This is a genomic window from Niallia sp. FSL W8-0177 (genome assembly GCF_038006285.1).
GTDB classification, from domain to species: Bacteria; Bacillota; Bacilli; order Bacillales; family Cytobacillaceae; genus Niallia; species Niallia circulans_A.
Map to the genome: position 1 here is coordinate 3,689,368 of NZ_JBBOUX010000001.1, position 57,671 is coordinate 3,747,038.

55 protein-coding genes and 1 pseudogene (2 of these 56 only partly in view) are annotated in these 57,671 nt (G+C 36.2%); 7 read left to right on the forward strand and 49 right to left on the reverse strand.

From position 1 onward, the window contains the following. The 7 genes from NST77_RS17940 to NST77_RS17970 form a co-directional block, all read right to left on the reverse strand. Positions 1 to 524, reverse strand: the start of a protein-coding gene (locus tag NST77_RS17940; protein WP_123258422.1) for a polysaccharide pyruvyl transferase family protein. The gene continues 613 nt to the left of window position 1, outside the view; only the first 524 of its 1,137 coding nucleotides appear in the window; its start codon is at positions 522 to 524; the stop codon falls past the left edge of the window. Then, complete coding sequence (pssE, locus tag NST77_RS17945; RefSeq protein WP_095332675.1) at positions 525 to 1,016, reverse strand: PssE/Cps14G family polysaccharide biosynthesis glycosyltransferase; 492 nt, start codon at positions 1,014 to 1,016, stop codon at positions 525 to 527. Further along, positions 1,017 to 1,466, reverse strand: coding sequence for a PssD/Cps14F family polysaccharide biosynthesis glycosyltransferase (gene pssD / locus NST77_RS17950; RefSeq protein WP_123258423.1), 450 nt, complete (start codon positions 1,464 to 1,466; stop codon positions 1,017 to 1,019). Positions 1,467 to 1,589: 123 nt separating this feature from the next. Then, positions 1,590 to 2,264 carry a sugar transferase gene (locus NST77_RS17955; protein ID WP_095332671.1) on the reverse strand — a complete coding sequence of 225 codons (675 nt, stop codon included), beginning with the start codon at positions 2,262 to 2,264 and terminating at the stop codon, positions 1,590 to 1,592. A 112-nt stretch (positions 2,265 to 2,376) separates the two neighbouring features. After that, the gene (locus NST77_RS17960) at positions 2,377 to 3,141 is read right to left on the reverse strand and encodes a tyrosine-protein phosphatase (protein WP_123258424.1); all 765 of its coding nucleotides are present in this window, start codon (positions 3,139 to 3,141) and stop codon (positions 2,377 to 2,379) included. Between the two features lie 125 nt (positions 3,142 to 3,266). Beyond that, a complete protein-coding gene (locus tag NST77_RS17965; RefSeq protein WP_123258425.1) occupies positions 3,267 to 3,977 on the reverse strand; it encodes a CpsD/CapB family tyrosine-protein kinase in 711 nt (236 codons plus the stop codon). After that, positions 3,964 to 4,710, reverse strand: a complete 747-nt coding sequence (locus tag NST77_RS17970; RefSeq protein WP_123258426.1) for a YveK family protein — start codon at positions 4,708 to 4,710, stop codon at positions 3,964 to 3,966. Before NST77_RS17970 ends, NST77_RS17965 begins: the two co-directional genes overlap by 14 nt. Before the next feature lie 225 nt (positions 4,711 to 4,935). On the opposite strand from NST77_RS17970, the gene NST77_RS17975 reads away from it, so the two are divergent. Further along, positions 4,936 to 5,736 carry a hypothetical protein gene (locus tag NST77_RS17975; protein WP_341123352.1) on the forward strand — a complete coding sequence of 267 codons (801 nt, stop codon included), beginning with the start codon at positions 4,936 to 4,938 and terminating at the stop codon, positions 5,734 to 5,736. 344 nt (positions 5,737 to 6,080) lie between these two features. On the opposite strand, the gene NST77_RS17980 is transcribed toward NST77_RS17975, so the two are convergent. From NST77_RS17980 to NST77_RS18100, 25 genes and pseudogenes are all read right to left on the reverse strand, one after another. Continuing rightward, positions 6,081 to 6,329 (reverse strand): helix-turn-helix domain-containing protein, encoded by a 249-nt coding sequence (locus NST77_RS17980; protein WP_095332661.1) that lies wholly within the window; start codon positions 6,327 to 6,329, stop codon positions 6,081 to 6,083. Positions 6,330 to 6,347: 18 nt separating this feature from the next. Further along, positions 6,348 to 6,647: a lasso peptide biosynthesis PqqD family chaperone gene (locus NST77_RS17985; RefSeq protein WP_123258428.1), complete on the reverse strand. Its 300-nt coding sequence runs from the start codon at positions 6,645 to 6,647 to the stop codon at positions 6,348 to 6,350. Next, positions 6,644 to 7,573, reverse strand: coding sequence for an aldolase (locus NST77_RS17990; protein ID WP_341123355.1), 930 nt, complete (start codon positions 7,571 to 7,573; stop codon positions 6,644 to 6,646). The genes NST77_RS17985 and NST77_RS17990 overlap by 4 nt, the downstream gene beginning before the upstream one ends. 122 nt (positions 7,574 to 7,695) lie before the next feature. After that, the gene (locus NST77_RS17995; protein ID WP_123258429.1) at positions 7,696 to 7,833 is read right to left on the reverse strand and encodes a paeninodin family lasso peptide; all 138 of its coding nucleotides are present in this window, start codon (positions 7,831 to 7,833) and stop codon (positions 7,696 to 7,698) included. A gap of 43 nt (positions 7,834 to 7,876) precedes the next feature. Next, positions 7,877 to 9,826, reverse strand: a complete 1,950-nt coding sequence (locus NST77_RS18000; protein WP_341123356.1) for an asparagine synthase-related protein — start codon at positions 9,824 to 9,826, stop codon at positions 7,877 to 7,879. A 133-nt stretch (positions 9,827 to 9,959) separates the two neighbouring features. Continuing rightward, a complete protein-coding gene (locus tag NST77_RS18005; protein ID WP_163186317.1) occupies positions 9,960 to 11,345 on the reverse strand; it encodes a sugar phosphate nucleotidyltransferase in 1,386 nt (461 codons plus the stop codon). Positions 11,346 to 11,367: 22 nt separating this feature from the next. Further along, the gene (locus NST77_RS18010) at positions 11,368 to 13,176 is read right to left on the reverse strand and encodes an ABC transporter ATP-binding protein (RefSeq protein ID WP_341123357.1); all 1,809 of its coding nucleotides are present in this window, start codon (positions 13,174 to 13,176) and stop codon (positions 11,368 to 11,370) included. Positions 13,177 to 13,179: 3 nt separating this feature from the next. Further along, on the reverse strand, positions 13,180 to 14,361 hold the full coding sequence (locus tag NST77_RS18015; RefSeq protein ID WP_095332649.1) for a nucleotidyltransferase domain-containing protein: 1,182 nt from the start codon (positions 14,359 to 14,361) through the stop codon (positions 13,180 to 13,182). Next, positions 14,339 to 14,827, reverse strand: a complete 489-nt coding sequence (locus NST77_RS18020) for a lasso peptide biosynthesis B2 protein (RefSeq protein ID WP_095332647.1) — start codon at positions 14,825 to 14,827, stop codon at positions 14,339 to 14,341. The genes NST77_RS18015 and NST77_RS18020 overlap by 23 nt, the downstream gene beginning before the upstream one ends. Beyond that, positions 14,815 to 15,126: a PqqD family peptide modification chaperone gene (locus NST77_RS18025; protein ID WP_176474239.1), complete on the reverse strand. Its 312-nt coding sequence runs from the start codon at positions 15,124 to 15,126 to the stop codon at positions 14,815 to 14,817. Before NST77_RS18025 ends, NST77_RS18020 begins: the two co-directional genes overlap by 13 nt. Before the next feature lie 11 nt (positions 15,127 to 15,137). Further along, a pseudogene (locus tag NST77_RS18030) lies at positions 15,138 to 16,342 on the reverse strand (glycosyltransferase family 4 protein). An 18-nt stretch (positions 16,343 to 16,360) separates the two neighbouring features. Beyond that, entirely contained in the window at positions 16,361 to 17,548 is a 1,188-nt protein-coding gene (locus tag NST77_RS18035) for a glycosyltransferase family 4 protein (protein WP_341123358.1), read from the reverse strand. Between the two features lie 62 nt (positions 17,549 to 17,610). Then, a complete protein-coding gene (locus tag NST77_RS18040) occupies positions 17,611 to 18,942 on the reverse strand; it encodes an oligosaccharide flippase family protein (RefSeq protein WP_341123359.1) in 1,332 nt (443 codons plus the stop codon). A 47-nt stretch (positions 18,943 to 18,989) separates the two neighbouring features. After that, a complete protein-coding gene (locus NST77_RS18045; protein ID WP_341123360.1) occupies positions 18,990 to 20,102 on the reverse strand; it encodes a glycosyltransferase family 4 protein in 1,113 nt (370 codons plus the stop codon). Positions 20,103 to 20,133: 31 nt separating this feature from the next. After that, positions 20,134 to 20,697 carry a glycosyltransferase family 4 protein gene (locus NST77_RS18050; RefSeq protein ID WP_095332636.1) on the reverse strand — a complete coding sequence of 188 codons (564 nt, stop codon included), beginning with the start codon at positions 20,695 to 20,697 and terminating at the stop codon, positions 20,134 to 20,136. Further along, positions 20,684 to 21,265, reverse strand: coding sequence for a hypothetical protein (locus tag NST77_RS18055; protein ID WP_095332634.1), 582 nt, complete (start codon positions 21,263 to 21,265; stop codon positions 20,684 to 20,686). The genes NST77_RS18050 and NST77_RS18055 overlap by 14 nt, the downstream gene beginning before the upstream one ends. Before the next feature lie 71 nt (positions 21,266 to 21,336). Beyond that, on the reverse strand, positions 21,337 to 22,347 hold the full coding sequence (gmd, locus tag NST77_RS18060) for a GDP-mannose 4,6-dehydratase (protein WP_144547089.1): 1,011 nt from the start codon (positions 22,345 to 22,347) through the stop codon (positions 21,337 to 21,339). 19 nt (positions 22,348 to 22,366) lie between these two features. Further along, positions 22,367 to 23,518 (reverse strand): glycosyltransferase family 4 protein, encoded by a 1,152-nt coding sequence (locus NST77_RS18065; protein ID WP_341123361.1) that lies wholly within the window; start codon positions 23,516 to 23,518, stop codon positions 22,367 to 22,369. 38 nt (positions 23,519 to 23,556) lie between these two features. Continuing rightward, on the reverse strand, positions 23,557 to 24,690 hold the full coding sequence (locus tag NST77_RS18070; protein WP_123258443.1) for a glycosyltransferase: 1,134 nt from the start codon (positions 24,688 to 24,690) through the stop codon (positions 23,557 to 23,559). Beyond that, entirely contained in the window at positions 24,671 to 26,101 is a 1,431-nt protein-coding gene (locus NST77_RS18075) for a hypothetical protein (protein WP_141231361.1), read from the reverse strand. The genes NST77_RS18070 and NST77_RS18075 overlap by 20 nt, the downstream gene beginning before the upstream one ends. Before the next feature lie 16 nt (positions 26,102 to 26,117). Next, positions 26,118 to 27,269: a glycosyltransferase family 4 protein gene (locus NST77_RS18080; protein ID WP_095332624.1), complete on the reverse strand. Its 1,152-nt coding sequence runs from the start codon at positions 27,267 to 27,269 to the stop codon at positions 26,118 to 26,120. Between the two features lie 5 nt (positions 27,270 to 27,274). Further along, positions 27,275 to 28,207, reverse strand: a complete 933-nt coding sequence (locus NST77_RS18085) for a glycosyltransferase (RefSeq protein WP_144547099.1) — start codon at positions 28,205 to 28,207, stop codon at positions 27,275 to 27,277. 16 nt (positions 28,208 to 28,223) lie between these two features. After that, positions 28,224 to 28,844 carry a sugar transferase gene (locus NST77_RS18090; protein ID WP_445668920.1) on the reverse strand — a complete coding sequence of 207 codons (621 nt, stop codon included), beginning with the start codon at positions 28,842 to 28,844 and terminating at the stop codon, positions 28,224 to 28,226. A gap of 573 nt (positions 28,845 to 29,417) precedes the next feature. Continuing rightward, entirely contained in the window at positions 29,418 to 30,116 is a 699-nt protein-coding gene (locus NST77_RS18095) for a CpsD/CapB family tyrosine-protein kinase (protein WP_123258445.1), read from the reverse strand. Continuing rightward, positions 30,088 to 30,840, reverse strand: coding sequence for a YveK family protein (locus NST77_RS18100; protein WP_095332616.1), 753 nt, complete (start codon positions 30,838 to 30,840; stop codon positions 30,088 to 30,090). Before NST77_RS18100 ends, NST77_RS18095 begins: the two co-directional genes overlap by 29 nt. 338 nt (positions 30,841 to 31,178) lie before the next feature. On the opposite strand from NST77_RS18100, the gene NST77_RS18105 reads away from it, so the two are divergent. Next, on the forward strand, positions 31,179 to 32,294 hold the full coding sequence (locus NST77_RS18105; protein WP_341123364.1) for a mechanosensitive ion channel family protein: 1,116 nt from the start codon (positions 31,179 to 31,181) through the stop codon (positions 32,292 to 32,294). Between the two features lie 142 nt (positions 32,295 to 32,436). Next, a complete protein-coding gene (locus NST77_RS18110; protein WP_095332612.1) occupies positions 32,437 to 32,622 on the forward strand; it encodes a hypothetical protein in 186 nt (61 codons plus the stop codon). Positions 32,623 to 32,703: 81 nt separating this feature from the next. Here the strand turns inward: NST77_RS18110 and NST77_RS18115 are convergent, their stop codons facing one another. The 5 genes from NST77_RS18115 to NST77_RS18135 all read right to left on the reverse strand — a co-directional run bounded on the left by NST77_RS18115 (position 32,704) and on the right by NST77_RS18135 (position 38,344). Next, entirely contained in the window at positions 32,704 to 33,303 is a 600-nt protein-coding gene (locus NST77_RS18115; protein WP_095332610.1) for a YesL family protein, read from the reverse strand. Between the two features lie 148 nt (positions 33,304 to 33,451). Continuing rightward, on the reverse strand, positions 33,452 to 35,089 hold the full coding sequence (locus tag NST77_RS18120; RefSeq protein ID WP_341123365.1) for an extracellular solute-binding protein: 1,638 nt from the start codon (positions 35,087 to 35,089) through the stop codon (positions 33,452 to 33,454). 16 nt (positions 35,090 to 35,105) lie between these two features. Continuing rightward, positions 35,106 to 35,990: a carbohydrate ABC transporter permease gene (locus NST77_RS18125; protein WP_123258448.1), complete on the reverse strand. Its 885-nt coding sequence runs from the start codon at positions 35,988 to 35,990 to the stop codon at positions 35,106 to 35,108. A gap of 28 nt (positions 35,991 to 36,018) precedes the next feature. Then, complete coding sequence (locus NST77_RS18130) at positions 36,019 to 36,948, reverse strand: ABC transporter permease (protein ID WP_123259173.1); 930 nt, start codon at positions 36,946 to 36,948, stop codon at positions 36,019 to 36,021. A gap of 94 nt (positions 36,949 to 37,042) precedes the next feature. Then, a complete protein-coding gene (locus NST77_RS18135) occupies positions 37,043 to 38,344 on the reverse strand; it encodes an alpha-glucosidase/alpha-galactosidase (protein WP_123258449.1) in 1,302 nt (433 codons plus the stop codon). A 166-nt stretch (positions 38,345 to 38,510) separates the two neighbouring features. Between NST77_RS18135 and NST77_RS18140 the strand changes: the two genes are divergently transcribed. Further along, positions 38,511 to 39,446 carry an AraC family transcriptional regulator gene (locus NST77_RS18140; protein WP_341123366.1) on the forward strand — a complete coding sequence of 312 codons (936 nt, stop codon included), beginning with the start codon at positions 38,511 to 38,513 and terminating at the stop codon, positions 39,444 to 39,446. A gap of 316 nt (positions 39,447 to 39,762) precedes the next feature. On the opposite strand, the gene NST77_RS18145 is transcribed toward NST77_RS18140, so the two are convergent. Next, entirely contained in the window at positions 39,763 to 40,332 is a 570-nt protein-coding gene (locus tag NST77_RS18145; RefSeq protein WP_163186353.1) for a DUF6434 domain-containing protein, read from the reverse strand. A gap of 175 nt (positions 40,333 to 40,507) precedes the next feature. On the opposite strand from NST77_RS18145, the gene NST77_RS18150 reads away from it, so the two are divergent. Together NST77_RS18150 and NST77_RS18155 are read left to right on the forward strand one after the other, a co-directional pair. Continuing rightward, positions 40,508 to 41,671 carry an MFS transporter gene (locus NST77_RS18150; RefSeq protein WP_341123367.1) on the forward strand — a complete coding sequence of 388 codons (1,164 nt, stop codon included), beginning with the start codon at positions 40,508 to 40,510 and terminating at the stop codon, positions 41,669 to 41,671. 20 nt (positions 41,672 to 41,691) lie between these two features. Next, entirely contained in the window at positions 41,692 to 42,540 is an 849-nt protein-coding gene (locus NST77_RS18155; protein WP_164463726.1) for a MerR family transcriptional regulator, read from the forward strand. A 345-nt stretch (positions 42,541 to 42,885) separates the two neighbouring features. Here NST77_RS18155 and NST77_RS18160 read toward each other — a convergent pair whose 3' ends face one another. From NST77_RS18160 to NST77_RS18175, 4 genes are all read right to left on the reverse strand, one after another. Next, positions 42,886 to 43,389, reverse strand: a complete 504-nt coding sequence (locus tag NST77_RS18160) for a MarR family winged helix-turn-helix transcriptional regulator (protein ID WP_095332595.1) — start codon at positions 43,387 to 43,389, stop codon at positions 42,886 to 42,888. A gap of 77 nt (positions 43,390 to 43,466) precedes the next feature. Next, complete coding sequence (locus NST77_RS18165; protein WP_420845917.1) at positions 43,467 to 45,308, reverse strand: ABC transporter ATP-binding protein; 1,842 nt, start codon at positions 45,306 to 45,308, stop codon at positions 43,467 to 43,469. Continuing rightward, a complete protein-coding gene (locus tag NST77_RS18170) occupies positions 45,301 to 47,058 on the reverse strand; it encodes an ABC transporter ATP-binding protein (protein WP_123260337.1) in 1,758 nt (585 codons plus the stop codon). Before NST77_RS18170 ends, NST77_RS18165 begins: the two co-directional genes overlap by 8 nt. A gap of 154 nt (positions 47,059 to 47,212) precedes the next feature. Continuing rightward, positions 47,213 to 47,770, reverse strand: coding sequence for a thioredoxin family protein (locus NST77_RS18175; protein ID WP_123258457.1), 558 nt, complete (start codon positions 47,768 to 47,770; stop codon positions 47,213 to 47,215). A 166-nt stretch (positions 47,771 to 47,936) separates the two neighbouring features. On the opposite strand from NST77_RS18175, the gene NST77_RS18180 reads away from it, so the two are divergent. Continuing rightward, complete coding sequence (locus tag NST77_RS18180) at positions 47,937 to 49,001, forward strand: hypothetical protein (RefSeq protein ID WP_123258458.1); 1,065 nt, start codon at positions 47,937 to 47,939, stop codon at positions 48,999 to 49,001. Between the two features lie 423 nt (positions 49,002 to 49,424). On the opposite strand, the gene NST77_RS18185 is transcribed toward NST77_RS18180, so the two are convergent. The 7 genes from NST77_RS18185 to NST77_RS18215 form a co-directional block, all read right to left on the reverse strand. Beyond that, positions 49,425 to 49,694 (reverse strand): hypothetical protein, encoded by a 270-nt coding sequence (locus NST77_RS18185; protein ID WP_341123369.1) that lies wholly within the window; start codon positions 49,692 to 49,694, stop codon positions 49,425 to 49,427. Positions 49,695 to 49,837: 143 nt separating this feature from the next. Continuing rightward, positions 49,838 to 51,172 (reverse strand): sulfatase family protein, encoded by a 1,335-nt coding sequence (locus tag NST77_RS18190; RefSeq protein ID WP_123258460.1) that lies wholly within the window; start codon positions 51,170 to 51,172, stop codon positions 49,838 to 49,840. Between the two features lie 15 nt (positions 51,173 to 51,187). Further along, positions 51,188 to 53,029 carry a PTS transporter subunit EIIC gene (locus tag NST77_RS18195; protein ID WP_341123370.1) on the reverse strand — a complete coding sequence of 614 codons (1,842 nt, stop codon included), beginning with the start codon at positions 53,027 to 53,029 and terminating at the stop codon, positions 51,188 to 51,190. 153 nt (positions 53,030 to 53,182) lie between these two features. Continuing rightward, positions 53,183 to 54,019, reverse strand: coding sequence for a PRD domain-containing protein (locus NST77_RS18200; protein ID WP_095332580.1), 837 nt, complete (start codon positions 54,017 to 54,019; stop codon positions 53,183 to 53,185). 33 nt (positions 54,020 to 54,052) lie between these two features. Then, the gene (locus NST77_RS18205) at positions 54,053 to 54,547 is read right to left on the reverse strand and encodes a PTS sugar transporter subunit IIA (protein WP_095332578.1); all 495 of its coding nucleotides are present in this window, start codon (positions 54,545 to 54,547) and stop codon (positions 54,053 to 54,055) included. A gap of 492 nt (positions 54,548 to 55,039) precedes the next feature. Further along, the gene (locus tag NST77_RS18210) at positions 55,040 to 56,920 is read right to left on the reverse strand and encodes a BglG family transcription antiterminator (RefSeq protein ID WP_164463727.1); all 1,881 of its coding nucleotides are present in this window, start codon (positions 56,918 to 56,920) and stop codon (positions 55,040 to 55,042) included. A 31-nt stretch (positions 56,921 to 56,951) separates the two neighbouring features. Beyond that, positions 56,952 to 57,671, reverse strand: the final stretch of a protein-coding gene (locus tag NST77_RS18215) for a sulfatase-like hydrolase/transferase (protein ID WP_341123372.1). It continues 747 nt past the right edge of the window; 720 of the gene's 1,467 nt are visible here — the last part of the coding sequence; its start codon lies beyond the right edge, outside the window; the stop codon is at positions 56,952 to 56,954.

The following is a 57,671-nucleotide window of genomic DNA, read 5'->3' on the forward strand; positions in this document are numbered from 1 at the left end:
TGAAAATCTTCCTTTAACATTTCACCAATTGAATATTCATTTATTTTTTCATATGTTGTATTACCAAAGGACCCTGCATACGAAATGACTTTCTTTGCTTCAGAATTATGTCCAAAAAGATCTCTAGAAAATCCAACATTACTATTTGATTGCACACAATTGAATACCTCATCACTACCAATAACTTGTACATCAACATTATAATTATAATTAGGTTGTTCAGTTAAACCGAGAAGCGGAAAAAAACGGTTAGCATATGTTCTTTTGTGATTAAAAAAGCGAATCTTATCTATCAATTTAGCATTAACTTGATTATATTCTTTAATTTTACTAATCTTTCTACTGAAACTATTTTTCCTATCAGCAATATCAGTTTTAATTAAAGGATCTCCCGGACGATAATCTAGAAATTGCACCTCAATATTCTGATCAGACATTTCTATTAGCCGCTTTAAGGCATAACCCTGTAAGAATGATCCATAATTATAGATTCTTTGCATTGACATAATTCCTACTGTTTTCATTCACTTGCTCCTCATTAAATCTTTAATAATTATTTTGAATTGATCGATAAATTGTGTATTATTTGATACAAAATCCTCATTGGTATCCGAGAAATTTTTAATAGTTTCAGATAAGTCTTTTATATCATCAACCAAATATATTCCATAACCACGCTCTTGGATTCTCTTTGCAAAATCAAATTGATGATTATTTACATGTTCATCAAACTCAAATTTCCTAGGCACTACAATCGGGGATTTATGCTTTTCTAAAACACTTAAAAAGCTTGCTGGACCTCCATGGGTAATTACTATACGAGATTTTTCAATGTAATTCGTCATTTCATCAAAACTTACAAACTTTGTCCACTGACAGTGCTTTGGCTCGTAATCTGAATAACCTGTTTGAATAAAGACTTCATCATCAATTCTTCCATTTGCTTTTAATTGATCAATTTCCATAATTAACCTGTTAAATTGTTGCTCATGTGTTCCAACTGTTACAAATATCATCTAGAAAATACCTCCTAAATTTATTGCTTTAGGATATACCTTCTTCATTTCTTCCCATTGAACAATAAATTTGTCAGAAACAGGATATACTAATTTTCCAGTAAGGGTTGGTGAATCAATTCTATCAAATACCTCTATATACACTGTTTTACAACCAAATAACTTTCCTAGATAAAAAAAAGGCACAGCAACAGCGGCACCAGAGGAAATAATAATATCTGGTCTTTCCTTTTTTAAGATTTTATAAGCTAAAATTGTATTTCTAATTGTGTTTTTCACATTACGATTGGTTGGGTAGTAACATGGGTACATTTTTTCATTTTTTAAGATACTTTTAGCATCACTTTTATCGAAGGTAACCCAAAACCTTTCTTCATTTTCCCAAAAAGGTTTTAACATATGAAGATGCGTTAAATGACCTCCACTTGAACCAACTAAACAAACTTTCATAATATTATTCCTCACTAATTACCCTATTTATTTTAAAACAATAATAATTATTAACTATTAAAAGTATCTTTAAAAACTTAATTTCTACTCGATTATTCTGCTTATTAGATTATTCCTACGAAATTAAAATGCATTTTTTGATCCAAATAACACTAAAACTGTTCTTAAGATAATTTTAATGTCTTTCATAATAGATCTCTCTTTGATATAAAGCAAATCCAACTCTACCATCTCAGAAAACCCAATATTACTTCTCCCGCTAACTTGCCACAACCCTGTGCATCCTGGCACTACTAGTAGTCTTTGTTTATCATATGGAGTATATTCTGCCACTTCTCGAGGAAGTGGTGGCCTCGGGCCTACTAAACTCATTTCACCCTTCAGCACATTAATCAACTGCGGTAATTCATCTAGACTAGTTTTTCGGATAAACTTACCCACTTTTGTTACTCGTGGATCATCCTTCATCTTAAACATTGCACCTGAAACCTCATTTAAAGCTAATAATTCTTTCAATCGCTCTTCAGCATCAGAAGCCATCGAGCGGAACTTATACATATAAAATTCTCTTCCATCTTTTCCTACTCTTAATTGTTTAAAGAAAACTTTCCCTTTTGGATCTTCTAATTTAATTAAAAGACCAATAATAATAAAAAGGATACTTAGAACAATTAATCCACAAAATGAACCAATGATGTCTATTGATCTTTTCATTACAAGGTAGCTTCGAGCTGTATTTACAGATATATTCTTTTTCTTTTCTAAATACAGAGATTGATCCTTATAAAATTCAGACATCACTATACCACCTATCCCTTAACTTTTTTATGTAGTCTATAGATAACTAATAATAACATTACAATAACAATTATTATAGCTTCTATTATTAGGTATCTAGTAAATTATATAATTAAAATATTCCTAAAAACTTCTTTCTTTGTATACGCTCTGGAATCTCTTTTATTATATTTTTATCTTCAATTAGTAATTCAGCATTTTCTTTAAAAAGATAAATATAATCCATTCCAAAATTTTCTTTAATCATCTCTAAAGACTCAGCCATTTTAAAAGTGCGATTATGAATATTATGGGCATCTGAAGCAATAAAATGAGTTAAATTATGCTCTATCATCTGTTCCGAAAACTTTTTCACATTTTTCCCAAAGTATCCTACTACACTGGATGCTGTTACTTGAGTCAATGCTCCGTTTTTTACAAACTTATAAAGAAGATCCGGTTTTTCTTGCAATTCTTTGTTTCTTTCAGGGTGTACAATAATTGGAATAATCCCCTCTGTTTGCAATTCATATAATAATCTTTCTGCATATCGTGGTACAGAGGAAGAAGGAAATTCAATGAAAAGATATTTTGTATGATTCAGTGTTAGAACCTCACCCTTATTATAATCTTCTAACACTTCTCCATAAATTCGAACTTCCTGCCCTGGAAGTATATTAAGAGGAAGGTTTTCTTGTTTTAAAACAGCATTTAAGTCATTAACCTTTTCTAGAATGGATGACTTCTCGTTAATATATTGGTTATTCTTATGATGAGGTGTAGCAATAATTGTTGTAATCCCTTCATTAATAGCAGTCTTAGCCATCTCTAAACTATTTTCTAATGTCTGTGCTCCATCATCAATATTCGGTAATATATGACAATGTATATCAATCATCGTGCTACACCTCTCTATTTTTATTCATTTAGTATCTTTCTATCACATTATCAAATAGTAACATTGATCATTTTTTCCGTAAATAGCATATACCGGCGGTATTTTCGATTATATCTTGTTAGATATTAGTTTGTACCGTAATAATAGTAATTACTATTTTTATCATTCTTTTTATTATTTAATACAACGCCCAATATTTTCCCTGTAGAAGAAGCGAGCTGTTCTTTTGTTTTTACCACAGCATCTTTATCCGCTTTCCCACTACCTACCACTAAAATACTTCCATGACAAAGATTTGCCAGGACTTGAGCATCCGTTACCGCCATAACTGGTGGAGTATCAAATAAGACAATATCAAATTCTTCTAAAGCTTGTTCTAGGAAATAGCTCATGGCTTTTGATCCTAATAACTCAGAGGGATTCGGTGGTATTGGACCGCTTGGAAGAACATATAAATTTTTCTCGTCATACTGGTGAACAGCTTCCATTAACTCCATTTGGTTCGTTAATATAGAGGTCAATCCAGTTGTATTATTTAAATTAAACGTATAATGCACAGTCGGTTTACGTAAATCAGCATCCACTAGTAACACTGTTTTGCCTTGTTGAGCAAAAACAATTGCTAAGTTAGCAGTTGTGGTTGATTTCCCTTCCCCAGGTCCAGAAGAAGTGACTAAAATAGACCGAATTTCTTCATCTATACTTGAATAAAGGATATTGGTTCGAATATTTCTGTATTGTTCAGAAATAGGTGATTTAGGATCATACTTTGCGATAAGCTTCCTTCTATTATTCAGTCCTAGTCCGCCTTTTTTTGCTCTTTTACTTGCTGCCAAGTAAATCCCCCCTACCTCTTCCTTTTTGAGTGCCTCTTTGTTTTGCTTCAAAACTTTCATCAATTTTTGTAATAGCTCCTAGTACTGGTAACTCTAGTAATTTCTCAATATCTTGTTCTGTTTTTACTGTGTTATCAAGATATTCCAATAGGAACGCTATTCCACCACCTATTATTAATCCAACTATTGCTGCAATTGCAATATTTAATGGTGGATTAGGACTAACAGGAGATTGATTTTCTTGATCTTCTGCTAATGGCAATACAGTGACATTATCGATACTCATAATATTCTTAATTTCTTTTTCGAATACTTCTGCTGTTTTATTTGCAATTTGCAAGGCCACTGTTGGGTCAGCATCTGTGACTGATACAGTCATAACCTGTGAACCTTGTGAACTTTCTACTGTCACTTTACTGTTCAATGTAGACACACTCATATCTAAATCCAATTCGTCTTTTACAATATTTAAGATAGCCGCACTTTTTAAAATAACACTATACGTGTTTATTAATTGTACGTTTGCTTGTACTTCCCCTGAATTTAATACAGCTTTTGAATCATCTTTTGCCTGGTTTACAAGAATTTGTGTCGATGATTTATACTCTGGCGTAATAATAAAATAACTTACAACAGCACTTACTATCATTGCTACTAATGTAATGGAGACAATAAGTGATACTCTTTTCTTTAACGTATCAAATAATTCTTTTAGACTAATAGTTTCTTCCATGACTTCCTCCTAGAAAAATATAAAAACCAAAAATATTATATCATATATCGTTGCATATATTGTCATTTCTTGTCATAATTTTAAATGAAATGTTTTTACGTGTTTTACTATACCAATTAATTTACATTTTTGATATATATTTTTTAAAAAGGGAGAAGTTTCCTATCTAATGTACTAATTTGGTAGATTACTAAACGACTATACTTAATTTTTTAGGAGGTTTCAATGAAAGCTATTATTTTATCCATCCTTTCTATTATTCTCGTGGCTATTCTTGTTATTGGGAATATCCAATGGAATAATCGGGAGGACCGTCCTCTATCTAACACCCATCCTACTAAAGACGCAAATGGCGAAGTAGAAAATAAAAAAAATGAAGACCAGTACTTTAGTCTTGATGACTATATGAGCTTTGCAAAGTCATGGCCAGAAAGTGCACAGAAAGTACTGGAAGAGAAACTTACAGAGAAACAACCCTTTCATATATTATTGGTTGGTTCCGATGAAATTGGTGATCAAGAGCTTGGGTTAATTACACCATTGCAAGAAGCATTAGCTAGTAAATATGATAAATATGTAACAATTGATAGCATTACATATGAAGAAACTTCATCCGATTATGTAAATAATAATGAATATGAATCTATTATCGAACAGAAGCCAGATATGGTTATCTGGGAGCCTTTTTTGTTGAATGATAACGGAGTAGTTGATATTTCTACAACCTTATTGAATGTCAACCAAGTGATTAATGAAACAAAAGATGTCCTGCCAGATGTAACATTTGTTTTAATGCCAGCACATCCCCTGTATAATGCAGGCCTCTATCCTATGCAAGTAAGCGATTTGAAGAAATTTGCTGAATCGAAAGAAATTCCCTATTGGAATCATTGGGAAGCATGGCCTGAGAGCAATGATTTAAAACTTAAAGATTATTACGTTGAGTTAGGTGATAGATCACAAGCAAATGAACAAGGCTTTAAAGTTTGGAGCAGCTATCTGTCTAAAAAACTTATATCAGAATAAATCTTTTCATTAAGCGAGAATTTCTCGCTTTTTTTTTCAAGAAAATAGTTCTGTATAACGCACATGGATAGCATGTTATCACATTTTCTGAATATTTGTAAATATTACTTTACTCCTATCTCTTTCCTGTAAGCGCTACCTAGTTTCTTCTATTATATATATTATTTTACTCAACCTTAAAGGATGTCTGTCTGCTGTAATTGTATGAATAACATAATGAATGAAAATGAAGAACGATGGGAGGATTAAAATCTTTTAGGAGGGATTGCAGGGAAAGTAGGCAGAAAGGGGATTACTTTCCCTTTATCAAAGTTTAACTATGTATCTTTTGATGGCTCTTACGTCTATTTGATCGTTCCTTTACTGCTTGCATTATTATTAAGCATATCCTTTTCAAAATCATCACTAATTAAGTATTCCACGCTTGTTCCTAGTTTAGCCGCTACTTTTTCTAAGAAGTGTAGAGAGGGATTATTTTGTAAGCCTCTGTCGATGTTGCTTAAGTATGTTTTGGATACCTCTGCCTCTTTTGCCAACCTAGATAACGAATAACCTTTTCGCTGACGTAAATATCGAATTCTTTCGCCAATCATTCATTCTCCTCTTTTCCTTTAGGTACTCTTTATTGTAATCAAACCTTCCTCTTTTAATGTTTCCAAGAAGGAACAAACATGCTGCTCGCATTTTCGTTGTGTTACGTCATACTTTTCCATTAAGGTAGCTACCACTCTGTCAATCGAGATTGGCTCCTTTATTAATTCCCAAATATCGCCTCCAATATGGCCTAAATTATAGTATTTGCTATTCGCAATGCTTAACATTACTTTTTCTCCATTCATATCACTCACAATATGTCCTAGGGTTTGCACAACGATCGTCTGTTTATCTATTTGCGTTTGTGTTTTCCTCATTTGTCTTCTTCTCCCTTTTGCTTTGTTAAAATAAGTTCTACCAGTTCATTTACAGTAAAGCGAGATTTCGGCCGCTCGATTTTATAAATAAAGGTACTTTTTAAGAATTTAGATGTGGTTATTAAGTGCCATTCCAATAAACTTAATGGTTGTAGAAAGCTGTTCCGAAAAGTATGCTTATACAATATTTGCAGCCGTTCAAGATTCCGTTTTTCTTTTATTTCAATCTTCTCTCCATCCTTTTTTGTGAGCTCAAAGATGCCTGCCAGCGGGAGACAGCTTGTTTCAAACTGCTGTTCTATCGGCACACTAAATTTCTCTTCTCGATAAGCAATCGGTTTGAAAGAACGATTAGTCATTTCAAACTCATGCAAACTCTCAAGCCATAACTTTTGATAGGGATAGGTAGGGATAACAATTGGATTTCCGCCTTTATTTAATTGGACTGGAATAATGTCGTCACTTATCAATTTATAGCCTTTTTGTAAAAATGCTCTTGCTAATGTGGACTTGCCCGCGCCACAGTCCCCTACAATGGCATATACTTTTCCCTCTATCACAATTCCACTGCCATGAAGAGGAAGAATTCGTTTTTGCATGAGCAGAATACCCATACATGTACCTAATAAATAGAGGCGCATTTCATCCATTTTATTTGCCGACAACAACGTGATAGAAATGCTTTCTCCTTTTTCGATTAAGAATATCGCGATATTTGGAACATGGAAGAGAACCATATCCCTCTCTATGACAAAATAGTTATTTGCCTTTGCTTTAGCATTCCAATATTCCCGCAGGTCCTTTTCTTTAATCACCAGTTCTGGAATGGCTTCTACCTTTTCTTCTTTACATAACTCCGGCAGCATGAATTCGCTGTACACATGGCATCCAAAAGCATAATAACGAAATGCACTTTTTGTTATCATATGTCCCTCCTACACCTTCTTCCTTATCCTATCAAAAAGAAAAGCCTCAACCTTCTTAGCAGCGAAGGATGGAGGCAGATTGAAAAAATATAACTATTATGTCCTAAAAGTGGAATTGAGCATTAGCTCCAGCCAAGATCAGGGAATGGCGTTCCCGTTTCATATGTTGCATCTAACTTATTGTTATTAAATGGTCCTGCCATCGTTTCTTTTACATCTAAAACTTCTAAGTTCGGCTCTTTCCATTCAAGCTTGTTCATCTTATCACCTCCTTTCAAGTTGAAAGATCTAGTAACTTCCTACTCATCCTGCCAATTTTAGCTTCTTTAGAAACCGATACACGATAATGCTTCTGAACAATGCTCGGACATCAGGATCCACTGCGTATTCAGAAATTGCTCCTTTTCCTAACTTATCCAGCCCCCTTTTCAAGCAATTGTAATTGATATAAGAAAGAATCACTGGATCTTTTGAAACCTCCCTAGCCTCCTGCAATAAACTCTTCCAATGGGGAATCACTCGATAAAGCCAATCCGTCCCTTGAGCCCCTCTTATTTGCTGATTCAGTCGTATTTCATCAGGCAAATACCCCTCCGTACTTCTTCTTATCAGGGCACGATCCATTCCCTTCTGTACATACTGATCTTCTGGAATAGACAAACAAAAACGAATAACTCGTAAATCATTTGTCGGGTCTCGACTGATTAATCCATATTTCAGCGAAAGTTGGGTCATGAATGTATTGGAAGCATTCCAGTGAAATAAGTCATCAAAATGTCTTCTCCTTTGCTCAAATGCGTTTAATTCAGAAAACCATCCTGTTGCATCCATTCCTGCTTCTGCTAATTTCGTATATATTCTTGTTTTCGCTGCAAACTCTGGATTAATCAGCGGCGGCGGCCCTCCCGTTGTATATTTCTTCCTTTGCTGATTTAAAAAAGGAAAAGTTTCTCTAAGCACCATCGCAGCAACCCTTTTCCGCGGTCTTGCAATGTTTTTGCTATATGCTTCCACTTCTTTATAGAGCTTAAGCAATCTACATTGTTTTAGTAGAAGAGGAAAATAATCCTGCACACCTCCCCACGATATAGACAGGTTTCCGCGATTTCCATTCAGAAGAATACCAATGTCCCGTTTTTGCGCCTCTTCAAAAATCCCCTTAATCCAAAATGAATTTTCAAAAAACTTATAGGGCATTTCCATTATTTCTAAAAATTCGTCTATCTGTTTGTAGGAATCCTTCCCTTCGAAATCCAGATAATGATCCTGCAAACGGCCAATATAATTCACTGTTTTATGTACAAAGGATGATTCATTGGCTACTAAATTCTTCGGACCAAATGGAATAAAATCTTTAGGTGGTATATAGCTAAAAGTATGTAAGCCAGCATCTTCTGGAAGATGTTTGGCTGCTAAGCTGACAACCGATCCTGAATCCAATCCACCACTTAACTGAGACCCCACCTTTTTATGGGTTCTAAGCCTTGCTTGAACAGCTGATTGATAAATCTCCTGAAATGCTTCTACATAGTCATTATCACTAGGTAAATGTATTGGTTTTACTTCCGAGCTTATCTGACTATATCTCTTTACTTTTTTCCTTCCTTTTTCAATTGTGATGCTATGTGATGGCGGCACTTGCTCAATCCCGACAAAAGGCGTAATGGAAGAATCAACCGTATCTACTACCCCAGCAATAGCTAAATATTCAGCTAGCCATTCCTCATTTAACCGTTGCTTAACATTTGGTAATTTCAATAACGATTCTATTATTGTTGAAAAGTAAAACTGCCTATCCTTATACACATAATATAAAGTTCTGCTTCCCGAAAAGTCTCTTGCACCAAATAACTTTTGCTGCCTTTCATCCCAAAGAAAAAAGGCAAAATCTCCAATCAGATATTTCGGGGTTTCTTCCCCCCATTTAAGATAAGCAAGAAGGATTAACTGCGTATCAGAAATAGTTTGCTGCAAGGAACGATCAACCTGCAGGGATTGAAACAATTCCATTCGGTTATCGATTATAGAATCAGAGGTAATTACCACCCTGCTCGTTTTATCGTAATAGGGATTTCTCTCTCCCATTGATTCTGGTGTAATCCACCGTGCATGACAGCCAAGGAAAATATTCATCCTGCTATATACTTGAATATCATCGGAAGGGAATCCTTGAAACCCATTCATTATTTTCCCAGCATACTCCGTTGCTATGTTCGCTTGATTTTCATATAAGATTCCAGCTATACCACTCATTTATTGTACTTCACCCTCATTTATTCTTAATAAAGAACGAAACAGTTAAGAAAATACGAATATTAAGTAGTTTTCCCTCACCTTATTCTTTATTAAGAACATATCATACTAAAGCCTTCCTAGCAATACCTGTTTATAAATTTATCGCGAGATTTTTAAAGGTTATTTCATTCATTATTTGTTTCCATTCTAGAGAGAATCGATAAATATCCTCTTCAACTAGCTCACTGCCAGTCTGTACTTCAATAATTTCCATTGTACTTGTTGCTCTTAAAGCATGCTTTGTTCCTAGAGGTATATGAATAACATCCCCTGACCGAATATGCTGTAGTTGATCATCTAATACCAGGACACCCTCTCCTTTAACAACTGTCCATACCTCACTTCGTTTGTAATGAACTTGATAGCTCAGATTCTTCCCTGTTTCTACACATATTCTTTTTGTTAAAACTTCATTTCCTTCGAGATATTTCGTGTGTTCTAGCACCTTATACCAGCCCCACCTTCTCTCTTCAAACATAGGTCTTTCTATTAGGTCTTTTAATATTTCCTTCACTTGCAGACTATCCTCTTTATTTGTTACTAAAATACCATCTGGACTTGCCGCCACCACCACATCATCTAAACCAATTAATGTAATAGGAATATCCAACTCATTTACAATATGAGAATTGGTGATCCCTTTACTAACAAAGCCCTTTCCACTAATCGGATTTTGCATTTCCTCTGTTAACGTATTCCAGGTTCCAAGGTCTTTCCAATAGCCCGTATAAGATAAAGCAATTACTTGCTCTGCCTTCTCTGCCACCTCGTAGTCAAAGCTATTCTGGGGTAATAGGTGATATTGACTTACTAGTTGTTCATATTGAATAGGGTAGCCTCTTTCCAACAAGATATTAAGCAGATATTCGATTCGGAAAGCAAACACCCCACTGTTCCATAATCCGCCACTTTCTATTAGTCTTTCTGCCTCTTCTCGTCTCGGCTTTTCCTTGAAGGCGGATACTCGCATATAGTTCCTCTTTTCTTCTTCATAAGGAACCATATATCCATATTTTTCAGAAGGATAGGTTGGCTGCACTCCTATTAAAGCGAGCTCTGCATTACTTTCTTTCAGCGTTTTCTCAAGCTCCTTTACCTTAGAAAAAAAGTGATTTTCTACAAAAGGGTCAACAGGAAGTATCGCTATCACTTCATGAGGACTGCAGCCTTTAACAGAATATAAATAGACAGCAGCTAGAGCAATTGCTGGAAATGTATCCCTTCTTGTTGGTTCCACCACAATCGGCATTTGTGTTCCCACTTGTATTTGAATCATTTCCACTTGTGATTTACTTGTTGCAATCAGCGAATCCTTAGCAAGATCATTTTTTTCTAGCTGTCCCCATACTCTTTGAACCATCGATTCCTTATTGCCCTCTTCATCGGTTAACACTTTCAGAAACTGCTTTGAACGGGCATCATTGGACAACGGCCATAGACGTTTGCCAGAGCCGCCAGACAATAAAACAAGTTTCAATTTCATCCTCTCCTTTTTGAAATTAAGCCAACGTTTGATTTCTAGCTAATTCTTGGGAAACAAGCATTTTTCTTAATGCTCCCTTTGTTTGCGTCAATTGCTTATATTCTCCTTCTTGTATTACCTTTCCAGATTCCAAGACTAATACCTTATCTGCATTTCGAATCGTTGATAAACGATGAGCAATTACGATTATCGTCATTTTCCCTTTTAATCGATCAATAGCCTGCTGAATCTTCTGTTCATTTTCACTATCTAATGCACTTGTTGCTTCATCTAGTATGAGAATAGCTGGTTTTCTCAAGATGGCCCTCGCCAAAACAAGACGCTGGCGCTCTCCGCCTGAAAGCCTTATTCCTCTATCTCCAATAACCGTATCCAATCCTTCCGGCATCTGTTTAACAAAGTGCTCCGCAGCAGCAAATGACAAAGCTTGCCATAATTCCAGTTCTGTCGCCTTTGGTGCAACCATTAATAAATTAGCTCGAATGCTGCTATGAAATAAAAAAGGCTCCTGAGCAACATAACTAATGGAATTCCGATATAACAGTAACTCCTCCTCTGTTAACGATTTTCCGTTTACAAGCAATCTGCCTTTTTCAGGCTGCAGCAAGCCCATTACTAAATCGACTAATGTCGTCTTTCCCGCTCCTGACGGCCCAACTATTGCGGTTGTTTTCTTAAGCGGAAAATGAATATTTACGTTTGTTAGTGTCCAGTCTTCCTGAGATGCTTGATAGCGGAAATAGACATGGTCACATTCTATTGCTTGTTCGAGAATAAACGGCTCCCATTCCCTTGTGCGAAAGGTACTCCATTCTTGGCTTTTGTTACTTTCCGCTTGAACACGCAGAACATGATCTAATGCCGGAAACATGGAAACAATTTGTTCTACATTACTCTGCAAGGAGGAAAATCGCGGCCATAATCTTGAAAAAATCAAAATAATTACCATAAGCTTCTCTGGCGGCAGTTTAAGAAAGGAAAAAGAAATAGAAACAAAAAGAACAATCAAGAAACCAGCCATCAGTCGATAAATGAATACAGACTTAGTATTTAAGTGAACTAAATTCATCACATTATGGTGTATTAAATGAGACTTAGACTGAAACCAATCAAAGAAAGATGGCTCAAGCATATTGCTTTTCATATCTTTCATTCCACTAAACTGTTCTGTAATTCCTCCAAAGTAATCGTTCATTAACTCTGTTGTTTCTTTGCCGATTGTTTTAGAATTCCTCACGAATTTCCTCATAAAAACACTAAGTAGCCCCCCACTAATTAAGACAATGCTTGTTAAGGATGGTGATAAGAGAAAAGCCAGCATTATTTGAACAATAGTAAAAAATACAATGCTGATTAATTGGATAATACTATGTGTTCCCACGCCGATTCGTGATATTTCTGTTGTGAGAATATAGTTAAAATCCGACTTTCTTTTTCTCAGCATGTATTCCCACTTCACTTTGATAAGTGATTCATATGTCTCTAGTCGCAACTGTTTAATAAAGTTCTGCTGGATATCTGTATTTAAAATCGTTTGACTCCGTTGCAGCAAAGCCTGGCCAACTATCAATATAAGATAAATCAATAAGACAGAAGCCAAATTTAGTTGAAAAGGCAGCTTTTCCATTGCTGCTACTATTAAAGTAATAGGAAACAGATCATTTATCTGCATATTCAACAATCCAATAACAGAAAGCATTGGTATTAAAAGATAAATGCTAATTCCTTCAAGGGCACTTATTAGAATGCTAAGAAAAATATTAAGATACATCTTCGTTCCAGTAACTGCCTGCAGTTTCTTAAAAAAAACAATAAGATTTCTCATTTTCTAAAGTCTCCTAAGTGAAACTTTTTGCTTTAAAATTACTCGCCACAGCCATAAAATCGGTCTTAATGGAAGATAAAGAAAGTGCAATGATTTTGGTAAAGGAAGCACTTCTGCATCCCATGAATTGGCATAGAATTTCCGAATAATGTAAGCTGCCTTCTGCTTAAATGGTTTCATCATAAATAGATACTTTTTTCCTTCCTTATCCCATGTCTTGTCTGGAGGATGAAAAAAGTTGATTCTTTCTCTCATGAATAGAAAAGCCTTTTGTGCAAGTCCCTTCGATTGCTTCTTTATCTTTCTCTGATACCTTTTTGGGCTTAATTGTAGGTTTTCTACTAAATAGAGCGCTTGTTGATAGAGGTGGCAGGCTTGATTTTCCATAAAGACCATTGGATAACTATTAATATCTTCTTCTCTCTTCAGCAGTTGCACAATATCTACTAGCCACCGAATACGAAACCAGCCATGACGTGCCCCGTGTGTAACAAGATAATAACACAATATTTCCTCACCTAAAGTATGGAATGCTGTTGACCCTATAGACACCGTTTTGCGATTATTCCATAAGTCTGCAAAGCTCGGCTCTTTACTAGGACCGGGATGAAGTCTCCAATGCACTTCCACTTTGCAATTTTTCTCTTTATGAAGGAATTCAAGATGATGGTTTCTTTTTTGCCAATCTTTTAATTTTCGTGGTGGTTCATACTCCATTTCATATCCTTTTGCTTGCAGTATTTCTATCGTCGACTTTAAATCTTGAAAGGAAATCAGAATGTCAAGATCGTTGGAAGTTCTAGAAGATAAGTCTCCGTACAAATAATAGGAAAGAATTGGTCCTTTTAAAGTCAGCATGCGGATCTCATTCTTCGTTAATGCAGTTGAAATATTATCTAGTTCTTTGATCAATTGGAGCATTTTGATTGTATTGTCTTTATATAAACCCTCTACTAGTTTGACTACGTTGTTAGGCAAATAGGGAGAGTCTGTACCAGACAGTCTTAAATAGATGGATGGATACACTTTATGAAAATAAACTAACTGAAGAAACTCCTTCCAATCTACCTTTTTATGAAATTCTTCTATCAGTTTTACGGAGTCTTCTTCCTCATTCAATAGCCTTAATAACAACTGCAGTTCATTAGCACAGCTATGCAGATCAATTTCTTCTGATCCCTTCATTCTTTTCACCTCTTTTACTCATACCACCGGCAAATGTATTCACAACGGTGAACCGTTGTTTACCGCGTGCACCTGTCACATAATGAGAACCACTTCTAACCCATGCATGTGCCTCCATTTTGCCTGCTTGGTCCCTAGCAATACCTAGATATAAAGTGGTTGGAATCTTTCTTCTATTTAACATTCTCGTTGCTGCAATTGCTTGGACAAGGCAAGCACTTTCCCAAAATGTATATTTGCTCATCGTCTCAATCGCCAAAGATACATCTTTTATCATCTTTTCATTGCCATTTACCTGAACTTCCGTTTCCATCGATTCTTCGCCCAGACTAGGAGCAACTTTCGCGAATGGCAATAGTTTCAAAAACCTACCTCTTGCCAAAAAAATAAATGCCTCCATCATTAGGCATTTTAGTTTAAAATCCATTTCTATAAATTTCTCGACTTTCCGTATCACTCTAAACATGCTTTTAAATCTACCTTTATTAGTAAATTATCTGCTAATAATTCTGCTAAAAAATATTCTACTTGCTGCTCACATTCTTCTTTTGAAACTTCATAGTCCTCCATTAACATTGCTACGATTTGCTGCTCACTTATCGGATACTTGCAATATTCCCATATCACAGTTCCTATTTCTCCAATCTTGTAATACGTATTATTTTGCTCATTCCATATATACATTTGGCTATTTAATTCTTTCCATGTATTTTCTTTATTAACTTGATAAAAACAATCTCTCACTAACTCCTCATTTAATAACATCATCATCGCTCCTAACTGATTGATTGTTTCTTTGTCCAGTGAACGTCTGAAATGATATAAGATTTTACTACATTGATTTTCGTTGCCTTTTCCCAAATTTGCTGTTTGTGCGCTATTTTTTCCTCTATAAACTGTTTGAATTCTGTACGAAACCGTTCCGGAGAGAAATTCAAAGCATGCTCTCGACAATGGACTGGATTGAATGGTAATCGTTCGAATTGCTCCACAGCCCTTCTTATCGCTTCTGGAGTTTGGTCATAGAAGAAATACCCCGTTGGATGAAGCGATTCATTGTATCCTTTGACCGTTTCTAAGGACCCCCCTTTTCCATAAGCAATGACTGGCGTACCACAAGCCTGTGCTTCTAGAGGGGTTATGCCAAAGTCTTCTTCCGCTGCAAAGATAAAACCTTTTGCTCGCTGCATATGGTCTTTTAACACTTGAAAGGATTGATAGCCCATCAAGTGAACATTTGAACCTGCTTTCGCCTTAATTTTTTTAAATCCGGACCGTCGCCAATTACGATTAATTTCTTATCTGGCATCAGAGAAAATGCTTCAACTATTGTATCTATTTTCTTGTAAGGAACCATCCTAGAAGCAGTAAGGTAGAAATCCTCTTTGTCTGGATAAAAGCTAAATTTAGAGATATCCACGGGCGGATATACTGTTTGGGATTCTCTTTTATAAACCTTCCAGATTCTTCTTCCGATAAAATCAGAATTAGACATAAAAAAATCTACACCATTTGCTGTTCGATAATCCCAATTACGAATTTGGTGCAGTAGAAATCTAGTTAAATATCCTTTTATTCCTTTATCCATCCCTGCTTCTTTTAAATATTGGTGCTGAAGATCCCAAGCATAGCGAATAGGAGAATGAACATAAGAAATATGCAGCTGATCTGGTCCAGTTATGACCCCTTTTGCTACAGCATAGGAGCTAGAGATAATGAGATCATATTTAGATAAATCTAATTGTTCAATGGCTAATGGCATTAAGGGAAGATACGCACGGTACTTCCTTTTCGAAAAAGGAAGCTTTTGAATAAAAGTCGTGTTCACTTTCTTATGTTGAATAAAATGCCGATCTTTCTCATCTAAGTAATCGACTGTACTGTAAAGGTCTGCATCTGGATAAATCTTGAGTATCTCCTCTAGTACTTTTTCTGCCCCATTATAAACTACCAGCCAATCATGGATAATTGCTGTTTTCATAGGAATGCCTCCTTTTTATCATGCCTTCTTTCTCTTATGCAGCCAGTGTTCAGAAGTTGTCTCTTTTTCACTTGCTAAAGCTTTTTCTATTCTCCATTCATTGATTTTGGTATCAATAAACGCTTTAAATTCTTTTTGAAAACGTTCATTCGAAAAATATAAGGAGTGATTTCGGCAATTAATCGAATCTATCTGGATATGCTCAAACTTTTGGACAGCTGCCGCAATTGCTTCCACATTTTGTTCATAAAAAAAGAGCCCTGTTGGACTGGTAGATTCATTGTATCCTCTAACTGTCTCCCGAGACCCGCCTTTCCCGTATGCAATAACAGGTGTTCCACATGCTTGTGCTTCTAATGGAGCAATTCCAAAATCCTCTTCCGCAGCAAAAATAAAGCCTTTCGCACGCTGCATATAGTCCTTTAATACTTCAAAAGGCTGGTACCCCATCAACATAACATTTGGTCCGGCTTTTGCTTTAATTTTCTTAAAGTCTGGACCATCTCCTATGACAACTAGTTTCTTGTCTGGCAATAAAGAAAAAGATTCTACAATGGTATCTATCTTTTTGTATGGTACCATCCGTGAGGCGGTTAAATAAAAGTCTTCTTTCTCTTCTCTTAACGTGAACGCAGATACATCTACTGGAGGATATACTGTCTTGGTTTCCCTCCGATACGTCTTCCAAATTCTCCGCCCAATAAAGTCAGATACGCACATAAAAAAATCCACACCATTTGCTGTTCGATAATCCCAGTTTCGAACATAGTGCAGAATGAACCTTGTTATCCAGCTTTTTATCCCCTTTTCAAGACCCGATTCCCTTAAATATTGATGCTGCAAATCCCAGGCATAGCGTATTGGTGAATATACGTAAGAAATATGCAGCTGATCCGGACCTGTTATCACTCCCTTTGCAACTGCATGAGAACTGGAGATGATTAAATCGTATTTAGAAAGATCCAATTGCTCGATTGCTAACGGCATAAGAGGAAGATAATTACGATACTTCTTCTTCGAAAAAGGAAGCTTTTGTATAAATGTTGTTTTCACCTGTTTATTTTGAATAAAATGTCGATCTTTGGCTTCTAGATGTTCGACCGTACTGTATAGATCTGCATCTGGGAAGAGTTTAAGTAATTCCTCCAGCACTTTTTCCGCCCCGCTGTAGACTACTAACCAGTCGTGGATGATGGCTGTTTTCATAAGATTCGACCTCCTTCAGTATGCTTGCTACTAAAAAACTATTATAAATTTATTAGTTTTACTCATACATTTTTGTTAATTGTCGATTTATGTTTCTGAAATTTATTTATATAGATTACACTTAATAGTAATTGCAATAGTGATTTATATGAATCTATATAAAGGGTGAATAATGACCTATAGTTTACACCTATCTTACAGCTTGCATGTAAATTTACAATCCATTTAGCAATCGAACTGCTCACTACTCCCAACGCTGCCGCTTCTCCACCCATAAATCTATATAAAAGTACTGTAACAATTAACCCCACTATAATACCTAAAATCTCCGAGCAGGTAATTCTATGAAACTTAGCTTCAGCAGTTAAAAAGTTGACTAATATCGCATTTCCTATCGAAAAAGGGACACTGCTTAAGAGTATTACCCCCATAATGATGGAATCTACAAACTCTTTCCCATAAATTAAAGGAATCACTAAAGGCAACACACTACTTAAGAATATTGATACAAAGAATGTCCCGTAGAATAGCGTCCCATGTATTCTTTCCACTTTCATATATCTCTCGGTACCCTTTAAATCCATTAATTTAGGCATCAAATAGACACTTATTGCTCCATGAATTAGGGATATTAACATATTTCTAATACTTACAGCTACTGTATATAAACCTAAAATAAACGGACTTAGAACTAAGGAAATCACCAACTGATCCATTTGATTACCAAAACTAGATGTTATGGAATAGCCATAAATTTGAATACCTCTCTTTGTTAATTCTTTCGTTTTATTTAAAGTGTTATTTAATGTTGGTTTGATAAACTTTAAAACCATTAACAAGGAAATGATACAAATAAGAACATTTAATAAAGTAGTTATAACAATGAAATTATAGACATTGTATTTACCAGCAAAAATAAGAACTAAAATTATTGTAACAATCCCAAATGGCGTCATTAATTTAATCGCCATCACATGCTTAAACTTATTTATACCTTGTAGACTTCCTATTAGACCATGAGACATTATGGCAAAAGGTAATGCTAGTAATGATATTTTTGCCATATTTATAATAGAAGCGGGTTGATTGGAGATGATCATTGGAAAAACTATAAAGCCGATAATTAAACCAATAGGACCTATAATAGCATTAAGTATAAAATACGCACTTAAATAGCTGCTTTGTTCCTTATTATTTTTCTTTCCTAAGAAAGTAAGTGCACCAGGCAACCCAAACGTAAAAAGCAAGATGAATAAATTCGGCCATCTAGTTGCTATTGCCAATTCCCCTCTCCCATATGCTCCTAAATAACGTGCGCTTAATATACCAGTAATTAAATTGACAATCATTATAAATAGATTGACAGATAAACTAGATAAAAATAATTTTTTCATCTAATAGCTCCTATTATTACAATAGTTTTCCACATTTATTCCTATATTCATCTAACCTCAATTGCCTTTTCATATACTGTTAATCGCTGCTTTGCCGCTTGATTCCAACTATATTTTTGAGCAGTATGATAAGCATTCACTTGTAAATCATATAATAATGCCGGTTGGTTAATTAACTTTTCAAGAGCATTCCGCATTAACTCTTTATTTCTCCTTGGCACCACAAGTCCATCATGCATATTCGTCAAAATATCTAACGGACCTGGTGTTTCAAAGGTGATTGGCGCCAGACCACAAGCCATAGCCTCTATCAATGTTTTTCCAAATCCTTCAGATAAAGAAGGAAAAAGATTAATTTGGTAATGTTCTAGTAGTTCCGGCAGTTCGCTATGTTTATATTTTTCCATTACCTTTACTCTACTTCTTACCTCAGGAATGTAATCTTGATAGACCGTTTCCCTATTACACCCTGTTCCCAGAAAAGTTAGTTCTATATTTGGATACTTCTGAAGTAGTTCATTCATTACTTCTGATGTATATTTTATCCCTTTTCTTTGAATGTAACTCCCGATCTGCACTATTTTAATCGACTTACTGTCATCCCTTTTCCGAGTAAATTCTCTCCCTATAAAGTAATCTGGTATACCATTGGGAACAATATAGACGCTTTTAGGATTGACTTTGAAATGGTTGATTGCATATTTCTTATCATTTTCATTTAAGAATATAGACACATCAGACATCTTTATAGACTTAGCTACTTCCCAAAGTCTGAACCCACCCCAATATATAGGATATTTCCAGCTTAAATTCACATGGCCATTCTTTGATTCTTTTAATAACTCATGATGGGCTAAATGCTCTAATCCGTGACTACTAAAAACGGTAGTAGGACGATTTCTCATAGAAGATAATACCCAGCCATCCCCTGAAGCGACGTCTATCACATCATAATCATTCCATTTCATCTTATTCCAAGCTACTTTCCACGGGAATAAGACCTTATCCGTTAGCCCCCCAGAAAAACTTTTTAAATCATCCATGAAATACGTATCGGCCTGCACGCCTAACTCTCTAAGAGCATCTCTAAAAGCTATTCGAGTACCAGAAACTCCGGTATTTGGATCATAATCAGCACTTGATATTAGAGCTACTTTCATTTTCACACCTCAAATGTATTTATATAATTGTTTACTGCCTAATGTGAGAATTAATATACTTTTCTACTAATGACACTGTTTTTCTAATATCAAAATTATCTTTGAACTTGTGATAGCCATTTCTCGCAACATAATTATATTTTTCTTCATTTTTGTAAAGCAACGCTATTTTTTCGGCTAATTGATTGTAATCTCCTGGTGAATATAAGATACCTGTGAAATCATCCTCAATTAACTCCAACGGTCCTCCTATCCCAGCTGCGATTACTGGCTTTCTAGAAGCCATTCCTTCAATAATCACCCTGCCAAAAGGCTCTGCTCTAGTAGAAGCATGCACTAGGATATCGATATCTTTCAGTAATGCCAAAACGTTTTCTCTATGACCTAGAAACTGAATATAATTACAATCCTTTGCTAATTCTATTAAATGATTCTTGTACTGAAGTTCTTCTTCTTTCGCAAACAATACATCTCCAATTATCAAAAATTTGATCTCGGGGTACTTTGGGTGCAAAAGCTTTGCTGCCTTAATGAACACGTCTTGCCCTTTCCATCTAGCTATCTGACCCACAATAGCAACTTTAAATTCCCTCACGACTTCTAACCTCCTCTAATGGAAGGATTCCGTTATAGACAATTTTTGTCTTCTCTGTTTTTCCAAATTGACTGGATACAGACTTTGAAATACATATAATTTCGTCCGCAAACTTTGACAGCAAAACAAATAATTTCTTATTTATTCCACCATCAATAATATCCCTTACATGCCAAATAACTTTTTTAAATGCCAGCTTCCCAACAACAAGTCCAATAAAATGGGCTTTCATTGAGTTAGAATAGACAATCTTTGCCTCATTCTTATACATGAAAGAAAAAAGTCTAACCATTGGGACAAATAAAGAGAATATGGACAAGAACCTTAAGGTACTTTTTTCATCTCTGTTATACTTCAATACTTTCTCGGAAAATGGAATGACAGCAACCTCCACACCAGAGATTTCCGATACTCTTTCCACAAGTGGACCGTCTTCAAAGCATACTAATGTGGGCTGGAATCTTTCTTTGTTGATATAGGTCAATATATCAATTAAACTTCTTTCTCCCCCTCCAATTATTGCCGTGTGTACTAGGAACAGTACTTTAATCTTTCCAACTTGCTTCACTGGCTCCCCTCCTTTTCGCCATTTTTATACATAAAAAAGAAGCAGTTCTTGACTACTTCAAAGTTAATTTTCTATAAATTTGCTAATTTAGGAAAAAGAGAAGGATAGCTGTTTAGTTCTTTCCTTATTCTCTGTACATCCGCATCCACCATTACTTTTACCATCTGCTCTAACTCTGTCTTCGCTCTCCAATTTAACTTTCTTCTCGCTTTCGATGAATCTCCCAAGAGAACATCTACTTCTGCTGGACGGTAGTATTGAGGATCTATCACTACATAGTCTTGATAATTTAAATCAAGATAGCTAAAGGCGATTTCACAAAGTCTGCGTACAGTTGTTGTTCTTCCAGAAGATATAACGTAATCATCTCCTGATTCTTGTTGCAGCATCAGCCACATTGCTTCTACATAATCTGCTGCATAGCCCCAATCCCTTTTGGCTTCTATATTGCCCAGCCTCAATTCCTTTTGTATCCCCATCTTTATTCTTGCCGCAGCATCTGTGATTTTTCTGCTGACAAATTCAATTCCCCTCAATGGCGACTCATGATTGAAAAGAATGCCACAAGAAGTATGCATTTTATAGCTTTCTCGATAATTAATTGTCATCCAGTGTGCGTATAATTTAGCCGCTCCATAAGGGCTCCTAGGGTGAAATGGTGTTTTTTCTGTTTGAATCTCCTCCTGCACTAATCCAAACATTTCACTTGTTGATGCTTGATAGAATTTTATCCCTGGATTCGTTAACCTTATAGCCTCCAGAATATTCACTGTTCCTATACCTGTGATATTGCCTGTTAATACTGGCTGTTCCCAAGAGGTCCCAACAAAGCTTTGCGCTGCTAAATTATATACTTCATCAGGTTTGGCTAACTGTAATGCTCTTATCAAAGAAGACAGGTCTGTCATATCTCCGTCAACTAATACCACTTCTTCCTTAATTTGCAGATACTCTAATCTCCATAATGTATCTGTACTTCTTCTGGCCAGTAACCCAAACACTTTATATCCTTTATTTAATAGCAATTGCGCTAAATAAGCTCCATCTTGACCAGTTATCCCAGTAATCAGTGCAGATTTCAATGATCTCGCCATCCTTCCTTTATCCCTCTAGGTTGTCTAAGAGCTTCACTCTACTCGACCATAAACAATTGCTATTAACCCACTTATATCCATTTATCCCTATTTCCTTTATTAGCCGCTTATCTTGCTGTAACATCTGAATCGTGTTTACTACCTCTTGAATATCTGTAGCATTTACTAGGTAGCCAGTCGTTCCATTCACTACTGCATCTGGCACTCCTCCGTTGTTTCCTCCTATAACCGGCAATTTATGCATGCCCGCTTCTAAAAAGACGATCCCGTAGCCTTCTACATCTCCTTGCTCTTTCAATTCCCTATTCAACATAATAAATAAATCCGCTGCCTCATATAATGCTTCCAATTCGTTCTGATCTATGGCCCCTGTAAAAATTACAAACTTCTCTAATTGTAATTTCTTTGTCTGTGCTTCTAACTTTTCACGTTCTGGCCCCTTGCCACAAATAATATATCTAATATCCGGATTATCTTGCACAAGCTCCTTTAATGCTTCTAGTACTTTATCATGGCCTTTACGCTCTACTAGTCGACCAACTGTTAACAAAACAAATTTATCCTGGAGTTGGTACTTAGTTACTACTGCTTCTTTATGTAATTTTTCAGATTGAAGATTGGCATGGATTCCTGGATGAATGACCATTAACTTACTTTCATCGATACCTGATTGTATCAGCACATTTTTCGTATAATTGCTATTACATATTATTTTCGTGGCATGTTTTAAACTATAATTTAGTAACTTATACTTTAATGGATTGGTCTTGGATTCAAGGAAATCAAGACCATGGATGTATGGGTAAAACTTCACTTTTAACCATTTCTTAGCAACCGGACCAACCAATCCAATCGGCATTATATTTCCGAAATGAAGTTCCTTTATATGATGGTTTCTTTTAATAGAACAAATAGAGAATAATAGAACAAATAACTGCACTATTTGTTTGACCATCGATACCTTGTTAGAGATTCCGATTCGATATGTTTGAAAGGACTGTTCGCTATCGAATTCTTTATAGAACTCCTCTCCTAATCTATTAGAAGTTAAAACAACTGTTTTCATTGGATCAAGATGAGAAACAAGCCCATATACATAATTTTGAATCCCACCCTTTTCTGGTGGAAAATCTACAGATATAAATAATCTATTGGTCATCACTAACACTACCTTTATACTAGATTTTAAATTTATTTTTACATAACCTTTTCAAAAGCGCTCACTAATCGAGCAGCAATCCCCTTATTTCCATATTTGGCTATAGAGAATTCTCTAATATCTAATGAATTACTTGTTTTCTGAGCTACTTTTAATATCTCCTTAGTAAGTTGTGCTATATTTCCTTCTTCAAATACGTTTTCCATCCCTAAGCTATCTAGTACAATAGGAATCTCTCCACTAGAACTTCCAATAGAAGGTACCCCGCATGCAGCGGCCTCAATTAAAACCCTGCCAAACTGCTCTCGCCAGTTAGGCATTGTAATAGAAGGCAGAACATGAATATCCATCCCATTAAACCATTTAGGCATTTCGGAATGAACAGCCTTATTTATAAAAATGACTCTTTCTTTCACACCCATTTCTATTGCTAATTTTTTCAACTCATCTATTAAAGGTCCTCTTCCTACAATTAACAAGTACATATTACTTATTTTTTTATAAATGGAACTATATGCTCTAATTAATAGATCAATACCTTTTTCCTTTACAAGACGGCCAGCAAATCCTATTACATAGGCATTAGATGGTATATTCGCTTCCATTCTTGCCTCTTCTCTTAAATCTGCAGAAATATGAAAGTGGTCTTCATCTACTCCTAGAGGAACTTGGCAAATCTGATTTTTAAATCCTTTTTCTTTTAATACTGATGTAACATCTTCACTAATGCTTACTGCAAGAGAGGAGTTTTTATAAACATACCTTTCCATCTTTCGAAATAAGAAGGGATAGTCTTTTTTTATATTTTGTGCCGAATAAAATCCAATTGCTTTGGTGTATTTTAAAGCACTTTTTAAAATTTGAAAACAACTAATTGAATAGGGTTCTTCCGCAACATAGACAACATCTGGCTTATTACTTTGAAAAAATTGTTTTAAACTTTTTTTATAGAAATGGAGTGGAATACTTTTATTAAAATATATTGGGATTTGTAGAATTCTTCCACTAAATGCCGGCCATCTTTTAACTGAAATTGGCTTATCAGTAAGCCCTGGAGCAATAAAATTACTAGGTACTATTAAATCAACTTTATGTCCCATTTTCTCCATTTCCGCATATATTTGCTGGTTGATATCTGTAACACAAGCATGACTAATGACTACTATATGCATGAACTTCACCTCGATAACTACTATATTGTTTATGAATCCACCCTACTAACAGCCATGTTAGTATTGAGGTTGTATAGAACCCTCCATTTACCCAATTTCCAATTCCCCCTGCCAAAATTCCTAATACCATGATGTATTCTATTTTCCTTTGCCTACTTATTAGTTTGATAAGTTTATACATTGTCATAATAACTACTAAAATGTATATAACTCCTCCAATACCTAATGCTACTATCATATTAGAAAGGTCCATTTCTGTTGACATAGCATCCTTTCCCCCTGATTTATCAGCAGCTTTTGTTACAGATGCAATGCCGTGCCCAATGGGATTAGTGGCGATTGTTTTCATTCCTTCAACAATCCTTTCAATGTGACCTAAACCAGTTTGTTCTTCTGATAACGGGTCAACCAAACCTTCTATCATATGTTGTACTGCTGGTTCAGCAACGCCAAACCATGATGGATTTAAACGAGGTAAAAGGGACCAAATAGAGAATAGGACCATAATTGATATTAATCCTGTTACTATTTTTTGAAGCAGCGTTTTCTTAGATACAATCAAAATCATTATTAAAGCTATAGCCATAAAAAAAATAACTGTTCTAGAACTGGCAAAAAAGATGGATAGCAGAGTTATAAGAACTACTGGTAGATGAATCAGGCAGTTTTTCTTTAATATCAACTTTGTAAATCCAATCATAAAAGTAATCATTGTAAAATAAACAAATTCCTGTGCACTCGGAAATGTGCCAATTGCTCTTACTGTATCTTCTGCTAGATACAAAGCAGCATACCCCGTCAGATCCACCCACATTTGTTCAAATGGAAGAATTCCAAAGAATGTCTGGTAGATGCCATAAAGTGCAATCAGTGTACCGATTACTTCTACAATATTTAAAATCCTGACTATATCCTTTTGCTTAATTTTGTAGAATGCAATGAAATACCATAACCAAGGAACAATTATATATATCGCGGCTACGAAACCTGATATCGGACTCCCAGAGTATGGATTAAACATTTGTACACAACCAAAAATAAAAAGAGCAACCATTAATTTATCCGGCTTCTCTTCTCCTAGGTTCTGTTGACTTTTCAATTCCCAAAATAAAGAAAGAGCTAAAATAATCGTTATGCTTGGTCCAAGTATTAGTAAAGGATCAAATGAGCTCCAGCTTGCAATAGGGATTAGTGCCCTTCGAATTAAGCCCATGAAAGCTAAGTAGACAATTAAAAAGAAAATGATACGTTCTCTAACGATTGCTAACATGGCTAATGTAATGATAAAGAGACTAGCAAATATAAGTACTCTTATATTTCCAGGACTTATTGAAAGTCTGCCAACAACAAGAAGAGCTAAGAATAGAATCCCTAACTCCATTAATCTTCTTCTATAAAGAAAAGTAGTCAATATTCAGCCCTCACTTTTAAGACACATCAATTAAATTCTCATATTGCTTTTGAAATAACTTATACGTATCATCCCAAGTGATATTTAGCGATCGTTGTCTAACTTGGAATGACATCTTGTCTCTTAATTCTGGATTTAATGCTAATTTTTCCATTGCTTCTAAAACCGATTCCTTATTTCTGTCAACGGTATACCCTGTAATGTTATCTTCGGCAATTATATTAGCAATACCAACAGAAGTCATAATGACTGGTAAACCACATGCCCCTGCTTCCAATGATGCAATGCTAAACGTTTCATATAAGCTAGGGAGAACATATATATCTGACAATCTATATAAATCGGCTGGATTCTCTTTGAAGCCGTGAAAAATAATATGATCGGTTACCTCCTTAGAAAAATCTTTCAATATTGCTGATTTGTCCCCTTTTCCTACTACTAATACTTTTGCCTTTAGTTCTGCATTCCTCGATAATAATTCTTGAAAAGCCTCTAATAGAATTCTTAGACCTTTCCTTGACCAATCCCCACCAACAAAAACGAATACTAAAGCCTCTGTAGGAATTCCTAATTTTTTCTTATAATGCTTTTTCTCTTCAATAGATGCTGGTCTAAAAGCTGAAACATCAACCCCGTTATAAATAATACTTATATCATCTTCTTTATAAAGAAAATGCTTTAAAACTTCTTTTTTAACATGTTCAGAAACGACTACTAGATGCGGAATACGGTCTGGCTGATAACAAACCCCTTCCATCCATAAAGCAAAATTGCCTTGTAGCCAAGAATTTATTTTATGAGCAAATGATTTTGTATGTTTGAGACGATCATTTAGTCCAAGAGTTCTATATGCCCGATGGCAAAAATGAATAGTAGACATATCTACTCGGTTAAAAACTATTGCACCTGTTGTATGAACTAAATCATATTTTTTAATAAACAAAACAAGACTTGCTATAACCGCAAAAAGTACACTTTTTAGAAAAACAGGTCTCTGTGGAACTGGAATTTTTATGAATTTAACTTCGCTAAATTCCCCACTTAATTCAGAAGCAATAACAGTGATCTCATATTCATTACTTAGTCGCCTAATCATCTCTGAGAGATGAATTTCCATTCCACCTCTATTGTTTATGTTATGGGCAACAATCGCTAGTTTCTTTTTCATCTAGCTTAACTCCTTACTATGGTTTTTAATTTTTTTTGAAATCCTAATCGAGTATGAATATTTACGGAGAATTTTTGGAAGTTGGATTTTGGATTTTTCTTTAAAAGTCGAATAAGTTGTAATATTCCCGGTCTGTCAGATGTACCAATCATTATAGACCATCCTATGTATAATAATTTTCGGATCGGATTTGACATATATTCAGATAAGATCAAAGTTTCATTAAATACCCCTTGTAAATACGCTTCCTTATTAAATTCCCCTCTCTGATCGAGATCAAATCGCGGAGCTGGATAATGATCCACTGCTGCTTCCGGGTCATATACCAGCCTCCATCCCCGCTTTCTTACACTTAAACTAAATGCCATATCATTATGTATTTGTGCTCCCTGCCCTAATAATCTTTCATCAAAAGATAATCCAGCAATTGCCTTACGGCGAAAGCTCATGTTTGCTCCTTTTAAAACATCTACATCCCGAGCTTCTCCATACCCTAGATGGTGATTTCCAATGACACGACCAAACCATTGTACTTTTCCAACAGGATCTTTCCTTTCCACTTCTTTGTGGTTGCCGTGAACTACCCAGTCACGCCCACCGACCCCGCCAATTTGCTCAGAACTTTTAAATATATCGATTATCTTTTGAAGCCAGTGAGTATGCGGCACTGTATCATCATCTAATATACAAATGAATTCTCCTGCAGCCTGCTGCAGCCCTTCGTTTAATGCGGCAACTTGACCTGGTCGAGTTACGATTGCTTGTTTAATAGAAATAATAGATTGATAGTCTTTTAGAAAGCTTGCAGTTTGGTTATCTGTATCACGAACTACCACTATTACTTCATCAGGTTTATGAAGTTGTCTGCATAATCCCTCTAAACATCTTTTTAAATCATTTGTCCGCTTATAGGTCGGGATAATTACCGACGTTTCCATTTCTTCATCCCTCCACTCAAAACGCATCCTTTGATCCAAATAGGACAAAAAAGGTTTTAATGATTAACTTAAAATCAATAAATAGGTTTCTTTCTCTTATATATTTAAGATCAAGCTCTACCCATTCACTAAAACTAAGACTGCTTCTTCCACCAACTTGCCAATAGCAGGTGATGCCTGGAACTACCTTTAATCTTTGTCTTTCATATGATGAATAGGCAGCAACTTCTTGGGGAAGGGAAGGCCTTGGTCCTACTAAACTCATTTCTCCTTTTAAAACATTTATTAACTGTGGAAGTTCATCGATACTAGTCTTGCGGATAAATTTGCCGATTCTTGTTACTCTTGGATCGTCCTTTATTTTAAACACAGGACCAGTAGCCTCATTTTTATCCATTAACGAGGCTTTAAGGTCTTCTGCATTGGATACCATAGAACGGAACTTATACATCTCAAAGGGTTTTCCGTCTTTTCCAATTCTCGTCTGTTTAAAAAAGACTGATCCCTGTTTGTCCTCGAGCTTTATTAATCCAATAATGAAAAATAATACCGAAAGTATAAGCAGCCCTATGATGGCACAGAGAATGTCGAAGACCCTTTTGAAAAGAAGATAAGCTTTCTGCTCTTTGATCAGCACTACTTCTGTCCTTACATTTAATTCTCTTACTAATGATTTTTCTCCTAACGACAACTACTTTCACCAGCTTTCTTGTTAACTGCTAATTAATATGTTCTAGTTACAATAAATATTATTTATCTAGTAACAATGATAATAATATTTATTTCTCTTTAAAAAAACTTAACGAAGAAAACGAACTTGTTTCCTTCGTTAAAATTTCTTAAATAAGGCATTTAACCTCCCCTCACATCACACTTTTGCAGACTAGCGCTAAGGTAGAGCCTTTATTCTACCCACAGCGTGACCGAGTGCCTCTATTGATATTGGTTAAGAGACATCACCAAAAAACCATAATATTCTTAATAAAGAACGAATCTTCAAAAATATATAGCCTTATAAAGGTCTATATTGTAAGATCATAAAAGATTTAATTTAAAATACTTTATTTACATTAAAAGCAAATCGTTCTTTTTGAAGAACAATTGACTAATCGTCATTATAGCAATGTATCTAATAGAAGGAAATAGCACTTTTTGTCGAATGGAGTTTATTTATAAAAAACGCTTAAGTTAAGCAGTTTTCTTTTCAGCTCTAGTTTATTCTCACTTTTTTACGCTGCCTTTTACTCACACGCTCATCATTAAGCACTGCACCTAAAAAAATCGCTTTGGAATTCGAAAGCATATCCCGTGTAAATTCAACGGTTTCTATATTGTTTTTATTGCTGCGCACAACCATTAATACCCCGTCTGATATATTCGATAGTAATAAAGAATCAGCGACAGATACTAGTGATGGCGTATCAAATATAACCATATCGTACTGGTGGGATACGTTACTTACTAACACCTCCATTGCAGGTGAACCGAGTAATTCTGATGGGTTAGGAGGCACAGGTCCACTCGTTAACAGGTCAAGATGGTCAATAGGTGTTTCTATTACACATTCTTCTAGCCTATCCCTGTTTACTAGTATAGTGCTTAAACCAATTTCATTATTTTCTTCAAATGATGTGTGTAATGTTGGATGACGAAAATTGGAGTCTACAAGAAGAACTCTTTTTCCTACCTCTGCAAAGGCAATTGCTAGATTAGCAGAAAAGGTAGATTTTCCTTCTGATTCTTCTCCTGATACAATTGCTAAGGTTTTAATCTGATTTTCATTAATAGCTAACTGAATGCTAGCACGTATTGCATGGTATTGTTCTCTGATTGGCGATTTGGGTTTTAGGTGGGATAATAGATTACTTACCCTTTCTAATTTAGATTTCCGTTTCGGTAGTGGTGACATTTAACGATCTCCTTTCTGCTTTTAAGGATTCCATAAGTGATTGAGGGATTCTGTCTTTTTCAGAAATAGCAGATAGCGTTCCAACTACCTTTATATTTAATTTTTCTAAATCTGATTTTGATCTTACGGTCGTATCCAAAAAGGCAAATAATAAGACTAATCCCACTCCCATAATCCCCCCTAAAGCAACCGCAATTGCTATATTAACAGTTATACTAGGGCTGATTGGCTTTTCATTTACTATTGCTTCATTCATTATTTGCACATTATTAACCTTCATTAGGGATGGCAATTTTTCTAAAAAAGTAGTAATAGTAGTATTGGTAATTTTTGCAGCTCGTTCTGGATTAGTGTCTGTAGTTGTTACATTTAAAACTTGTGTAGAATCTTGTTTAGCAACTTGGATTTGACTACTTAATTGCTCTGCCGTTATTGGTAATTGGAGCTTTTCAACCACATCATTTAAGATGACTGGATTTCTGATAATAACAATATATGTATCGATTAAATCCATATTGGATCTTACATCCAGTTCACTGACATCAACGACTTTTTCAATATTCTTATTAACCAAAAGCTGTGAGCTGCTTTGATAGAGTGGCGTTATTTTATAATTAGTATATAAGCCGCTTACAATGCCAGCTCCAATGGATACCATCATAATAAGTAACATTCTTTTTTTCAAAATAGCTAAAATCTCTTTAACCGACTTTATTCCTTCCAAATAGAATACCTCCCAGATTATTCGTGCTTTATAAAATTACACTCATTGAATATTCGTTCTTTATAGAGAACCTATGTCCATTATACATCTTTTCTTTCTATTTGCCATAGTAATTTTTAGTGATTTATAATTTTTTTACTTTAATGTAAGTACATACATTATTCTGTTATATATATTTGTTAAAAAAACTAGATAATAAAAGAGAATTTTTTAAGTCAATTTCCTCATGAAAAAGAGTTAAAAATACTTTTCTCATATTACAGTTTATTTACCATTGATTGAATTGATAAGAGTCCGGGTATTCCTATGCTATAATGATGGGCGAGGTGAATTTTTTAATGGGTAATTTGCAAGTGTGGTCACAATCAGAGCGATTTATAACTGCTTTTCAGCGGTTTAACTGGATTGATTTAGGTATCGCTTTGTTAATCTTTTTAGTTTTCTTAGGTTTTAGAAAGCTATTTACTAAGTACATTTATAAATTAATATTAGCATTGGTAAAAAAATTACCTGTAGATATTGTTTCAAAAATTTTCTTAGCATATGAAAGGCCCCTACGCTGGTTCTGGGTCATACTTGGAACTTATTTGGCTTTAACTTACTTACCATTCCCGATTACAACCTTTAACTTTGTTCAACAAGTTTTTAGATCGTTTATAATCGCTTTAATTGGCTGGGGAATTTTTAATTACTTTTCCGATCAATCGAATCCGTTTGAACGAATGATTTCGCGAACAAAATTAGATGCTGATAGTATGCTTATTCCATTCTTAGGAAGAGTTTTCCGCATGCTTGTCGTTATCTTTACGGCTGTGAGTATTCTAGATACATGGCATATTCAAATTGGCGCCTTTGTCGCTGGTCTCGGAGTTGCAGGTCTTGCCTTCTCCTTAGCTGCACAGGACACGGTTGCTAACTTCTTCGGCGGGGTTGTCATTATTACCGAAAAGCCGTTTGCAAAGGGAGATTGGATTCAGACACCTTCAGTAGAAGGAACTGTTGAGGATATTTCCTTCCGAAGTACGCAAATTCGGACATTTGCGGATACAATCGTGACAGTTCCAAACTCGAAGCTTTCCAATGAAGCTATTACAAACTGGTCGAAGATGTCAAAACGACGAATTGATTATGAACTAGCCATTTCCTATCGTACACCAAATGAAAAGCTCAAAACAGCATTAAAGGAAATTGAAGCTATGCTTCATGCACATCCAGGTGTACATCCTGATACGATAATGGTTCGATTTACCGATTTCCGCGATTATTCATTAGGAATCTTCGTCTACTTTTTCACGAAGACAACTGTTTGGGATGAATACTTAGCGGTGAAAGAAGATACAAATTTACAGATACTTAGCATCTTAGAGAAATACGGAATTGAAATAGCCTTGCCTAGCCAGCAGATTTACTTGCCGGAGAAAGAGGATGGGAAGAAATTGATGACTGGGGAGTAAGTATTAGAGGACAGCTTTAAGTGTATTTTGCACTTAAAGCTGTTTTTCTATTCGGTTTATAAATGGAAGAACTTATCAAGCCCAAAAACAGCATAATCACTCTTAATTTTACAAACAATACCTCTAACTAGGGGGTGTCACAATGTTATGGAATAGTGCCAAGAAAATCATCTGGCTGTTATTTGCGAGCACGATTTTATCAAGTATATTGAGTACGTCCTTGATCATCATAAGCATGAAAATTTATAAGGATGTAATAAGTTTAAGAAGAAAATTAAGCAACACAGGTGACAATGGAATTAGATTTCAAAAGTATCGACAGCCATAGAACTTAAATTGCTTTTACTTTTTATAGACACACCAAAAAAAGCGTCTAGAAAAGCTACCTTTTCAGACGTTTTTTCGTTATTCAGCCTCTCGCAAACGAAAAAGACGCTAAAAACATTAAAATATACGCTAGTAAACTTCCACCTATAAAAAACACTAGCCCCGGTATATATTGAAACAACAAATAGACAGCGATAATTCCAACTAGCATGGCCATCGTTTGGAGAGGGCGTGCAAAGGAAAGAATAATGGCGTGTTTGACATATTGAACTAGCGAAAAATCATAATGGACATATACAGGGAAAATATATAATAAGACCACACAAAACCAAAACAGTAAGGATAAAAATATCAGACTAATAATTCCATAACCTGGATTCATTTCTGTCTGAAAAAACCTCAAATCAAAATAGAGAAAAAACCCTATTAGGGATAAGGCGTAGCCTAATATATTTGCTCTTTTAAAATCCGATTTATAGTAACGCCAAAATGTCGCTATAATTGGAAGGTCTTTATCTCCCATAATCCATTTTCTCACAACCGAAAACAAAGCGATAGTGGCTGGGAATAAGCCGAATATCCCCCCTCCAAGTATGATTCCGCCAACCCAAAGCGCATTTACATACATTAATTTTGCGACTATCTGACTCCCATGGTACACTCGAGCAAAAAGTCCATCCATCTTTTCCTCTCCCTTTTTGAGCACATATTCCGATTTCTTTTCCTCTTAACATCTACAGAAAATGCCACAGCTTAAGGAATAGTCGCTAAAGATAAATCCTTGAGCTAACTATTCCTATTAGGCTAGCTTATTTCAGCGCTTAACCATTTTAATTAGCTTGGTAACGGTCATGAGCTGCTTTTTCTACTTCTAAATATTGATCTTGCCCCATTTGTTTTACTTGCTCTACATATTGATCCCATTCGCTAAAGTCTTTATCTCCTGCAATGAATGCAGCTTCTGTTTCATTGATAAATGTTTCTAAATCAGTTCCTGTAGCTAGCTTGAATTTCAACTCATCATCCGTGTAGTTAAAACCATTCCAGATTTCTTTTGGAGCATCTGGCTGTACTTTATCTCCAACAGCTACAGAGCTTGGTAAAGCTTCTGATCCACCAAAATACTTTTCTTGTACATACCCAGGATAACTTCCTCCCATCCAGGTAACATACGGTGTTAGAGCTTGGTCAAAAGTTAATCCATCTGGGTTATTGGTAATTTTTTCAGTGAATTGAGGTTTCCCATCGCCATTTTTTTCATACGTTTCTCCTTCTACTCCCATAAATTGCAATGTTGCCCCTTCTTCCCCGAAGAAATAATCAATCCAACGAATAGTCGCTTGCGGATTCTTATTTTTATCTGTTATCGCAAATGCTCCAACATGTACAAGAGGTGATTTCACATGACTGTATAATGTATCACCATGAGGTCCCTTTAATCCGCCTAAACCAATGTAGTCTTTCTGATTAGTGAAGACTGTCTCTGGATTCGGAACGATCGCTGTTCCTAAAATTCCTTGCGAGCCTTTCGCATTCAATTTATTGTCATCCATCGTATAAATCTCTCCGTCAATCAGTCCTTCTTTATTCAATTTATGAATAAATTCGAGCACTTCTTTAAAACGGTCGTCTGTGCGGAAAAATCTTAATTCATTTGTTTCTGGATCCACATCGACAAATTTATGACCTAATCCTCTTGTGCCAACACCCCAAGAGCCTTTAATCGAGTCCATAATTTGGGCAATACTTGTCGCACTTAATGGAATCTCATCCTTTTTGCCATTTCCATTAAGATCTGTTTCCTTTACAGCCTTTAAATACTGATAAAATTCATCAATCGTTTTCGGCTCATCCATCCCTAATTTTTCTAACCATTCTCCTTTTATCCAAATTGGTTTACCAATAAGCATCGGCAAAAATTCCGGGCTATAGTAAGAAGGGAGTGAATAAATATTTCCGTCCGGCATCGTTAAACCTTTCTTTATATCTGGATGCTTGTCCATGGCAGCCTTAATATTTGGTGCATATTCTTCAATCAAGTCATTTAGCGGCATAAAAATTCCTTGCTTGCCGTATTTATAGAGATCTGCTGATGGAATCCGCGAAGAATAGAAGACATCTGGATACTCACCACTTGCAAGAGCAAGGTTTCGCTTCTCTGTTAGCGTTGCAAAAGGCACCTCATTAAAGGTCACATTCACGCCAGACTTTTCCTGATATGTTTTAAACACCAATGTTTCTTCATAGTCATCAAGATTCGGTTCATATTTTCCTGTGAAAAATGTTAAATCGATCGGTTCTTTGACAATTGGAAATCCTTCTTTATTCACATTGTCAACAGACTCTGTCGTCACTTTATTCTCCTTTTTATCAGAAGATGCGCTCTTTTGACACCCTGCTAGCAAGGAAGCACTCATTACTAAAGCTGTTGTCACCGTAATAAATTTCCTTCTTTTGAACTTAACCATTTTTTCTCCTCCTCATTTATCCCTTTATTGAACCAATCATGACACCTTTTACAAAATATTTTTGCAGAAATGGATAAAGCACTAACATAGGCAAACTTGCTACAATAACTACTGCGTATTTAAGTCCTTCAATTTGCATTAAATGCTCTGAAATGGCATTGTCACTTGCACTCGACATGCCAGACATATCCTCTTGAATCAGCATTTGTCTTAAATAAAGCTGCAATGGAAATTTGCTTTCATCATTTAAATAAATAAGGGAATCAAAGTAGGCATTCCAGTGCCCCACTCCATAAAACAATGTCATTACGGCGATAATGGGCATTGATAACGGCATGACAATCTTCAGCAGAAAGGATATATTTCCACATCCATCAATGGATGCTGCCTCATGCAGTTCATTTGGGATACTTTGAAAAAATGTCCTCATAATAATCACGTTATAAACCGAAACGGCGCCAGGTAAAACAATTGCCCAAATTGTATCCAGCATTCCTAAATCCTTCACTAATAAGTAGGTAGGAATCATGCCCCCGCTGAAAAACATTGTAATCATAATAAAAACAGTAATCATATTTCGTCCGTAAAAATCTTTCCGTGATAAAGGGTAAGCAATCATAACGGAAAACAATAAATTAATAAATGTTCCAAACACTGTGTAGATAATAGTATTTCGATAGCCGATTAAGATTTTTTCATTTTGAAATACCTTCACATACAAATCTACTGTCAGCTCTTTCGGGAATAGCCAAATATCCCCTAAAACCGTACGTGCTGGATTACTAAATGATGCACTTAACACGTAAATTAATGGATAAATCATTAGACAGGCAATTATTGCTAAAAGGGTATAATTTACCACCACAAACACTTTGTCTCGAACACTTTCTCTTTTTAACATGAAGGATTTTCCCTCCCAAACACTGTACTTACCATAAGCTGACCTTGTTTACCTTCCGAGCCGTATAATTCACCAGTAATAAAATAATCAAATTAACAAAGGATTCAAATAAACCAATTGCCGTAGAGTAGCTATAATCAGCTCCCAATATACCTGTCCGATAAATATGGGTCGAGATTACGTCTGATGCACTCATATTTAAAGAGTTCTGCATTAAAAAGACCTTTTCAAATCCTACACCAAGAATGCTACCGCATTGTAAAATCAACATAATGATGATAGTTGGCTTGATGCTCGGAAGATTGATATGCCATATCCGCTGCAATCTGCTTGCGCCATCTATTTTGGCTGCCTCTTGTAATTGTGGATCAATCGCTGACAGAGCTGCCAAATAAATGATCGAACTCCACCCCATATTCTGCCAAACTCCAGAAAATACAAAGATTGTTTTAAACCATGCAGGTTCTGCCATAAAGTAAATTGGCTCTCCACCTAAAATGACGATTAGCTGGTTGATAATGCCTGTTTGTGGAGATAAGAATAAATAAAGAATTCCTACTACTACCACGACAGACAAAAAATGGGGCGCGTATGTAATTGTCTGGATAAAAGATTTAAAGTACTTATTCTTTACTTCATTAATCATGAGGGCAAGAATAATCGGAATTGGAAATCCTACCGCTAATTCATATAAACCAATTAATAGCGTGTTCGAGAGTAATCGTTCAAAATAAAAACTCTGAAAAAAACGCTCAAAGTGTTCCAATCCAACCCATGGACTATTGAAAATACCATCGACTGCAATAAAATCCTTAAACGCAATTTGCAAACCATACATTGGGATGTATTTAAAAATAATAAAGTATGCAATAATCGGAATTATCAATAAATAAAGATCCCAATTTTTTCTTATTTTCCTTACTATTTTCTTTTTCTCGCTTTTCCTTGCTATCTTCATCTGTGCTGCTTTTTCTATAGCGGACGAGCTATCCACACCCCTCACCTACCTTCCATCTTTCAGCTTGATTAAGCGCATTTTGTAAACAGCTATTTTAAGAATAAGCAGGCAGCCAATCACCATGTGCTTCAATTAATTCATCACATAATTGTACGATTTCATCAATGGACAGTTCAGAAGCTGTATGGGGATCTAACAATGCAGCCTGGTAGATATACTCTTTCTTTTTCGTGATGGCAGCTTCGATTGTTAGTAGTTGTGTATTAATATTTGTGCGATTTAGTGCAGCTAATTGCTCTGGCAGATCTCCTACATAGGTCGGGAGAATCCCGCTTGCATCCACCAAACAAGGAACCTCTACACATGCCTTTTCTGGCAAGTTACTAATCAATCTACCTGTATTCAGCACATTTCCGCCTATTTTAATAGAGTTGTCTGTTTCCATTGCTTCGATGATGTAGGAACCATATTCATGGGTGCGTTTATGAGTGACATGTTTATTTCCAACTAACTCCGCTTTTCGTTTTTCCCATCCTTCTATTTGTTTTTCACAGCGGCGTAAATACTCATCTAGCGGGATATGGTAATAGTCTATTAGTTCAGGATAATTCTTCTTTATAAAGTATGGATGATATTCGGCGTTATGTTCCGATGACTCCGTAACGTAATAGCCAAATCGCTCCATCAATTCAAAACGTACCTTATCCGAATGAAGGACCTTCTGCTTCTCCCTTGCCCTTTCTTTAATTTCTGGATATAAATCTTTGCCGTGCTGTGTTATTTCAAGCAACCAAGCCATATGATTTATCCCCGCAATCTTCCATTGGACATTCTCCTTAGCCATTCCCAATGCATCTAATAAACGATCGGCACATACCTGCACACTATGACACAATCCAACGGTTTTAATAGCGGTGTTCCTTAACATCGCCCCTGTTAACACAGCCATAGGATTCGTATAGTTCAACAGCCAAGCGTCAGGGCACACCTCCTCCATATCATTTGCAAACTCAAACATAACTGGTACAGTTCTTAAGCTGCGAAAGATACCTCCTATTCCAACCGTATCTCCAATCGTTTGCCGCAGTCCATATTTCTTCGGAATATCAAAATCAATAACTGTGCTTGGCCGATATCCCCCTACTTGAATGGCATTAATAACATACTTAGCTCCTCTTAAAGCTTCTTTTCTATCTGTGTATAAATGTATCGCTATATTTGCATCTAAATTTTCCTTTAATTGATGCAACATCATAAATGAATCATTCAATCTCTCTAAATCAATATCAAAGAGTGCAAACTCAAATCCCTGCAATGCCTCTACCTGCATACAATCTCCTAGTAGATTTTTGGCGAATATCGTACTCCCTGCTCCTAAAAAAGTGATTTTCGACATATCTTCCTCCTTATTTCGTTAGTGCTAAAGGGAAATAGTACAAATCTTGCTATACAAAAAATTTACAAATTATCCACTTTTCAGACAACATTCCCTTGTTATACTCATCTTAAAATGCGACAGAAAGACTTACAATGGTAAGATATTTTGAAAGGGTGGTAAAATGTTGCTGTCAAATAATCCATTAACTACTTATCGCACTTACTTTTTTCGTTTTCCTGAAAAGCAACAACAACGAATAGCAGGTATTTATACGTTAGGATGGGAGAAAAGGAATAGTGCTTCCTATTATTGGGATGGGCTTAAACGATCAGAGAAGGGGAAGATTATTTTTCAATATACATTGCAAGGAGAAGGAGAAATCATCATCCAAGATCAGAAAGTTCGCTTAAAGCCCGGATACGCTTTTTTCGTCAATATCCCTAGTGATCATACCTATTATCTTCCAAAGGATAGTCAAGAGTGGGAGTTTATTCATATCACTTTATATGGGGAAGAAGTGTGGAGAAGCTATCATGAAATAGTGAAAGAGCATGGAAATATTCTTCGTTTGGACGATAACGCCTATCCAAATCAGCTTATTTTTAAGCTTTTTGATAAAGCGGTTCATGAAGAAATTAAAGATGCCTTTGAATCTTCTTCCCTTGCCTATACATTCATCATGGAGCTTAAACGCTATCTTATGCATACAAGCCATTCCAATAAAACCATACCAGAATCGATATCCAATGCCGTGCGTTACATTCAACATAATTATGCAAATCCAATCATTTTAGATGATATTGTCGAAGCATCCGGACTTAGCAAATATCATTTTTCCAGACTTTTTCAGTCCATTATGCAAATCACCCCTATGAATTTCCTAACAAGAATCCGGTTAAATAAAGCCATTGAATTAATGAAACAACAGGACTTAACCATTGAAGAAATTGCCTTACGAGTCGGTTACTCCAATGGAAACTATTTCACCAAAGTGTTCCGCTCCATCATCGGCGTGTCTCCTGGAAAGTATCGAAACAGCGAGAATTTCGTGCCCTTTGATGAGGTTATTGGACCGAGTTCTCTTTTTGCTTATAAGGAGGGGACTAAGATTCTATGCTGAACAAACCTATTCTACCTTAGCATGTTGTCGATATTATCCATGGGGGATAATTAGAAAGTTATGATTTTATTCCACTACAAGGCATCGTTTAAAATAACGATGCCTTGTAGTGGGTCTATGAAAAGTATGATAATGCCCATAGAAAGCTAAGAAACGTGGAGAAAAGAAAGATTTCTTCTCTTAAAATAGTAGTTATCGCGGCATAGTACTGAAATGCTGGTTGGATCGATCGAAAAACAGAAATAGGGCGTGGAAATAGTCTTCTGCCTGTCTAAAATCAAACCACACCACTGTATAAATGTTAAGATGTGCATGGCTAATTATTTGACGTATATTTATTGCTTCCAGGAAGTTTTTTAATATTATTCCAAGCTTCAATTGCTTCCTCACGACTCTTCTCTTGATTATTAATGTCGGCAAAAAAATCACGAATAAATTGATTGTATTCAAATTGAGGAGCGATTATTTTCTTGTATGATGGGTCCTTCTTTCGTTCTTCTTCTTTATACCAAGCGTCTACTGCATCCCGATATGTTTTTCCAATGTTGTTTTTAAAATAATTTTGGATATACGTAGAAAAATGAAAATTAGGAATAACTGTCTTGAAGAAGGCTCTTACATTTTGACTACAACGATGATTTTCCGAAATGATTGTATCAAGACTTAAATCGGCCTGTATCTCTGACTTACTATTTATCTTTACCTTTCTAATCGGCTTCTTTATCTCTCCTGTTCGAAGAAATGTTTCAATTCTATCGGAAATCTCTATTTTTGAACCTGAAACACTTATTCCAATTTCCCTGCAAAAAGATTGTAATTCCTCTTTTAACCAATAAAAATCTTTAAAACTATCTATACTGATATCTTTCGTAAGATTTGGTCTCATATTTTCCCCTCCCCATTTTTCATACTCCTAATCTTAGATTAAGCATTTGGATATTCCTTGTAAATAGTGTAAAAATTATTATTAATCTGACAGAAAATAGCAAACCCATTGACTCTACCCTTAGAGGAGAGTTTACACTTAATGTTTGTAGATACTTCTTAAGGAGACGAACATTATGCTTAGACAGAATATTACTCTTTCTATTTTACTTATAAATTTATTCATTGCCTTTCTCGGTATTGGTCTGGTTATTCCTGTAACTCCTACGATTATGACTGAGCTTCATCTTTCTGGAGCGATTGTTGGTTACATGGTGGCAGCTTTTGCGATTGCCCAGCTTGTTGTTTCTCCTATAGCTGGTCGCTGGGCCGATCAATTTGGTAGAAAGCGCATGATTGTCATTGGACTACTTATCTTCGGAGCGTCTGAATTATTATTCGGACTTGGGAAAACGGTCAGTATTCTTTTTCTTTCACGTGTGCTTGGCGGGATTAGTGCGGCGTTTATTATGCCTGCTGTTACGGCTTTTATTGCCGATATTACTACAATGGAAGCTAGACCGAAAGCACTTGGCTATATGTCTGCTGCTATTTCCACTGGATTTATCATTGGCCCAGGAATTGGCGGATTTTTAGCAGAAATTGGGACGCGTATGCCTTTTTATTTTGCCGGAATCTTAGGCTTTACAGCTGCGATTCTCTCCTTTTTCGCCTTAAGGGAACCTGAGCGACGTACAGAGGAAAATCAAGCAAATGCAGAAAAGGTGGGCTGGCAGCGAATTTTCGTGCCTATCTATTTTATTTCTTTTCTCATTATCTTTATTTCATCCTTTGGATTATCTTCCTTTGAATCACTATTCTCGCTTTTCGTCGATCATAAATTTGGATTTACGCCAAAGGATATTGCAATTATCATAACAGGTGGGGCAACGGTTGGGGTTATTGCACAAGTAGCCTTATTTGAAAAATTGACAAAGTGGATGGGCGAAATTCTGTTAATTCGATACAGCCTGCTTTTTTCCACTATATTAGTCTTGCTTTTAACGATCGTACATTCGTACTCTCTCATTCTCCTTGTTACGATTATCGTTTTTGTTGGCTTTGATTTAATGCGACCAGCCGTGACGACCTATCTTTCTAGAATCGCGGGAGACGAACAAGGCTTTGTTGGCGGGATGAATTCCATGTTCACAAGCATTGGTAATGTATTTGGCCCGATTATTGGAGGAATATTATTCGATATTGATTTAAATTATCCTTTCTATTTCGCAGCTGTCTTTTTAGCGATCGGTATCGCCTTGACTCTTATTTGGAGACAAAAATCATTAGCTAAATCTTAGAATGGATGGAGTTGATTAAGATGGAAGAGAAACTTTACTCCATTGGAGAAGTCGCAAAAGTAGCGAATATTACCATTAAAGCACTTCGCCATTATGATAAAATCGGCTTATTTAAGCCTGCTTATGTCGATCCCCAAACGAATTATCGTTATTATCGGGATACTCAATTATACCGTCTTGATATTATTAAATTGCTTATTTCAATCGGCACACCTCTTGGGCAGATTAAAGAAATCCAAGAAACAGATAACTTGGATTTCGTCGCTTTTTTGGAAAAACAAGAAGAGCTAATATCTGAAAAAATTGCTTCTTTACTGGAGACGCAACAGTCCATTCGAGAGCTCCGCGAAGAATTGCAAAGACAAGAATATCCGTTTGGAGAAATCATCCTAATGGAAAAGGAAGAACAGGCCATTATCCAAACAAGCGTTAAAAATATTGGGCCACAGAACATTCTTAATCCTTCCTATAGCAACCTAAAGAAAGCAACAAAGGAAGAGTTTCGCAACAATGGCTATGGCTCCATTATTCCATTCAAACAATATGAAAAAGTGGAAGAGATCACTTATAGCTATCTTTACACACCAGTCCCTTTACGAAAACAGCTATCCAGCCTTTCCAATGAAGCAGAGCGAGCAGTTATTCCGAAGGGGACATATGTATGTATCAAATTAAAATCCTCCATATTTACAGAGTATTTTCAAACCTTGCAAAAGCTCCTTCACTATGTCCAGGAACAAAACTTAACCGTGACCAGCGACATTTACGAAACATTCTCGGTGGGGCTTTACCATAAGAAAGAAGAATATATTAGTGAATTTAGCGTGCGGGTTGCGGAGGATGAGAGCAGGAAAAATAATGTTGGATAACTTTTTTGGGGCTGTTAGCTTAAGGGATTATGGCACTTAGCCTGCTCTGTTACCGAATATATGAGTAGCAGTAACAAAAGGGAACGGAGAGACTTCCTATGTTACCTTTTGCTAAGGATACCTGGGGAAATGGGATTAGAGAGCTGTTCTCTGTTACTGGAAACATTGGATGCTGGCGATAAGAGGCGCTGAAAACCTTTCTCTGTTAGCTAGGAGAACTTTCGTCCAATAGCTCAGAGAACTTCTCTCTGTTACAGGAAGCATCCTCCTTTTTCAATAGATACAAGCTTTTAAGTCGCAAAAATACATTCCATGCAAAAAAGTCAGGTCCTAGACCCGACTTTTTTATTTGCATTTCTTTTCCTTTGGCAAAAATAATACTTCGAAATCTTCTAAATCATCAATACCGTCTGCTTCCAGTTTCTTACCGACAGCGGCTACCAATAATCTCATTCCTTCTTCGACTTTTGCTTGCTCGCTTGGCTGCAAATGATCTAAGACGGATCCCATTATTTGTTGATTGGGCTTTGGGGATTTTTCTTCAATTCTCTTTACCATTCTTTCTGTTAACATAATCTGAACGGAGCGTTTGTCATTCGGATTCGGTTTCTTTATCAGAATGCCCTTTTCTGTCAGTCGTTCTACAATATCCGAAACAGTACTTTGTGTGATACGCAGATTTTGGGTAAGCTCCTTCACACTTATTTTTTTATGAAGGAAAACTTCTAGGATGAGACGCGCTTGAGGAGCAGTTAGTCCATGCTCTTCTGCGTACCTTTGGCGGCTCTTCATAATAAATCGATTCAAAAAATCAATCGATTCCCAAATGTATGTCGGCCTATCTAACATTTCTTAACTCCTTTCTATAAGAAGCTGGAAGAAAAACTCGCAACATTCTAGCGAATTTTTCGATGAGAATCTTTTTATTACGATGCTTCTTCAAACTGGCTATTATAAAGCTCAGCATAAAATCCATTTTTCTCGATTAATTCTTTATGTGTTCCGGCTTCGATAATATCGCCGTCTTTCATGACAAGTATTAAATCGGCATTTTTAATTGTTGAAAGTCTATGGGCGATCACAAAGGAAGTTTTTCCTTCTGTCAGCTTATCCATTGCTGTTTGAATCAGTAATTCCGTACGGGTATCCACGGAGCTAGTCGCTTCATCTAGGATAAGTAATGGCGCCATTTTTACCATGGCACGTGCGATGGTGATAAGCTGTTTTTGACCTGCTGATAAACTTGTTTTGTCATCCAAGATAGTATCATAGCCGTTTGGCAATGTTTTGATAAAATGATGCAAGCCAACTGCTTTGCAGGCAGCTTCTACCTCTTCATCTGATACTCCTTCTCTTGAATAGACGATATTGTCGCGAATAGACCCTTCAAATATCCAAGTATCTTGCAGCACCATACAGAAAAGCTCATGCAGGGCCTCTCTTGTCATTTCGTTGGTTGGAATCCCGTCAATTGTGATCTCGCCGCCATTTATTTCATAAAAGCGCATCAGCAAATTAATTAATGTTGTTTTTCCAGCGCCAGTCGGTCCTACGATTGCGACCTTCTGGCCAGCGGCTACTTGTACGGAAAAGTCTTCAATGATTGTTTTATCTTCACTGTAGCCAAAGCGGACATGCTTAAATTCCACATCACCTTTGATATTTGCCAATTTTGCTGTTTTCTCCTCTTCTACTGCTAGTTCTTCTTCGGACAAGAACTCAAACACACGCCCACTTGCTGCTGCTGTGGATTGCAGATTTGTCGCTGCTTGCGCAATTTGTTGCAGCGGCTGTGTAAATAAGCGAATGTACAGCATAAAGGCAACAATAACACCAAATGAAATATGGCCATTTACAGCAAGAGCAGCCCCGACAATACATACAACCACATAACCAAAGTTTCCAATAAACATCATTAATGGCATCATCAGCCCTGACATAAATTGCGATTTCCACGCACTCTCATATAATCGTGTATTGATAGCAAAAAAGTCATCCTTCGCCTGCTGCTCTGCATTATAAGCTTTCACGACATTATGGCCAGAATAGATTTCTTCAATATGACCATTTAATTTTCCAAGCTCTTGCTGCTGTTGAGCGAAGTATTTCTGTGATTTCGAAATAATAAAGAACATAAACGCAAAACCAATAAAGGTGGAAAGAATAGCTGCAATTGCCATAATCCAGTTGGTGTAGAACATCATGATTAAGGAACCGACGAACATAGTAATAGCCGTAATTAAGCTGCTAATACTTTGGTTCATCGTCTGTCCCACCATATCGACATCATTTGTAACCCGGCTAAGGACATCACCTGTTGTTGTATTATCAAAATACTTTAAAGGCAGACGGTTAATTTTTACCGAAATGTCTCTTCTTAATTGTTTTGAAATTCTCTGGGTGACAGTTGCCATAATATAGCCTTGCACATAGTTAAAAATAAAGCCTAAACCGTATAGGAACACCAACAGAATCGCTACATCATATACAGCATCTAGATCAATGTCTCCCATCAGTCCTGCTGTAATATAATCCGTCATTTTGCTTAGCTGATCAGGACCAATAATGCTAAAAATTGCCGCTGTCATCGCCAGAATTAAAGCAAAGATGATAATCGGAAAGTAAGCTTTACAGTAAATTACCAGCTGCTTTAAACTGGAAAAATTCATCCCTTTTGCACGCGGAGGAATCGATTTTGCTGGTTGGTTCCCCAACTCCTCATTTTGGGTTGGATTTTTCTCTTCTTTTACTTCGTTTTTCTTAGCCAATTTCGAGTTCCTCCTTTGATAATTGTGATAAAGCAATTTCTTGGTAAACATCGCAAGTTACCATTAATTCGTCATGTGTCCCCATTCCAACTACTTCGCCTTTATCTAATACCAGAATGCGGTCAGCATCCTTAATCGTTCCAATTCGCTGTGCCACAATAATATTAGTGGCATCTTGGATCTCTTCTTTCAGTTTAGAACGGAGGACACGATCTGTTTTATAGTCTAACGCGGAAAAAGAATCATCAAATAAATAGACTTCTGGATCTTTATAAATGGCACGTGCAATCGATAATCTTTGTTTCTGTCCACCAGAAAGATTGGTTCCACCTTGTGAAATCGTCGCCTCATATTGCTGATCCATTTTTTCAATAAAGTCTTTTCCTTGCGCAATTTCCACTGCTCGTTGGATTTTTGTCTGTTCCACTGAATCCTTATCTTCCTCTCCAAACGTAATGTTGGAAGACACAGAGCCACTGAACATAACTGCTTTTTGCGATACATATCCAATTTTGTCTCGTAATGCTTCTAGCTTATAATTCTTCACATTTAGACCATCTACCAAAATTTCGCCCTCGGTTGCTTCCATAAAGCGAGGTATCAAGTTCAACAGAGTACTTTTTCCGCTCCCAGTAGAACCAATAATCGCAACAGTCTCCCCTTTAGAAGCAGTAAAGCTAATATTTCGGAGAATATAATCACTCGCTCCAGGGTATTTAAAGCTCACATCGCGAAATTCAATCTCTCCTACTTTGTCTCCATTTGTTTTTGAACCACTCTTAATTTTCACATCGGTATTCAGGACTTCGTTTATTCTCTTAATCGAAACTGCCGCACGAGGAAGAAGAACAAATGTAATGGAAACCATCATAAACGCCATAATGATTTGCATCGCATAGGAAGAAAAGACAACCATGTCTGAGAATATCGGCAAGCGGTCTGCCATTGCCGCATTATTGATTAACACTGCTCCAATCCAATAGATGGCAAGCGTCATCCCCGACATTATCAGGGAAATCGTCGGCATCATCAGGGCCATGATTCGAGAAGTGAATAAATTTGTATCCGTTAATTCCTTATTTGCTTTCTCAAATTTTTCCTCATGATAGTTTGCTGCATTATAAGCATGAACAACCCGGATTCCGTTTAAATGCTCTCTTGTTACCATGTTAAGATTATCCGTTAACTTCTGGATAACTTTGAATTTTGGAAGAGCAACTAGCACAATCGTAGCAATCAGCACTAATAACACCGCAATTGCCACGCCTGTAGCAGCGGTCCATTCCCAGCTTTTCCCGGTAATTTTTAAAATTCCCCACACAGCAATGATCGGTGCTTTAATAACAATTTGTAAGCTTAATATAATCAGCATTTGAACTTGCATAATATCATTTGTCGAACGAGTTATTAAGCTAGCTGTTGAAAAACCAGACAGCTCTTCCATCGAAAAAGATAATGTCTTATCAAAAACCTTTTTGCGCAGACGATTCGAAAAGCCTGCGGCCACTTTCGCAGCAAAGAAAACCGTGATAATCGAAGCAACCATACTTCCGATCGCACAAAGCATCATAAATCCACCTTGAGCTAAAACGTCGCTTAACTCACTTCCCTCTGTCTGCACTAGTCTTGTGATTTCAGACATATAATCTGGCAGCTTTAAATCAAGCCATACTTGTAAAATAATAAAGACTAATGCACATGAAATGAACATCCAGTCCTTTTTTTGAAAGTTTTTAAAAATATTTATCATGAATCCATTCCTCCCCCTGCAGCCATACATCAATCTCACTAAATACATCGCATCCGATATATCGTATGCGATTATATTAATGATTTTAGAGTTCGATGTCAAACAAAAGCTTTTACCAATTAAAAAACAGCCCTCAAATTCAAGGGCTGTCTGTTTATTTAATAATCTCTTGGACTCTGCTCTTAAAGCTTTTGTATACATATGTCCAAATAGCTGGCTCGGTGCGATATCTCTTCTGTAGGCTTTCGTAAAAATCTTTTTGTTTTTCCGCAAATGTTGGATCCTCTTTTGCAGGAAGCTTGGCACGCCCTTCATTAACTATTTCTTGGACTTCTGGTGCACGCGGTCCCCATTTGCCAATTAACTCGCCTTGTTCATTTAAAATAAGCACCATAGGAATCGCTCTGCCGCCGTTTGTTAAATGGCGATCAATTAAATCTGTATCTGCATCTCGCAATGCCACATGCATTGGCAAATCCGCCGCTTCTACTATTTTGCGAAGAACAGGATTAATCACCATCGCATCGCCACACCAATCTTCCGTAATCGTTAGGAAATGTAACTTATGCTTTTTTAATTCTTCGGTAAAACCATCTTGCGGCAAAGAGAAGTTTTCATATACTTCATGGCTTTCCTCTTTTAATGTACTCATGTTTTCCATATATGTTTGAATCGTTGTGCCTTCTTCAAAATATTGTTGCTCTGTCTTCATTATGGTACACGCTCCTTTTCTATGTAGACCTTCTCTATTATTTTACTATGTCTATGTGTTTCATACTATTTTGACGATTTGGGATAAATTGCTTTTTTTGATAGATGAATGTATAGGGCTTTGTTACAATTAACTTAACAAGATTTCTTAAGATTGGAGTTATGGCATGAAGAAATTTTTTTCAACACTAGGAATGGCTTTGATTGGAGGAGTATTTGGCGGAGCACTTATGCTCACTCTTTTATCGCAAGAATGGACTATCACGAATATTCTTCTTGGAGTCGTTTGTTTCCTTGCATTTTATATTATACATATTATTTTACATGAAGGTGGACATCTTATTTTCGGAAAATTAACTGGCTATTCCCTTGTCTCCTTTCGCGTTTTTTCCTGGATGGTCGTTGCCACTAAAGACGGTTTAAAGTGGAAAAAGCTGCATGTGCCAGGCACATTAGGCCAGTGTTTAATGGCTCCTCCCGAATATGTGAAAGGCAAGTATCCCTTTAAGTTGTATTTATGCGGCGGAGTTATCATAAATTTTCTCAGTAGTTTAGTGGTTGGCGGCATTGCTTTGATTGTATACGGGAATGCTTTTCCTATCCCTGTCACTCTATTCGTACTCCTTGGCCTCTTTATTGGAGTCACAAATATTATTCCTTATGGTTTTAACGATGGGATGACATTAAAAATGGCGTGGAGCAACGAAAAAAAGCAATGGCAGCTATTTAGTCAATTCTATATTAATGCGCAAACTTCCAATGGCATTTCTTATCAGGAGCTGCCAGAAGAACTATTTGCACTGCCCGATGGCGATGATGGGAAGGATTATTTTTCCCAGTGGGGACTGTGCATGCAACAAGTGCGCGCAATGGACCGCCTCGATTTTGAAGAAGCAAAGAGAATTAATGACTTACTGTGGGCAAGGAAAGACGAGTTAATCTCCCTTTTCCGAGTGGAGGTTGCCAAAGAGCGCTTGTTTTTGTTAACTGTGCTGGAAGGTGACAAAGAAGAAGTCCAATCTATTTATAAGAATAAAGAAGTAAAACGCTTCTTAGCAATCAAACAGATGAGCAATAAACGAATTGCCGCCGCATATGAGTTGCACGTAAATGGCGATCGCCAAAAAGCAACTGCGCTTTGCGAAGAAGGAGCTCAGTTGGAGAAGCATAATCCGAATATGACGGATATTGTGCTAGAGAAGCGATTGATGAAGACTTTGTTGGCAGGATGAGTTTTGGTGGGGTGGGATTGAGTTGGTTTGGGTTGGGGGTTGGCTGATATATTTAGAGTTTGGCTGATATTTTCCTAGGTTGGCTGATTCCTCCTCCACTTTGGCTGATATTTTCTCAGGTTGACTGATTCTACCTCTACTTTGGCTGATATTTTCTCAGGTTGGCTGATTCCTCCTCCACTTTGGCTGATATTTTCCTAGGTTGGCTGATTCCTCCTCCACTTTGGCTGATATTTTCCTAGGTTGGCTGATTTCTCCCTTACTTTGGCTGATATTTTCCTAGGTTGGTTGATTCCTCCCCCACTTTGGCTGATATTTTCTCGGTTTGGCTGATTCCTCCCTCAGTTTGACTGATATTTTCCCAGGTTGGTTGATTCCTCCCCCACTTTGGCTGATATTTTCTCGGTTTGGCTGATTCCTCCCTCAGTTTGACTGATATTTTCCCAGGTTGGTTGATTCCTCCCCCACTTTGGCTGATATTTTCTCGGTTTGGCTGATTCCTCCCTCAGTTTGACTGATATTTTCCCAGGTTGGTTGATTCCTCCCCCACTTTGGCTGATATTTTCTCGGTTTGGCTGATTCCTCCCTCAGTTTGACTGATATTTTCCCAGGTTGGTTGATTCCACCCACGCTTTCCGCTGATTCCACCCTAACTTTAGCTGATCCTCTTCCCGCTTCTCCTAATATATCCATAACTCGGCTGACCTTCGCCCAAACTTTCGCTAATAAAGTGTATTTTCTTATATCCTCTCATCCATTTCATCGAATATTCCCTTCACTCCAAAAAAAGCTCCAATAAAAGTCTATAATTAGACTAATTGAAGCTTCTTTTTATTTTATTTTTGCCTTTTTGTATATGCTCTACCTATCTTAGCTTCTTCAGACCATCTTGCTGAGGCAATGCCGGGTACAGCTCCTTTTAATAAAGGATCTTTTGTTTCGTTCATCCAATTTGCCACTTTTTCGCGCAATTGCCTTGCTACTTCAGAGTATGCAGGATCATGGATAAGATTTTTATATTCTAATGGATCTTTTTCTAGGTCATACAACTCTTCTGCCTCATTTGGTACATAATATTCTTTGCGAACCTCAGCTCCTGATGGGCTGCTGTGGATATCCATCGGCATATAAATTTTGGGACCATCCTCAAAATTTTTCACATACTTATATTTCTCTGTCCGCACTCCGCGCATTGGATGGTAATTATCATGCCAGGTTAATTCACAAAAGAAGTCCTCACGAATTTTCTCATTAGATTGTTTTAATAATAATGGAGCAAAGCTTTTCCCATCTAAATCATCGGGAATCGGTAAGCCCGCTAAGTCTAATAATGTGGGCATAATATCAATATTGCAAAGTAATTCCGTCGAAACAACATTTTTCCCAAACAGTTTTGGATTATAGAAAATTAAAGCTGTTTCTAATCCTGCTTCTTTCAACGTTCCTTTTGCCCTTGGGAATGCTATTCCGTGATCTGTTGTATAAATAACAATTGTATTGTCTATTAAACCTGTTTCTTCTAATGTGTCCATAATTCTTTTTATTGCAGCATCTAGCACTTTTACAGAACCATTCATTAACGCTATTTCCTTACGAATGGCTTCCGTGTCTGGTAAATATTCTGGTACTTCTACTGCTGAAATTTCATCTGCAAATGGTTCATACTCATCAAAAGTACGATGTGTTTCCCAAAATCCAATATTTGCAAAGAAGGGTTTACCATCCTCCTTTTTTTCTTGCAGGTATTTCACTGCACTATCTGCAACTTGCGGCGCTCTTGATCCTTCAATTTTCTCATAGCGGTCATATCCTAGCTTATAAGAAGAAGTCCAAGTGCCTCTTTCTGTGTGTCCTACTGTCTCATGGCTAAATCCAATTAAAGCTGATTCATAGCCAGCCTCGGAAAATTTAGTAGGCATTGTATCGATGCTTTCCTCTATTCCAAACTCATAATGCGCTAGACCAATTAATCCATTATTATGTGGATACAAACCTGTTAAGATACTACCACGACTCGGACTACATTGAGGTGCTGGACAAAAGAATTGATCAAAGCGCACCCCTTCTGCAGCTAATCGATCAATTTCAGGAGATTCAACAGCTTTTCCATAACAGCCTAAATGTCTACCTGTATCATGCGAAATCATAAAAACAATATTAGGTTTATTCATTTATATTCACTCCTTTTATTCTCCTACTATTTCTTCAATCTCTGTTTTGATAATAGATACATGTGGTCCATAAATTACTTGAACTCCATTTCCACGTAACATTACTCCCTTAGCACCTGTACCTTTTAATACAGCTTCTGATACTTTCGAAGAATCTTTGACGGTTACGCGCAATCTAGTTGCACAATTATCAACTTCGGATAAATTATCTTTTCCACCTAATCCAGAAATAATGGTTGCAGCTCTGCTACTTCCATCTGTTGCGGCAGCTGCATCTTCTGCCAACTCCTCGTCCTCTCTTCCAGGTGTTTTATAATTAAATTTCACAATTAGAAATCTAAATACTACATAATAAACAACAAAGAAGACTATCCCTATTAGGGGAATCAGAATCCAATTTGTTTTATCGTTTCCTTGTAGAATTCCAAACAAAGTCAAGTCAATTAATCCAGCAGAGAAGGTCATTCCCACTGTAATATGGAAGATATGAGCTATCATATAAGATAGTCCCCAAAAAGCTGCATGTACTACAAATAACACTGGCGCTACAAATAAAAAGGCAAACTCCAACGGTTCTGTAATACCAGTTAAAAAGGAAGTCAATGCTCCTGTTGCCAGTAAACCAAATATCTTCTTTTTATTCTCTGGTTTCGCTGTATGATACATCGCTAAGGCTGCCCCAATTAATCCAAACATCATTGGGAAGTATTTCCCACTCATAAAACGTGCTGTTCCAATGTAATACTGTTCAACATTTGGATCTGCTAATTGAGCGAAGAAGATATTCTGCGCTCCTTGCACAACATTCCCCGCGACCTCTAACGTCCCCCCAAGGCCGGTTTGCCAAAAAGGTAAATAAAAGATATGGTGCAATCCCAAAGGCCCTAATAACTTTACAACAAACCCAAATAAGAAGGTTCCAAAATATCCTGTTTTATCTACAAGTCCACCTAATTGAGCGATTCCTTCTTGAATTGGCGGCCATACTATATACATGGCTATTCCAAGGAAGATGGATACAACAGAAGTAATGATAGGAATAAAACGGGATCCACTAAAAAATCCTAAAAACTGTGGCAGTTGAACTTTATTGAATCTGCTGTGCAGCATGTATGTAACTAAACCAGCTATGATACCGCCAAATACACCTGTTTGTAATGTCTGAATTCCTAATGTCATGCCCTGCCCAACGCCAGCTAAGTTTTCAGTAGCTAACTTATTGGTAATTTGTAACATTGCATTTAGCGATGCATTCATTACAAGGTAGGAAAGAACGGATGCAAGTCCAGCAACCCCTTTATCGGATTTTGCTAGGCCAACCGCAATTCCAATAGCAAAAATTAAAGGTAAATTTCCAAATATAATGTTTCCCGCGGAACTCATTATCGTAAAAATCGCCTGTAAAATCGTATGATCTAAAAATGGATAAAGAGCAATTGTATTAGGGTTAGAAAAAGCACCCCCAATTCCTAATAAAAGTCCTGCGGCAGGTAATACAGCAATTGGAAGCATAATTGCTTTCCCAAACATTTGAAACTTACCAAAAAGCTTGTTAAACATATTTTTTTCTCTCCTCTCACACTGGCCCCTGTTCTGTTGTGACTCTCGATTTTTTAGTTGTTTATTCATTTCAAGGTACAATTGATAAGTGCTATCTTTTCCAAGAAGTATATGCAGTTCATCCTCCCGAAATAGTGCTGCGTACACTCCCTGTAATGACTTTAATTCCTCTAGCCTTACCTGATCCTCCCTCACTAGCCCTAACCGTAATTTAGTTGCACATGCCTCGGCATACTTAATATTTTCAATGCCTCCAAGGTGTCTCATAATATTTGCGCATATCTGTTGGAAATCCATTTGAAACCTCCCGTAAATAGACCTGTTAAACTAGTGCAATCTTTCCTCTTGTTGTTGCTAGCAATAGAAAAAGGCAAGACCTAAAAAGACAGAGAGAATATTTCTCTATCTTTTTAGGTCTTGCCTGATTGAACAGTAACAATCCCCTGTATTCTACTTATTGCTTTTGTCCCAAAGTCTTTGAATATGCAAGGTTAAAAACCCAACTTCTGATTCTGGCACTTCGTATTGATATTCTTGATTTAAAAACACCGCTAGCACTTCTGAGCATTCATATGCTCTCTTATATTTACTCTTCACAATATCGAGCATCTCGTCATCCATCTCATGAAATGCCTCATTTTTTTCCATTCTACTGATAACAAATTCTAAATGCGTTAAAAATCGATGGTATGTTAAGGAATCCTTATCAATTTCCATATTAAGCTGACTTGCAACAATATCCAATAAATCTTGTAAGATCATCGTTCGCTTTAAAGGGACATCTACATTATTCGAATTCATTGTTCCCGTATGGATATGTAAGCCTATATATCCAGCCTCATCAATAGGAAGTTGAATGCCAAGTTTTTTCTCTACTTGGTTAATCGCCCATACCCCAATTTCATACTCCTTAGGATATAAAATCTTTACTTCACTTAATAATCTATTGCGAATGGCTATCCCTTTTTTCATCCGATCAATGGCAAATGCCAAATGATCTGTTAGCGCAATATGAATATGACTATTCAGCTCAACTTCTAAAAATTCCTCCGCATAAGAAATAATTTCTTCTGCTATCGTTATATAGGATTCTGGCAATGACTCTAGCAATTCCTGAAATTGTTTCGTTTCATTTTTCAAGATAAAAATCTTTTCAATTTTACTCTCTTGAATTAAATCATTCTTCCCTTTTTGAAAGGCAATACCTGCACCAAGCACAATTTTTTCTGTGCCCTCTTCTATAATAACTACTGCATTATTATTCAATATCTTATTAATCCTAAGCATTATCCCATCCCCTTTTTCAAATGAAGGGTTTTATTATAAAGAGGCAATTAGAACTTCCTCAATTCCAGCATTCCCTTGCTCCTTATATTTCTTTTCCAGACTCTTCACATTATCTCTATTCAATATAACCATTGGGGTTATAGTGCTAGCCGCATTTTCTTCCACTTTCTCTAAATCGAATTCAACAAGTATATCTCCAATAGATACTTGATCGCCTTCTTTTACATGAACGATAAACCCTTCTCCTTTCATATTAACTGTATCCAACCCAATATGAATCAGAATTTCTAAACCATTATTACTTTCCAATCCTATAGCATGTTTCGTTGGAAACACTTGTTTTACTGTTGCTTCGATCGGAGCAACTACTTTTCCTTCAGCTGGGACAAAAGCGATCCCATCTCCCATCATTTTTTCAGCGAAAACAGGATCCGGAACTTCTTCTATTGGAATGACCTTTCCTGTGATTGGTGCTTTTAATCTTTCTTGCTTTGCTTTATTGTTTCCAAATAGTTTACCTAGTACCAATTTCCATACACTCCTTTATTTTGACAAAAAAAGACCTAAAACAACTAGAGAAACATTCCTCCCAATTGTCTTAGGTCTTGCCTGATTGAACAGTAACAAATCCTCGATATATTAATTGACTTTATCTTATAATAGAATAAAAGCGTTGTCAATCATTTTTTGTATTCGCTTACTATCTATTTATTAACTTTCCAATTTTCTCGATTGTGTATGGATAATACGTTTTATAGTTTTAACAAATATAATCCTTCACCATTTGTTTATGCGCCTCATTAAGTCAATTCCTCAGGCACCCTCTGTAGCAACAATTTCTGGCATTAGGCCCTAGGACTTCTTTACGTTCATTTTATCTCCCTCAATCTACATTAAATAGTACGAATGAGTTTTCTGTTCTTCCATTCACATCATAACACACTTTTATCCAAAACGGATGAAAGTGTGCAAATTAATAAATAAACTTGTGAGGAAAAGGCTATTATATAAATTAGTAGCTCACAAGTTTTCAGAATAAGAAATGATAGTTTCTTTCCATTCATCAAATGAATTTACTTCACATAGTTGAATCATCAGCTCTTTATTATGCACTAATTCTTGTATGAATAGTAACAAATCTCTAACCTCACTGCTTTTAGCTTGTGCAATAGTAAAAATTATTTTAACAGGTAAGCCTGACCAATCAATCGGTTTCTTTAGAATCCCTATGCCAATTTTCGTTACTTCTGAGCAAAGTTCTATGGGGTGAACAAGGGCAATTTGATTTCCAAAAGCTGTACTAGCCAAACTTTCTCTTATTAAACAAAGTTCTTCAAAATTTGGAGGCGTTATTCCTGTTTTCCCTATTAAATCACACATTTTAGTAATTGCCTCTTTTTGGTCATTACAGTCCAAATTACTCTGAAACAAATCCTTAGAAAAATACTTATCTAGTATATATTCTGTTTTCACCTTAGACTTTTCTTCTAGCAATTTTCGTTTCTCCTCTTCTGTGAAAAAAGGACTAATCACTTCTATTGGTATGTTATTTATGTCAACAGGAACAGTGGAGAATATAATATCAGGATTAAAGGCTATAACATCTTCTTGATGATATAAAGAGAAGTTTTTAATCATATGAGCTTTTGGAAATGTTTGCTCTATCTTAAATTTAAGTAATTGAGCCGTACCTTGCCCAGTTGTACATATAATAGCTATTCGATTGAAGTTCTTATCATCAAATTTTTTAAAGTCTCTTTCTAGAGCCAAACCAATATGCATTGTCAAATAAGCTATGTCATCATCAGTTAACTGACACTTAAAAATGGAATTCACCTTTTCCGCTAACAATACTGCTAGATTGAAAGCAAAGGCAAATTGTTTTTTTATATCATGAAGAATGGGATTCCTCAAATGAATGTCTTTCATAATCCTTCCTATCAAAGGACGCAAATGAATAAGAAGGCCAGACCGAAGCTTCTGATCCTTCCATAGAGAAATATCATACATCGATTCTATCTTTTCTAAAAAACTATCAATAATCATATTTATTCTTGCATCCGATATATGCATTCCAGCCTGGCTATCATTTTGAAAAATTTGACCACTAATATGAGAATATACATAGACTATTTCAGCATCAGACATTTTCATTGTAAATACATTCTCTACCTTTTCTATAATCGATTGAGAAACTTCATGCTCTAACGAACCTTCCGTCATATTTTCTGTGGGAATATCAATAGGATGCCCTGCTAAAACACGTCTAATCATAATTTTTATATGATAAATAATATTCTGAAGCACTATATCTGAACAATTAATATCTCTAATTTTCCATTCCTTCACAATGAAATCTTCAATAAAAAATAACTTTGGCGTTCCATCTAAATATATTTTTGGTCTAAGCATGTTAGCAATAGCTAACCTTTTCCCTAACTCCGTGCCACTTATTTTAAATCCGTAATGTGGCTTACTCTTTAACACTAATCCATATGTTTGAATTTCCTTTTTCAACTTAGAAATTATGCTGCTCATTTTGCTTCTGCTTACATAATATTCATCACATAATTCTTCTAGTTTTACATACTTAACCTCTTCAATCAGTCTTTTGAATACATTTTCTAATAGATCAGAAGAAGAAAAGAAGGGCGTATCACTAACCCTGGTGATACTTTTTAATATTTCTTCTCTATTGCTCGTACGAAGATAATATCCTTCTCCTCTTTTGGCCACTATCTTACTATTAAATTTCTCTAAAAAGACGTTTATGCTACCTATTGAATTTCTGATTGTTTTTTCGCTTACGCCAAATGCAAACATTAAATTTTTAATAGGTATATATTGCTCTTCTCTAAGAAATTCTTCCAGTAATTTCATATCTTTCTCTATTAAATTCATGTTTATCATCCTTTTTTAAATCCAATAAAAATTACGTACGCTTATCATATCGCTGTGGCACGACATCTCCCGTTTCAAAGAAGTGTTTCAGCATTTTTTCTTTAAATCTTTGAATAACAGGGGCATATTTTTCATCATTAATCTTGTTGCATGTTTCATATGGATCTTCTGTTAATACATAAAACTCGTCTTGTTCATACAAACGGTAGATATATTTATAAGATTGATCCCGAATCATCATAGCCTTCGTATGCTGCGGCATTTTTGTTTGTTCTATCGTTCTAGCCCAATATTCATTACTTGGATCATGACCTGCATCCATACAATGTGATTCCCCTTCTAATCTTCCACCTTCAGAAAAAACTACCTCTCTATGCTCCTCTTTTCCTTCTAATACAGGTTTAAGAGACTTTCCAAAATGAGTATAATCAGGTGTAATACCAGCAATATCTAAGATAGTTGCCTGAATGTCGATTAACTCTGTCAAAGCTGCAGTTACCCTTTGCTTCACTTCCATACCTTTAGCAGGCTTAATAACGAGGGGCACATTTGTTAACATATCTTCAAAGGTATTCTGGTTTTTCTCTGCTATTTCATAATCTCCCGTATAATCACCGTGATCACTAAAGAAAATAAACAAAGTATCATCGTATAGTTTTTTATCCTTTAATGTCGCAATCAGCTCCCCAATATAGTGATCAAGTTCTGTTCCCATCGCATAATAGACGTGTTTCATTTCTCTTAATTGTTC

Bases quoted from the DNA above. Each gene is read 5' to 3' on its own strand.
- pssE (WP_095332675.1), bottom strand. From the start codon at position 1,016: ATGATATTTGTAACAGTTGGAACACATGAGCAACAATTTAACAGGTTA.
- pssD (WP_123258423.1), bottom strand. From the start codon at position 1,466: ATGAAAGTTTGTTTAGTTGGTTCAAGTGGAGGTCATTTAACGCATCTT.
- NST77_RS17955 (WP_095332671.1), bottom strand. From the start codon at position 2,264: ATGTCTGAATTTTATAAGGATCAATCTCTGTATTTAGAAAAGAAAAAG.
- NST77_RS17960 (WP_123258424.1), bottom strand. From the start codon at position 3,141: ATGATTGATATACATTGTCATATATTACCGAATATTGATGATGGAGCA.
- NST77_RS17970 (WP_123258426.1), bottom strand. From the start codon at position 4,710: ATGGAAGAAACTATTAGTCTAAAAGAATTATTTGATACGTTAAAGAAA.
- NST77_RS17975 (WP_341123352.1), top strand. From the start codon at position 4,936: ATGAAAGCTATTATTTTATCCATCCTTTCTATTATTCTCGTGGCTATT.
- NST77_RS17980 (WP_095332661.1), bottom strand. From the start codon at position 6,329: ATGATTGGCGAAAGAATTCGATATTTACGTCAGCGAAAAGGTTATTCG.
- NST77_RS17985 (WP_123258428.1), bottom strand. From the start codon at position 6,647: ATGAGGAAAACACAAACGCAAATAGATAAACAGACGATCGTTGTGCAA.
- NST77_RS17990 (WP_341123355.1), bottom strand. From the start codon at position 7,573: ATGATAACAAAAAGTGCATTTCGTTATTATGCTTTTGGATGCCATGTG.
- NST77_RS17995 (WP_123258429.1), bottom strand. From the start codon at position 7,833: ATGAACAAGCTTGAATGGAAAGAGCCGAACTTAGAAGTTTTAGATGTA.
- NST77_RS18000 (WP_341123356.1), bottom strand. From the start codon at position 9,826: ATGAGTGGTATAGCTGGAATCTTATATGAAAATCAAGCGAACATAGCA.
- NST77_RS18010 (WP_341123357.1), bottom strand. From the start codon at position 13,176: ATGAGAAATCTTATTGTTTTTTTTAAGAAACTGCAGGCAGTTACTGGA.
- NST77_RS18015 (WP_095332649.1), bottom strand. From the start codon at position 14,361: ATGAAGGGATCAGAAGAAATTGATCTGCATAGCTGTGCTAATGAACTG.
- NST77_RS18020 (WP_095332647.1), bottom strand. From the start codon at position 14,827: ATGTTTAGAGTGATACGGAAAGTCGAGAAATTTATAGAAATGGATTTT.
- NST77_RS18025 (WP_176474239.1), bottom strand. From the start codon at position 15,126: ATGTTATTAAATGAGGAGTTAGTGAGAGATTGTTTTTATCAAGTTAAT.
- NST77_RS18035 (WP_341123358.1), bottom strand. From the start codon at position 17,548: ATGAAAACAGCCATCATCCACGACTGGTTAGTAGTCTACAGCGGGGCG.
- NST77_RS18040 (WP_341123359.1), bottom strand. From the start codon at position 18,942: ATGAAAAAATTATTTTTATCTAGTTTATCTGTCAATCTATTTATAATG.
- NST77_RS18045 (WP_341123360.1), bottom strand. From the start codon at position 20,102: ATGAAAGTAGCTCTAATATCAAGTGCTGATTATGATCCAAATACCGGA.
- NST77_RS18065 (WP_341123361.1), bottom strand. From the start codon at position 23,518: ATGACCAATAGATTATTTATATCTGTAGATTTTCCACCAGAAAAGGGT.
- NST77_RS18070 (WP_123258443.1), bottom strand. From the start codon at position 24,690: ATGCATATAGTAGTCATTAGTCATGCTTGTGTTACAGATATCAACCAG.
- NST77_RS18080 (WP_095332624.1), bottom strand. From the start codon at position 27,269: ATGAAAAAGAAACTAGCGATTGTTGCCCATAACATAAACAATAGAGGT.
- NST77_RS18085 (WP_144547099.1), bottom strand. From the start codon at position 28,207: ATGGAAACGTCGGTAATTATCCCGACCTATAAGCGGACAAATGATTTA.
- NST77_RS18095 (WP_123258445.1), bottom strand. From the start codon at position 30,116: ATGTCACCACTACCGAAACGGAAATCTAAATTAGAAAGGGTAAGTAAT.
- NST77_RS18105 (WP_341123364.1), top strand. From the start codon at position 31,179: ATGGGTAATTTGCAAGTGTGGTCACAATCAGAGCGATTTATAACTGCT.
- NST77_RS18110 (WP_095332612.1), top strand. From the start codon at position 32,437: ATGTTATGGAATAGTGCCAAGAAAATCATCTGGCTGTTATTTGCGAGC.
- NST77_RS18115 (WP_095332610.1), bottom strand. From the start codon at position 33,303: ATGGATGGACTTTTTGCTCGAGTGTACCATGGGAGTCAGATAGTCGCA.
- NST77_RS18120 (WP_341123365.1), bottom strand. From the start codon at position 35,089: ATGGTTAAGTTCAAAAGAAGGAAATTTATTACGGTGACAACAGCTTTA.
- NST77_RS18125 (WP_123258448.1), bottom strand. From the start codon at position 35,990: ATGTTAAAAAGAGAAAGTGTTCGAGACAAAGTGTTTGTGGTGGTAAAT.
- NST77_RS18130 (WP_123259173.1), bottom strand. From the start codon at position 36,948: ATGAAGATAGCAAGGAAAAGCGAGAAAAAGAAAATAGTAAGGAAAATA.
- NST77_RS18135 (WP_123258449.1), bottom strand. From the start codon at position 38,344: ATGTCGAAAATCACTTTTTTAGGAGCAGGGAGTACGATATTCGCCAAA.
- NST77_RS18145 (WP_163186353.1), bottom strand. From the start codon at position 40,332: ATGAGACCAAATCTTACGAAAGATATCAGTATAGATAGTTTTAAAGAT.
- NST77_RS18150 (WP_341123367.1), top strand. From the start codon at position 40,508: ATGCTTAGACAGAATATTACTCTTTCTATTTTACTTATAAATTTATTC.
- NST77_RS18155 (WP_164463726.1), top strand. From the start codon at position 41,692: ATGGAAGAGAAACTTTACTCCATTGGAGAAGTCGCAAAAGTAGCGAAT.
- NST77_RS18160 (WP_095332595.1), bottom strand. From the start codon at position 43,389: ATGTTAGATAGGCCGACATACATTTGGGAATCGATTGATTTTTTGAAT.
- NST77_RS18170 (WP_123260337.1), bottom strand. From the start codon at position 47,058: ATGATAAATATTTTTAAAAACTTTCAAAAAAAGGACTGGATGTTCATT.
- NST77_RS18175 (WP_123258457.1), bottom strand. From the start codon at position 47,770: ATGAAGACAGAGCAACAATATTTTGAAGAAGGCACAACGATTCAAACA.
- NST77_RS18180 (WP_123258458.1), top strand. From the start codon at position 47,937: ATGAAGAAATTTTTTTCAACACTAGGAATGGCTTTGATTGGAGGAGTA.
- NST77_RS18185 (WP_341123369.1), bottom strand. From the start codon at position 49,694: ATGGATATATTAGGAGAAGCGGGAAGAGGATCAGCTAAAGTTAGGGTG.
- NST77_RS18190 (WP_123258460.1), bottom strand. From the start codon at position 51,172: ATGAATAAACCTAATATTGTTTTTATGATTTCGCATGATACAGGTAGA.
- NST77_RS18195 (WP_341123370.1), bottom strand. From the start codon at position 53,029: ATGGATTTCCAACAGATATGCGCAAATATTATGAGACACCTTGGAGGC.
- NST77_RS18200 (WP_095332580.1), bottom strand. From the start codon at position 54,019: ATGCTTAGGATTAATAAGATATTGAATAATAATGCAGTAGTTATTATA.
- NST77_RS18210 (WP_164463727.1), bottom strand. From the start codon at position 56,920: ATGAATTTAATAGAGAAAGATATGAAATTACTGGAAGAATTTCTTAGA.